Here is a 50,425-nt window from a genome sequence, read left to right on the forward strand (position 1 = left end):
GCGCGGATCCCTCATCGCACCCGAGGATGTGCACGATGTGATCCTCGGCATCGAGGAACGTGGCGTGCTCCCCCAGATCGACGTGGTGCTCTCGGGTTACCAGGGCGGCACCGGGATCGGCGACGTCATCGTGGATGCGGTGCGGCGGGTGAAAGCGGCGAACCCCTCGGCCATCTACGCGTGTGACCCCGTGATGGGCAACGCGAAGTCCGGGTGCTTCGTGGCGCCCGAGATCCCCGACCTGCTGCGGGATCGCGTGGTCCCCGTGGCCGACATCATCACTCCGAACCAGTTCGAGTTGGGATTCCTCACCGGAACCGAGCCGACGACGCTGGACTCGACGCTCGACTCCGTCGACCTTGCCCGGTCGATGGGACCGGGCACCGTTCTCGTGACGAGCGTGGAGCGCCCCGACCGCGAACCTGGCACCATCGAGATGCTCGCCGTGGATGCTGCGGGCGCGTGGATCGTGCAGACTCCCCATCTGCCGTTCAAAGCGAACGGATCGGGCGACGTCACCGCGGCGCTATTCTCGGCGCACTACCGCGCGACAGGTGACGCCGCTGTAGCGCTGGAACGGACCGCATCCAGCGTGTTCGACCTCATCGAGCTGACGCATCAGTCGGGTGAGCGAGAACTGCAGCTCGTGCAGGCTCAAGACTCCTACGCTCACCCGCGCATGCAGTTCACCGCGCAACGCGTGCGCTGAGAAATCAGACCCTTAGGACTCTGAGGGCACCATCGGCAGTTCAGCTCCGTAGTTCCAAGACAAGATGGCCGGCTGCTCGCGGTAGTAGCTGAGCACAGAGACCGATCCAGCATCCAGGGTGATTTGAGCACCGAATCGAGGGGCCAATCTCAGGTATACGGCTGTCAGAATGCGCAGGAAATGGCCGTGTGCGATCAGGGCGACATCTCCTTGCTCCAACGCGGGCAGCACTCGCGTGAGCACCCGCGATGCGCGGGCGGCGACCTCCTCGACCGTTTCACCGGGCGTTTCACCACGAATCACGCCGTGCGTAAATGCGCTCCAGTTGTAGCCGAGCTCGTTGCGGATCTCGCGCGTCGTGCGCCCCTCGTACCCGCCGTAGTCCCACTCAACGAGAAACGGGTCGACCTCGGCATGAAGACCCGCGAGCTCAGCAGTTTGCCGCGCACGCTGCAACGGCGAGGTCAGCACGAGCGAGAAATCGTATCCGGCCACTAACCGGCCCGCACCGCGGGCAAGGTCCTCTCCCCGGGCCGTGAGCGGAACATCCGTCAGCCCGGTGTGTTTGCCATCCTTCGACCACTCCGTCTCCCCATGTCGCAAGAGAATCAGTTTCCCTGAGGGGTTATCCGGAGCGGGATGGTTGGGCAGCGGATCGTTTGTGACCATACGGCAACAGTAGTATTGCGCCCCGGTTCTGATGGAGGTTCTTGATCACCGGAAAGGTTCAGAATCGTGCCAGCGTTTAAGAAATTCGGGTCGGCTCAGAATGATTCTGATGGGTAGATGATGGCCATTTGAGCCGCTTTGAGCGATACAACGACCCCGCCTAACTCTCCTCCGCGTGCCCAACGGATGCTCGTTGGGCTCCTTCCTGGGCATGTCAGGCTGGTGTCTGCGGAGACTCCCCGACCGTTGGTGGCGTTGCCGCGGGCGGCATCGCATCCGTTTCGGTCCGGGTGTGCCATGGCCGCTGACTGTGGATCGCCAGGAGCTGAGCGCCGAGACCGAACAACACCATGGCGACCCAGACAACGATGTTCAGCCACGGAATCTGCAGGGCGACGATGAGGATCACGCCGCCGACGAGCGACTTCACGACGGGATGCTGGTTTCCGCGGAACACGAGGCGTCCGATGTAATACGCGCTGAACACGAACGTCGCAAGCATGAGCACCAGCCACAGCAAAAGGCCAGCAAGCGCGAGGGGCGCGCCGATGACGGTCACCAGGAGGGCGAGCAACACAACGGGTACGGCGATGGATGCCACGAACCCCACGAGCAACGCCTTCCAGGGAGACGGGATGAGGTGGTCTGTTACCCGCTGCAACACGCGCGGAACAAGCAGGGCTGCGGCAATGGTGATGAGGCTCAAGGCGACCAGGGCGTAGAGCAGCCCGAGAAGCCAGCCGACGAATACGGCCCAAGGTGAGATCTCGACCTCGGGTGATGGCTGCCGTTCGACACGCTCCACGGTGCCGCTCACTGCGCCCGTTGCGATGCGTGCGGCGGAGTTGCTTTGATAGGTGACGTTGCCCCCGACAGTTCCGTCAATGGTGAGCTGTCCGGTGCTGACGAGCAGATCTCGGCCGATTTTCCCGGCGATCGCGACATCTCCCCCTGCGCTTACCAGATCGTTGCCGATCGATCCGGCGTCGGTGACATTCACGCTCCCCGCGAAGACTGTTCCACTGCGCGAGACGTCACCGCTGATTATGACGCTGCCCCCGGCAAGACGCACATTGCCGTCAACCGTCCCGGTGATGGTGATGTTCTGGGCTGCTGCGATCACGTCTCCCTTGATCTTGCCGCTGATCGTGACGCTCTGGCCCGACGCATACACGTCGCCGTCGACCGTACCCGAGACGTCGACGGCGAGACCGCTGTAAAACTGTGGGCCCTCGCCGTCGTTTGCTGCAGAAGCCGCAGTCGACACGGACACTGGCTTCGAGGTCGACGACGCGGCGGATGCGGCTGCTCCTGCTGGGAGAACGAGGAGCCCCGCCGCGAGAACAATGGCGGCGAGTCGCCAGGAGCGTGACAGAATTCTCATTTCGATTCCTCTCCCATACCTCGAGTGCGTCCGTGATGTCACTCGTTGAGTGTCATGGCCGGATGCTCCCGGAGCGGTTTGATTCGGTGGGCTGAATCTGGCGGGTTTCGGTCAGTGAGGAAGATACACCGATGTCGATGGTGCCGCCCGAGATGACGATTCCCCTGTGCCGCAACGCGACTGCAGCAGGAGGTTCCCCTGGCCGAGCTCGAGAACAATTGATCGGCGTCGCAGACTGCGCCTGTCTGAGTTCGATGCCTCGGGAGGAGTCTCGACCGATCTCCCCGCCTGTCTGGGTCGAAACCAACTCGTCGGATGACATTGTCCGATTCCAAGGAGAACAAGATTGGGCCGCTGCCACACATCTCCAAGGGGGTTGGTTGGTTCGTGACGCAGGTACGTGCGCCTGGTCGGCCAATCGGTCCCATCCGAAAGTCAATCAAAGGACTCGCGGCCCCATTCTTGATGAGGCGAATACGGTGTCAGAACCCTTGCAGATCAGTGCAGAGACTGATGCCGATTCGGCTCCGACATCCCACGAACCGACCGCTGATGCGTTGCTACTCGCATTCACGGGCTCTCTCGCCCGTGAACGCGAGTAGCAACGATCGGTACGCTCGTTGAGGCGCGTTCTATTTCACGTGCTGCTCGGCGGGCAATGCCCCGTCGCGCTCAGCTCGAACGAGAAGGAAACACCGTGTCTGATCAGGCAAGAATCAAAGGCCACACCGTGACCCGCACCGTGCACATCGAGGCCTCGCGCGCGAGCGTCTGGAAGGCGCTGACCGACCCCGAGGTGATGGTCAAGTGGTTCGGAGACGGTGTGGAGTTCGCCGCGCTCGAGCCCGGTGCTACTGGCAGCATCGACTGGGATGGCTACGGCAGCTTCCCGATCGAAATCACCGAAGTGGTGCCCGACGACTCGTTCGGCTTCCGTTGGTCGGGAATCCCCGCCGAAAAGCTCGACGAGTACTCGACGCATGTACGCTTCACCATCTCCGATGCTGGCACCGGGACGGATGTCACGGTGATCGAATCGGGCTTCGACACACTCCCCGGCGGCACCCGCTACCGTCGCGAACGTCTTGACCAGAACCGAGAGGGCTGGGACGTCGAACTCGACGAGCTCGTGCTCCTACTCGAGGGTGTCACCCAGTAGTTCACCATTACGGAGGAGTCGCTCGACGAGTTGGCCGCCTTGCTCGGCCGGTAGAGGATCATTTGGCAGAGCGCAGAGGATGTGCGCGAAAGTGCCGAAAAATCGTCCAGTGATTCAGCGGCCTGTGAGTTTTAGGAACAACCCGCCACGACGCCCATTAGGGGTCGCTCAGAATTGATTCTGATGGGTGAATGATGAGCAAATCCACGGCAGAATCGTGGTTTGGTGCGCCATGCCAAACGCCGCCCGGGGGCAGGGGAGCTGGCCCGCCGGGCAGGATCATGCCCGCCGGTTCTCCCGATCGGTCGCATGCCTGGCTGTCGACGTTCGACGATGCATCGGCGACGTCGGCCGGTCAAGTACCGGTCCGACGGACGTCTCGCAGCCCGCGCGAGGTTGAGCCCGACGCCCCAGACGATCGCTGCGGGATCGACCGCCACCGAGGCCACGCTCGACGCCGTGAGGCCGACGGGGCCATCGGGGGTCGATGCCGTGATGATCGCGACGCCGGCAGTGTGCGTGCGGAACGCGGCCTTGAGTCCTTCGCCGACTGGCGTCGGCACGGGCGTCCCGGTCATCGGATGGCCTCCGTCATCGGCTCCTGCTTCGCGTGTGCGAGCATCTCCGCGCGGTCGACGATCTTCGTCCGCTCACGTCCGCGTTCGGCTCCGACGCCGCGCTCTGCGGCATCGATGCGCAGCCAGCCATCGAGGTCGACTGCGTGGCTGAATCGGGTGATCAGCGCTGCGTCGCGCGAGAAGGGCTCGGCGTCGGCGAGATCGTCGACGAGGTGGCGGACGGTCTGCGCCGCGTCGGACTTCGTCGACCCGATGAGCCCGACCGGCCCGCGCTTAATCCAGCCGGTAGCATACAACCGCGGGATCGGCGCGCCCGCCGCATCCACGACTCGCCCCCCGGCGTGCGGAACGACGCCGAGATCCGCGTTGAACGGCATCCCTGGAACTGGGGTCGAGCGGTAGCCCACGGCCCGGTAGACGGCTCCGACGTCGTAGCGCAACAGCACGCCGGTGCCGACCATCCGACCCAGTTCGTCCGACGCGGTGCGCTCCATCTCGATACCGGTCACGCGATCCGTGCCCAGCAGGCGAACGGGACGCTGCCGCAGGTGCAGGTAGATGCGACGCGAGGCCGCCTGGGTCGCGGGATCGAGCGCGGCCCACTCGGTCATGGTGCGCACGATGATGCGGCGCTGCGAGAACTGCGCGATCATCCGCTCGGCGTGCTCGTCGAGGGCGAGCTCCTCCGGGTCGACGATCACGTCGACGTCGTCCTGCTCGGCGAGCTCACGCAGCTCCATCGCGGAGAAGCGCACATCGGCCGGGCCCCGCCGGGCGAACAGGTGCACATCGCGCACCGGGCTGGCGGCGAGCTGATCGAGCACGGCAGCCGGGGTGTCGGTATCCGTCAGGGCGGAGGCGTGCTTCGCCAGGATCCGGGTCACGTCGAGTGCGACGTTGCCGGCACCGAGCACCGCGACCGATTCCGCGGCGAGCGGCCAGGTGCGCGCGACATCGGGATGCCCGTCGTACCAGGCCACGAAGTCGGCGGCGCCGAAGGATCCGGGCAGGTCGATTCCGGGGATGTCGAGGCTGACATCGAGGTCGGCACCCGTCGCCACGATCACACCGTCGTACGCCGCACGGAGCTCGTCGATCTCGACGTCGACGCCGATCTCGACGTTGCAGCGCAGCCGGATGCGCGGGTTCACGAGCACATCGTGCAGGGCATCGGTGATCTTGCGGATGCGCGGATGATCCGGGGCGACGCCGTACCGAACCAGACCGTAGGGGGTCGGGAGCTTCTCGAACAAGTCAATCGAGGCGGTCGGTGCGAGGCCGAGGAGGATATCGGCGGCGTAGATTCCGGCCGGTCCTGCCCCGACGACGGCGATGCGCGGTTCGGCGACGGTCATGCGTGTTCCCCCTGTGGCTCGAGCACGGCGATGATCGGATGGTCGAATGCGAGCATCCCCGTCTTCGCGGCGCCGCCCGGCGACCCGATCTCGTCGAAGAACTCGACGTTCGCCTTGTAGTAGTCCTGCCACTCATCGGGCAGATCATCTTCGTAGTAGATGGCCTCGACCGGGCACACCGGCTCGCAGGCGCCACAATCCACGCACTCGTCCGGGTGGATGTACAGCGACCGTTCACCCTCGTAGATGCAGTCGACTGGGCACTCGTCGATGCAGGCCTTGTCCTTCACATCGACGCACGGCAGAGCGATCACATAGGTCATCGCGGGGTCTTCGTTCGGGTCACGCTGTCCTCGTTTAGGTCGATCGGCCCGCATCGGGGCCACTCGACAACTGTAAAACCTCAAGTACACTTGAGGTCAAATCAAAGGAGAGGCATCCGGATGAGTCCGCACGCACCCGACGAGCCGCTGACGATCAGTGAGATGACCAGACGCACCGGCGTCGCCGCCTCCGCCCTGCACTTCTACGAGAGTCTCGGACTCATCGCCTCGACCCGCACACCCGGCAATCAGCGTCGCTACGCCCGGCACATGCTGCGTCGGGTCTCGCTCATCACGGTCACCAAACGTCTCGGCATCCCGCTGTCCGACGTGCAGACGGCGTTCGCCGACGTGCCGCTGACCGAGACCCCGAGCCACGCCGACTGGCAGCGGGCCTCGCGGCGTTGGAAGCGGGAGCTGGAGAAGCGCCGCGAGGGCATCGAGCGCCTCGAACGCGAACTGACCGGATGCATCGGCTGCGGCTGCCTGTCGATGAAGGCGTGCGCGCTGCTCAACCCCGACGATGCTCTCGGCACCCAGGGCGTCGGCCCTCAGCGCCTGCGCGATTGACGGCTCGCCCCCTCCCGAGACATGAGCTTGGCTCGACACATCATCGACGCGGGGCTCATTGGTATCGCGCTCTGCGGGCCGCTCGCATTCGCCGGCTTCAACCGGGGCGCCACTTCTCGAGGCGCCAGCGGCCGCCTGACCCTCGACACGGAATCAGCGAACGGGCTCCCTCCATCGGGGAGGAGCCGTTCTGCGTGGCCGTACTAGCAGGAGGCCGCATAGCGAACGATGTCGCGCTCGACTCGGCCTTGGCTCGTCGTAGCCCGAACAGAACTACGTAGTCAACTGGAGCTTCGCTAAGCGCGAACGAATTGCGCTCTCCTGTCGTTTGTGCAGACGGGCAAGCTCAGGGCTCTCGAGGCCACTGCGATGGCCTGAACGCAGGTTCGCGTCTTCCTCCGCGCTCCAAGGCTCGTAAGCCCTGGCGTGTTTAGCGCGAATCTCGGCCACGGAAAGCGCCTTTGCACGTATACCGATATCCGGCAACGCGCGACTCGAAACCTCCGGAGGATTGTTAAGTTCTTCAGAATCCATGCCGACTCGCGCGCTCGATTCAGTTTTCACTTCACGTGCATGGCTTTGGCACTCCAGTGTGAGCCGACGTACGTGTAATGCGGCGGTAGCCAAAGCACACACCAGCCCTAGTGACAGCGCAATCCAGACCGTTTCGAGACCCAGGAATCTGGCTGCAAACATCCCCGCAATACTGAGGATTCCGAGAAGAACGATCATGACACTGATCAACATCACATTCCGACAGCTCTCCCAAACCGAGATAAGTACTGGGATGGCAAAAAGCCAAACGCACACAAATACGACAAAATCCACAACCGGTATTTGAGCCGCGACTCCAGCGGAAGCCGACACTATGGCCGTGACAACACCCGTGACTATGGCCGCAATTATGGCCGATACAGATGAGTGCTTGGCCTCCGCTAGGACTGTCCTTCTAACGATGCTCCCGGTACCGCCGGGCTGCCCAGTCATTTACGGGACTCCTCTTCGGATCCCCCAAAAAGCACGTCTTCAAACCCTGGCATAACTCGCGAACTACCCAATTAGCTTTCCCCCAAGTACAAATAACCACGATTCGCGCATCTTCAGCCGAAGCACCTTTCCAACCTGCATGACGTGTCGACAACTTCCGTCGTTACTTAACTATCTCGGTAGCCAGGGCGCCAAAATACCGCCTAGTGCCCCCCGAACTGGGCTGAAAGCGCAAAATATGCCCAATTGAGCAGCGCTCTGGCACGGTCACGCGAGCCACATAGCGCGCTCACTCCGAATCATTGCCCGACCTACTCGGCCCCAAGAAGGTCATTACTCAGAGTGAAATCACTCACCGAAAAGGCCCAATCGACTAGGCGAAGCTCCGGAAGGACCGAAACCACCCTGGAAACAGAAAATCGCTCCCGATTCTCATAAAGAGCGATTCTTTGTGGGCAGTTTTGCCTGGAGTTTCGAGAACGGCCCTCTGGTTTTTGGGCGGGCTGACAGGATTTGAACCTGCGACCCCCTGAAGGCTGTAGCCTTAACTCGGTTTTCACCGAATGTCTCCGAAAACTCGCGGATTCCCTTGTGTTTACAGGGAACCGGGCGGTTCGCTGATTCCTAAGTACCCGGTCGATTTTGGTCTGCTGAAATTGATTCTGATGGGTAGATGATGGGCATTTGAACCGCTTTTGGCGATCGCTCAAAGCCTGCGACCAGCATCGGTCGTGGGTCGATAAGGCCGCCCTCAGGCTGCGCCACCTCTCTGACGCGCCCCCGGATAGCCGCCATACCCTACCTAGCTCCCGTTCAGACCATGCCGACGTGTGTCGAGCGCAACCTTGAAATGACTCTCAGCGGCATCGATCACCGTCGTTGGCGTCGCCGGATCGAACACGCGCAGCAGGGAGAAACGGAAGCTGGTCGGTTGAAGGCCGCGCAGCTTGACGTTGCCACCGTGTCCGTTGGTCGCGTACGCACTCCACCGCTGACGTATGCGCTCAGCCCCGTCCGCCTTGCCAACGTACTGGCGCCCATCAACGGTGTCGGTGATCAGGTAGACGCCGGCAACTGACGCGAGCGCGGTGCGCCACGAGGCGTATCGATGTTCACGCATGACGGCTTGGAGTTGCGCGTGATCCAAAACGAGCCGGTCGAAGCCAGGGAAGGGTACCGGCTCTGCATCAGCGATGCCCATCACCGGGTAGCTTGCGGCAGTGCTGGCGCGCATCCACCAGCTGCGCGGCGATCGCCAGCCGATCACCAGGCGGCTTCGAAGGTCGGCCATGTGCTCAGACTCGACCAGGTCGAAGGTCCGTCGCAGCCCATCATTCGAGATCTCGCCGCGATTCTCAAGGACGGCCCAGAGCCGCGCCTGGTCTCCGCCTTCCTTGATGAAGATGCCCCAGAAGCGAGGCGGAACGGCCGGGAATCGCTGCGTATTCGCGGACTGGTTGCGCGTGTACTCAAGAATCTCCGCATTGGTGGAATCCGCGTGGATGCCTGATATACCGCTGTCCTCGTGCTCCCGCACGTACGCATGGCGGATCACCAGGGCATCAACGGGAGCGATACCCGCGTCAAGCAAAATCGAGCTAAGTGTCAATGTCATCAGGAACTCTCTCTTTTATGTTCCAGAGTGCGTGACTGTTCCCACCCAGCCTGCTTTGGAGACACCGGTCATGGCTTCACGATGCGTTGTTCGGCCATCTTGCGGATGACATCGAGGAAGGTCGGAGCGTATTGACCCCAGGATTCACTGATCTTGTCCAGGTCGAGCTTGCCGGTATGAACTTGTTCACACAGACGCAGCCATCCCTCGCCGGTGGCGACCGTAAGTGCGAATGCGACGCCCGCGCTCACAACGCTCCCTGCACCGGGGATCAGCTTGAAGAAGCTGCGCGCCAGCGCCTGCCCGGTGATCTGTATGCCCAATTGCGCAAGGGCACCCGCGGAGAGCATGGTCTTAAGCTCGAGGTCGTAGATGGCCGCGATACGTCCCATCATCGCCAGTTGGATCGGCGCCAGAATCGCGGCATCCGCGACAGGAACGGGGATCGCGGCGGCTGCGGCGGCTGCTGATGCGGCCGCGGTGATGACCGGGCGAGCCATCTCGCGCTTCCAGGGGAGGTTGAGTCGCTGAGCGATGCGAAAGGCATCCTTCTCGTTCTCCGGGGAGAGTGTGAGGGTTTCCGTGACGAGCTCACCGAGGCCGTGCCCCTTGCCCTTTCCGTGCTTTCCCTGCGCCGATGTCAGGATGACGCGTTGGATCGGGATGTCGACCGGCTTATCGTTCTCGTCGACGGGGTTCTCGAGCCAATTGCGAAATTCCTCGACATCGTCCGGTGCCGTGCGCTTGCCGGTGACCGGGTTCTTTATCCAGTCCACTTTTGTGAGGACGAGGACGACTGGCAAGCCGGCGGCATCCAGTTCACGGATCATGTCGATGTCAGGTTCGGTGAGCCTGGGGAGCTGAGACAGCACGCAGTACAAGACGACCGAGATCTGCTCGATGGAAGGTCGCTCTGTGACTGTTTTGAGGTGGCGTCGGAGGATGTCTGCGGGTGCTTCGCGCGAACCGATCTCGAAGCCTTCCAGATCCCAGATTCCTAGCGACTCATCGTTGTAGTAGTGCACGCCACGAGTGACGGGCAGGCCTTTGCCGACCTTTGCCAGGTCGCGCCCGAACACGGCATTGACTAACGAGGATTTTCCCACGCCCGTCCCACCAACGACAGCAAGATTGAATCGGCCGTACCGGGACTTCGCATCTGCGTTCGCCTCGATGAATGGCTTGTCGTCGATTTCGGACACTATCACCGCGCGATCTTCTGACTCCGTCGCCATTGTGGGATTCTCCTTCTTTTCGTTTCGGAATGTCACTGCGCGAACTCGAATTCGAATTCGACCGTGATGGTCGGGTCGACGGCGGTGACAATGTCGGTATAGAACGCCTGGGCTTCCTCTTCGAGGAGGTCAGTGTTCTCGATGAAGCACTCCTGCCTCTTCTCGGCCTTGAGGAACTTCTCACGCGAGATGCCATTAGGACGTCCACATCTGGCTCCCCCACAGTTGGCTTGTGACCGAGCATAGGGCCAGGTGCCGACGCTCTTCCTTCGTAGCGCTGCTGGTGCCTCTTGAATCTAGATCTGGATGCGAGCAGATGGGGGTCCCGCGGTGACACCCGAACGTTGGTTTGCAAAGGGGTCTCTTCCCTCCGCAAGCCGCTTCGCAGCCTCAAGTGCGGCACGAGCACGAGCGGCATCACGTCGCTGGGCCACTGTTTGCGGGGCGGGCCGAGCCGACGATTGCGTAGCGTCCCGGTACGCCGCCGCCGTGCACGCGTACTGTCTCCATGCGGTGGACGCTGATCAACTTGGGAAGGCCCCGAGCTCCCGCAGGAGAAGATCTTCTTCCACGGAGCGCCGCGTTCGAAAGGTGCACGCGCACATCGCGTGCCGGTGTGCGCAGAAGCCGATGTCCCGGTTCGCGGGTCCGAAGTTGGAATCAGGCGGAATTGGTTGCTGCGGTGAAGCGTAGCTTGTGCTCGATCGGGGTGGCGTAGTCGAGCTTCGAGTGGCGACTGGTGCGGTCATAGCAGATATCGATGTACTCGAAGATCGCGTTCGTCAATTCGAGCCTTGTGCGCCACGTCTTCCGGTTGAGCAGCTCGATCTGCGTTGATGACCAGAACGACTCCGTCATCGAGTTGCCGCAGCAGCCGCCAATCGTCCCGAAGCAGGGGCGATAGACGCCACAACTGGGGGCCGGCGGATGCATGGCTAGTCGCTAAGGTTCGTAGGATGGACTGGACCGATGCCGAACAACTCGGCAAGCTCTTCAACACAATCGCACCGAACCTCACGGCAGGGCTACTGGCACTTTTCGGCGTTATCGCACTATTCGCTTTACAGCAGCGAGCGCAGCGGAAGGCAAACCTTAACCATCGCCAAGACCAGGCCGTCGCCGTCTTGTTCGAAACGCTTACCGCAGCCCGAGACACATACCTCGGCGACGCCAAGGCATCCCGCGAATCAGCCTCAAGGATGTTCGACTTGAGCTGGAAATTTCGGTGGGCCCTGGCCGAGAACGATGATGTCGGCAAATGGGCGATGACTGTACTCGCGACGGAAATATCTTCCATTACTCTCGAATCCACTAAGGAAGAGCGACGTTCGACGATCGACCATACGATGATTGATATATCGACGAAGCTGAGCGAATGGCGAGGCGGCAATCGAAAGGCCAGCTGGTTCGCGAAGGAAAATGCGAAGGCCGAGCGCCAGCACACGAAATGCTCCTCGGGCAGGGCAGTCCGCTTTCGATGGCCGGTTCAGCTGATCGAGAAAACCGCGGTCTAGGTTTACCGCCAAGGGAGGGGCCTCAGAATGGGGGTATCGTCCATTGAAAGTGCGTCATTAGGCTTGGCGAGTCCGCTCCCAGCATGGACTGCTGCTCCCAAAATCGCCGGCAAAGAATGCAACCATTCGAGCGCGGACTAACGAACGAACAGACGAGGCGTGCAGCGCAGCGATGCCGAATTGGGAATTCCGAACTCCTGGCCTCGACCGTTTCAACACCGTGGTGCCCCTCGCAACCAAGCCAATCTGAAAGGTTCTCATGCCTCTCCAAGAGCCGACTCGTTCCGCCGCGACGGAGTACGCACGCAACGACCTCCCGGGCGACGTCGCCTGGCACGTGGACTACTTTGACTTCATCAGCGACCTGGATCTTCAACATCGAATTGGTCAAGAGTTTTACGCGGCTAGGTACCTCTACAAGATGTGGGAGGGGTTCCGGATCGAGGAGACCTGGGCGACCCAGGCCCAAGTCCAGTTGCAGGTCCAGCAGTATGCGTCCATTTACGAAGCGTCCCTCCACCACCTTCTGTTCACCGAAGCAGCCGACGAACCTGAAGTGAAACGCCTCTTCGAGTACGAGGCGTTGGTGGAGCGTCCCTTGCCTGGTCACATCATGGACCGGATTAAGAGCCTCAATTCGGGCGACTCCAATGAGGTCGTCGGGGCGGTGCGAACAACGCGCCGCACTCAAGAGTCGAAAATCCGATTCGATAGCAAGGTAGCGGCGGCTGTGGCGTTGGGAATCATCAACGAGGATCTCGGTAGCGAGATTGCCGGCTTCTATACGGCTCGGAACTACATACATATCCACGCGGAGCTTCGGCAGACCGACTTAGAGTGGCAGATTTCGTTCGCTCGAGACGCGTACAGGCGCTTACTGCCCTTCAAGACCCAGGCATCGACATGGCTAATGGAGCGGTCGTCAACGCTCAGGCTCTGACCGGACTGATTAGTTTGTCCCCGACTGGTCAACTGACTGGCGCTACGCCAGGACGGTGTGGTGCGCAAGGTTGCGAGCGCCACCTAGAAGGGCGCCCACCTGCAATCATGGGCTCATGGCGACCATCGAGACCTACGGCTATGAAGCGCGCGGAATCCTCTCCAGCGCCGGCTGGTCCATCCTGGATGCCCAAGAGCACGTTCGACCAGTGCCGGGGCCGTACTCGATTCACGCAGCCGCGGAGGTGTGGCGCGAATTAGGCCTCCTGCATCGCGCGGACATCCCGCTGTATGTGGGCAAGTCGGAGTCGAGCCTAGTCGGCCGGGAGCTGGGCCAGCACTTCGCGATCCACCCGGCCAGGCAGGTGCGGACCGGGAGTTCGACCGTCCGGCGTTCGTTTGCAGCGCTTCTGTGTGAACCGCTTGGACTTCGTGGAGTTCCGCGTAACAAAGACAAACCAGAGCGCTTCGCCAACTTCGGTCTGGAGCCGGAGGGCGATCGCAAACTGACTCTATGGATGCACGCTCACCTCACATTGTCAGTCTGGCCTATGCCGATGGAATTGGTCGTTTCGAAACTCGAAGCCGTAGAGGTGGACGTCATTCAATCGTGGCGGCCCCCGCTGAACATCAAGGACAATCCGGACCGACTGCAATGCCTTCGGGAGGCGCGCGCCCGCCTCGCGGCAGAAGCACACGCGTGGGCGCTGGCCGCCGAGGGGATCGAGTAGGGCGATGGCGTCGATCGCTCGTTGAGTGGTGCGTACTGGACATGGGAACCCATTGGCGGATAGTCATGCCCGGGCAACGACCACCAGCGCATACCGGTATTACCTGGCTGGCTACTAGATCTGGATGCGAACAGGCGGAAGATCCGCGGTGAGACGCCCTCGCTGTATCACGAAGGCGTCTGTCTCCTCCGCAAGCCGCTTCGCGGCCTCAAGCGCGGCACGAGCACGAACGGCATCGCGTCGCTGGGCCACGGTGTGCGGGGCGGGGCCGAGCGCGATTGCGCCGACGATTGCGTAGCGGTCCCGGTATGCCGCAACCGTGCAAGCGTGCTGTCTCCAGCTGGTTGTCACCTTTCGGTGTGGGACGGCCCCCAGTTCCCGGGTCCACGCGGCTCCCGCGAGGAGTGCTTCGTCGAGAACGGCGCTCGCTCGCGCTTCGATCAGGTCGCTGCGCTCTTCGAGGGCTTGGCGCATCTCCGCGGTCATTGGTCCTGATGCTTTCGGGATGAAGCCCGCGATCAGTCGTGGAGTCTTGCGCGATCGACCCGCGCCACCACCACCAGCGACCACCATGGCTATCCGGGAGCAAAGGACGGCCGCCACGTCCTGGGCGTCGTCCAACCCGCGTGCTGCAACTCCGCGAGCGAGCAGGCTCCCGACGTCGAGATGGTGGGCTTCGGCTCGCCGGAGTTCCGCGGTCAGCGCCCCGAACGCCGGCGACTCGATGGCGTCGTCGGCCTGGCCTGGTGAGAGCCCACCGCCGCGCACCAGTGCCGTCCACCTGTCGTGCTGCGCGGCGGCCGCGATGGTCTCGTACTCTGCCGCGAGTTGCGCCACGGAACCCCAGTCATCCTGCTGCGCCACGATCGTCTCGTGTGCGGACAGTTCGGCGCCGACGTGCTTGAGAACCCCGCAGAGGATGCTGCGTGCCGTCGCGTCTTGGTCATCGCCCGGTCGCGGCCCGACGTGGGCCACGTCGGGTCGGTCGACGGCGACGTAGGCGGTGTTCGCCTCGCGACCTCGCGTCATCGCCACGTAGAGGTTCTCGCGCGTCATGCCAGCGGTCACCACGACGTGAGCGGTGTCGGTCGTGATGCCTTGCGCACGGTGCGACGTGAGCGCATAGCCGAGTTCGAGGTGGTGGGTGACGTAGTCCGCGGGAAGCAGCACCGCGCTCCCCCACCGGCGGCCATGCCGGCGAACTTCGACCGAGCCATTCCGGCGCACCCCAATCACGGTCCACCGATCGCCGTTGCGCACCCAAGATCGGGAACTGCGAAGCTGCCGGTCGTTTCGGCGTGTGATCACCGTGTCGCCGGCTGCCGCACGGTTTCCGTCATGAAGGGCGACCTCGCGCATCGCATCGACGCGACCCTCGAGGATGAGTTCCGTGCGAGCGCGTGCATTCAAGGATGCGACCGCCTCGTTCGAGTCACTGATCAGCACGGTCTTTCTGCCGGCTCGGCTGTCCGCGCGCCAGGCCGCGTAGGCAGCATCCGCCATCGACTCGGTGGTGCCACCGCTCACCCTGTCGTGCGCGATGTAGCGGTCGATCGCGTCGGGGTCGCCCTGGCGCAGTCCGAGGGAGGCTGTCTTCTCCCACTCGTGTCTGAAACGGTGCACGTCGACGAGTTCGGGGGCATCCGCCCGGCTGTGGACCAGCATTGAGAATGCGCCTCCGGCGTCCACCGAGTGGAGTTGCGCGTAGTCGCCGACCAGCAGAACCTTGGCGCCGGCGCTCGCGGCAAGCGCGGTGATCCGATCCAAGGACAGCGTGCCCGCCAAGGAAGCCTCGTCGACGATCACGAGTTGGCCGGCGTGGAATGTCGCTCCGTGGTCGAGATGGTTGTGCCACCATTTCGCCAGGTTCTCGGTTGTGACGCCGAGATCCTCCGCGAGCACTTGAGCGGCGGCGGCCGAGGGAGCGAGCCCCACCACTGAGCCCGCACCATGCGCTGCCTCCCACGCCTTCCGTAGCGCGTTCATCGCGGTCGTCTTGCCTGCACCGGCCGGACCCACCAGAACATCAAGAACCCGCCCTGAGTCGACGATCGCTTTGAGTGCTGCAACCTGGTCGTCGGCAAGCATTGCGCTACCGGGCAGCCGCGTGTGCGAGTTGGCACGGAGCGTCGCCACGGCGACTCGCGGTCCGGTCGTGTCCGCAGCACGCTCCAGCAGCCGAGATTCCGCGTCGAGCAGCTGTGTCGAGGTGAAGAGGGTGGTGTGCTTCGGGCGGAAGACCGACGTACCGTCGGCACGCCGGAACGCGGCAGGGCTCAGCGCGAGCTCGGGTGGCGTGATCCGCAACGAGGCCCGCTCTGCGGCATCCACGACGAGGCCGATAACGGCTTCGCGATCAGACGCCGAGACGAATCGATGTTCCATCATCTGGCGGGCTGCCTCGGCGGCGAGATTCCAATGCCGCCAGGTCGTGCGTTTCTCGCTCACCGCCGCCATCACGCTCGACCCGAGCGCATCGATCGCCTCCCGCGGCACATCCTCTGCACGCAACATCGGCGCCGGGGAGTTTGCGGCTGACGCGATCGCCCACTTCTTCGCATCGTCTCCCAGCACGTGCGCTGCTCGTTCACGCCACGTCGCGGTGAGTTCAGCAAGGGAGCGCACGTCCTTCGCGGGCCGCGTGGTGAGAGTCGCCTGCGCGCGGAGCTTCATGATCGTCACCGGGCCTGGACGGTGGCCGTGTCTGCTCAGGTATGCGTCGATCAGCGCGTCGGTCGCGGTATCGATGTGGCGCGACCGCGTCGAGAACTCCGCGACGAGCGCCTCCGGCACGGTACTGATCGACAAGGCGGGGTGGCGATCCCTCCCCCGGTCTCGCATCTCCCACCGCACGCCCAGCGATCGCGTCAAGGCGTCGGCGAACAAGGATTCGTGCAGTTCGGACAGCGCGACAACGGCCGCGTGCATCGGCCGGCCGTCGAGAGAGCGCCACTTGCCGTCGAGCACGGTTTGCACCTTGTTACTGATCACCACATGCGTGTGCAGGTGCGGGTCGCCGGCCCGGCTATCGAAGTGGTCGAATGCCGTGGCGATCAGCCCCGTCACATCGACTTGCGCAATGGCTCCGTCGTACGCCGTGGCACCTGTCCTCGTCGCCGCCACCTCGCGCTCCATGTATGCGACCACTTCGGCAACCGCCGCATGATGCGCCTTCGCAATCCGCGCCTGGGTAGCTACGTCTGCCAAGCCCCAGAGGATGCTTGCCGACTTCGGAATCGAGAACGTGAAATCGTACCCGGCGACCGCACGTCGCTGGGCTCCCGGCTGCTGGCCGTTGCCGTTCGGCGCTCGATCTGCTGGGCTTCGGTACTCGGGATAGGCGCGACCGAGGGGCGCGCCGTCGACCGGGTCGCACCCCGACCCGATCAGTCTCTGCAGCTGGGCCTCCGTGACTTCGGCGCCCTCGATGATGCGACTGCTGCCGAGGCCCGGGAGTCCGCTTCCCATCCAGCGACCCGGTGGCGTTCCCTGCGCGCTGTAATAACGAGTCAGCGGCGTTGATAGCGACCGCTGACCGTCGCCGGCAGCGACGGTGCGCAGCAAGTACTTGTAGCCATCGCCGGCGCTCATCACTCGCATCGACACCGTCACCGCGCGCTCCTTCGCTATTGCTTAGGAGGTGCGCCGCCTCGATCTGCAAGAGGCGTGGCCATTCATTCTGGAGCCCTGGGGCAGTCGCTCGATACCGCGATTCTCAGGCGAGCGGGTGTCAGGGACCGGGCCTGCCGGATTGTGACACCGGGCCGGTCAACGGTTCATCGAGCCCGTGTCAGGCTGGGAGCGCGCAACAGGGGTCGAAACGTCATCTACGAAATGCGATCTCATCCGGGCGACTCGGGGACGATTTCACCCGATGCTCGCTGTGATCTGCGACGCCTGGTTTCGACCGCAGTACGTCGGCGATCTCTTCCTCCGGACGCGGTGCGGTGGTCTGGTCGATCTCGAGCTCTGGTGCGGACGACTCATCCGCGCTGGGAATGTGATTGTGAGAGGAATGATCGAATTGGAGTGCCACGGCGAATCCTCGGTCGGTAACCGCTACGGCGTATGTGGTTTCACGCCAGGCGTGGCGCTCACAATTCCATTCATCCGACCATGATGCCAGCCACCCAAACGGTTGACCGGGCTGGGCCGATTGCAGCGCTTATGCCAGAATTTCATCCCACCATGAGCGAGCTCCAGGCGTCCCCCGCGGCTGCGTAACTGCCACAATCGGGGTGGCATCCAGGGCAATCCCATCTTCAAAGGCTCTTAGCCATGCGTGCGCCATCTTGCGCCGCTGATCCATCGCCAGGGCGATATGAATGGCAAAGACCGCGACCACGATATACGTCAGGCCGGCCCCCACCATGCCGATTCGAAGAAGCAAACCGACATCGCTCACCGTCAGAACAACCGCGACGATGGAAACGATGATCGCGGCCATGGTGATCATCAGTTGCGAACTCGCCGGTTCAGCCCATCGCCTTAGGCCGGTGAGGACCGCAAGACGCGCGTCGGGTCGTCCGCGGGTGTCTTCGATGAAGCGGAGAATTTCGGTTGACGTTGGCCAGTCATCCTTGCGTGGCCAACTATCAACTGCTGCTTCTGGAAAGCCCTCGGGCATCCAGGTGAGGTGTCTCCCGAACCCTCGCGACCCTCTCACGCGCCGACGTTCGATCCTCCGCGCTTTGTTGGTTGAGCCAGTCACCGGGCGCCCACCGTAGTGGTGTGGACAAGAGGATCCGAAACCGACGTCATGTCCATAACTTAGCGGCGGGAAAGCGGCTGCGCGGACGCTAATGGAACGTGAGAGGTACTGAAACCTCGAACTGGGATGAGCTCGAGGTCAGCTTGTTCGACGACGAAGGCACCTTCATCAAGGTATGGAGCCAAGCTGGTGGGCACTCGCGCGGCTCGCTATTGAGAATGAGATTATGAGGTTGGGCTCATGATCTGGGGATTTCGAGATCCGCCGACTAGTGCGAGTTTCCAAAGAGTTCCGAGTAATCAGATTCCGCGTGCAAACGGTGGAACACCCAGCCGGACTCGATAGCCCAGTGGTAAATCTCTCCAGTTCCGCCGTCTAGCCAGATGTCGGTAAGACCGGGCGGAGCTACAAAGGTTCCCCACGTCAGAAAGGACGGCGACGTCGGCAGCAAGCCACCTTCGTTTCCCATACTTGCCAGGAGGAGATAGAGATGCTGCCTCGTCGCGGAAAGCAGTTCGGCTTCACGCTGAAGTTTGGTTCGTTTCCTGCCGACCAGCGTGGAGGTACTGAGGAATCGAGTAAGACGGTCGAGATACGGCTCATCAGCGGTTCCGGGAGCATTCGTGCTCCAACTCGTGATTGCGACTCGGGGCATAGTGGCATCGGTGTCGCGACGAAGGAATAGCCATTCTGCGGATGATGAGAAAGCGTGGTCTTTGCCTGCGGCATCGAGAGCGACTAGCTCGGCTGCAATCTGAGAGGCGAGAGACTCGAGTGCCGGAGTTCTGTCGGGGGTAGCCCAGCCATGGCGAAGGTGGAAGAGCCACGCAAAACCGCCCTCGTATAGTGCTTGCACCTTGGAAACCAGAAGCGCCACCCGGCGACGTTCACGCTCGTATTCCGTGTGAAGCGTCGAAGTGATCTCGACGACTTCGACAACCCCCTCCTTGTGTTCGAGCACGATGTCCGCTGCCCCCTGAAGCCCGTTCCGATCACGCCAATGAGGGACGAGGGTCGTAAACACTTGCAGGTAGCTTGCCGCTCGGATGTCGTCAGTATCCGCTTCTTCGAACTCTTTTTGAGTGCGTCGTTGCGCGTCGGCAGTCAGGGACTCCCAAGCTTGGTTCAGAGTGGTGCCCTCAGTACACCAACCTTGAAGCATGTTACGTTGCGGCACGTCAGTCATCTTCCTATGTCCCAAATGTTCGGCGGTTCGCTGGGTAATCCAAGCAGCTTGAAAGCCCTCGACGCAGAATTGCTTTGCTGAGATTCAGAGGTCGTGTATCGACACAACCGCCTCATGTCCGTTGCCCGTCGCCATTGCCGTGGATCGGCGGCTGGTCACAATGATCTCCTTCGTGAGCCATGGACGCCTCTTGTCGGAATTGATGTCGCTGAAAAGATCGACGTGCGCTCGAATCCATTCTGCGCGGCGATGATTCTTTTCTACCGCATCGCTCCGAAGCTTTTCCATCTCTCGACTCATCTCAATCGGAGTCCTGGCGGTTTCGAAATCCTTTGCTTCGACGACCAATATCTCTCTGCGAGATGCGTCAACGATCAGTACGTCAATATCGCCCAGATCGTTACCCTCCAGGTCTATCAGCTTGTTGCCGGCTACTTCGCGGACGCGTTCTCTCACGTCTCGAAAGCCCTGGGTTCGGAAGCGTTCCGCTACGCTTTTTTCGAAGGCGTTGTTCTTGGCCTGGCGGACCGATCCGAGGAGGGACTTCATCTTCTTTGATTTTGCTTTGAGGCGTCCGGTTCGGTACAAAGTGACCAGGTCGAAGACCGCTGATAGAAGCCGTGCCTGCCCCCACCGCATCTTTGCGTCGGGACCCTCTCCGGAGATCACAATTGGTTGTCTCAGGTACGACCGTTCCCGCCCGAACCGCCATGGCGCGGTTTCCGGACCAAGTATGAACGGGGCGGCCGATCGAAGTGAAAACAGGTAGATGAGACTTTCGGCCCGTGCGGCTGGCCATCCTGTCCGGCCAACGATCACATCGGCCCCAGTCTGGAAATCAGTACTGACGACTCCAGAGCTGGAGTCGGCGTCCATATCGTCATAGAGAGCGACAAGGCCGAGCTGGATCTCGTGCACGGTGAAGCCGTACTCCGCGACGAATGCTTCATCTTCGAGTTCTGTGAAAGTCCACTCGTCTGCGCTCTCATCTTCGTTGTCGGGGATGCCTTGAAGCTCGCGGGATATGGCCAACTCACTGTGCGTGACGAGGCCCGTCGCGTATCGATCACCCTGGCTCGTACCCAGTCTTCCGGAACCGAGTCTGCTCACGCGGACGTCTGAGAGCCCGTAGTAACGGGCGTCCGAAAGCATTCCTTTGGTGGTGATCTCCAGAGCCAGCGCGCACAGGGTGTCGTGTTCGTCGTCGGAGGGTACGGCCAGTCCGTTCGAAGGCGCTGCGCTGATGTATTCGATTAGGAACCGAACTGCAAGTGATGTTTCAACGCGTCTGCTCTGCTCTTCGCGAAGCTCCTCTACCGGGTAGTGCTGTTCTCCGTAGCAAGCGATTCGGGTGAGCCGTCGCATTCCGTCGAGTCGGCCGGAGACTTCTAGGCCGTCTGCTTGGCCGATCAGCCGAGTGAGTGTGGCGCCTGGTTCGAAGTTGTTGCATAGTGCCACGAGTCGCTGAAAGAGGATTTCTACAGATTTGTTGAGCACCTCGACCGTCCGTTCGTCGGGGATCTCTCCTTCGCCAGGGTCGGAGAAGTCGAAGAGTCGAGTTCCTAAATCGTCTAGCACGGCCGAAACTACAGATTTTGCAATGAGCCGAGAGTGTCGTGCCATTTTGGGATCGTGCAGTTCGGGCAGAGATCCGGCCCTGATCAAGAACATTTTCTTGTTTCCCCGTGGAGCGATCGTCTCGAGCATTTTCTCAACGTTCGCGTCGGAATCGATCAAGGGTCGGATGATCGAGCGCAGTAGTGCCTCGACGAGCATTCGGTCGAAATCGTTGCTTTCGGACATGGGTTCGAATGCGGCATCGGGCCGGATGGAAATCGCGAATTGCGCATTCCCTTGCCTCGAGATTGTTATCGGTTCTCCTGGTCCTCCGTCGATTTCGATGAGGATACGAAGTTCGCGGAAGGGGAGGGCTTTGACGTATGGCGAGAGCGCCTGCCAGATCCAGTACGCCACTCCTTCTAGGTAGAACTCGACTTCGTCGCGGTTCTTCGAAGATGCTCGAATCCAGACGAACGCGCCGTCAAGTTCCACGGAGTAGGAAGGCGCCGAGTCTCCGATCAGCATGTAGATAGGGGCGAATCTGGTCCCGGAACGGGAGATTGAGGTGAGGGAACCTTTTGCTGCCAGTACCAGGTGTTCATCGAGTCGCTCCCTCAGTTTGGACCTGATTTGGAGGTCGTAATCGTTTGAAACGAAAATGGCATTGGGTAGACGGTTGTCGTCCAGATAGAAGCTGTCGGAATTTTCGCTGTATAGGCCGAATTTGCCCATGGCGCTCTCAGACACGATTTGCGATGTGAGCGATAGCTTCGTTGACGCCCGTGCAAATCGGACTAGCTCCCACGGATCATTGTTCCAGTGAAGCCTGAGCAGCGTGTCGAGGTTGTGAGAGTCGAGAAGCAGCCAATCTGCGCTCTCGAAGGTGGGCAGAAAGCTCATGTACCCGCGGGTGGTGGTGGCGACCGTGAATACAACGACCGGTCTATCCCCCGATTCGCCCTCAAGTGCATTGTCCACGGCTTCAATCACGGATGTCGACATCCACAATCCGAATGGCTCGTCGAGAGAATAGTCGTCGAAAGCGTCGCCGACTATCGCGAAAACGATTCGCTGCCCTTGAATATGCGATGTCACCATCGACACATTCGCATTCGCGAGCTCGACGGGCTGCTCCACGACGAGGCTGCTCAACGTTGCGGTGTGAGCCAGATACGAGGTGAGATACCGGCGATGTACGCGACCCAGTTCGGGCAGGCAGCTGAACTCGACTGCGAGTCGCTGCAACTCGATTGTCAGGGCTGTCGCGAGTTCGCCCGGGCGCGAGATCGTGAGGTGCTCACTTGAGAGAAGAAACGGTCTGATGGCTATCGCTTCCGCCGTTTCTGAGGGGTATATTTCCACGTTCTCGCCGGGTGTCGTCGTCATCGGCTTGAGCGCTTCGATCAGGCCTGAAGGAAGTTCATCGAGGCGGAACTGCACCGACTTTTCGAGGCCGCGGATGCGGAGGGTTGACGGGACAGAGATTTTTCCGGAGTCGTCATCAAGAGGGGAATGTGTTCGTTGGATCTCGGCCCGTCTGCACATTTCTTCGCTAATCCCGAAAACGGCGTTTGCCAGTTTGTCGGCACGAAGTACAAAATCTGGAGGAAGGGTGGCGCCCGACATCTTCACGATCGACGACACAAGCCAGTGGGCTTTGGAGTGAGACGAATCCGATGATCCGGCGATCAGGCGAAAAGGCATGTCCCTGTACTCGACTTCACTGCAAAAAAGGTCGGTGACTACGAAGCGCCCGTTTCCTTCTGGGTCTAGCAGGAGCGGATCCTTGAGCATGCCCCTCAACATGGATGCAGTCACCGAACGCCCGTTCTTTCGTTCGGGAAGGCGCACCGCCACAGCAGCCAGCACATGAAGGACCAATGGAGAGGGTTGGTTCTCAGGGAGTAGTTGCAGCACGGAGACAGCTCGCGCCAAGGCCGGACCACTTACTTCGGACCACGGTCTACGAGCTAGTTCGGAATCTATCGACGCATTTGTCTGCATTCTGTGATCGTAGGCGGCACCACCGACTACGGAGTCCACGACCTGCCATTAGCTGGCGCCCACAAATCTACAGATGCACGTCGGGGGACGAATGGAGGCGACAGACAATCGTCGACGTCTCAATTTGTTCATTGATTTGGAGCACATGCCCATACCCTGTGGGAACGACGAGTGCTGCATCCGAGAACGTAGCGATCATCCGCACCACCTCCCTAATCGACCAGAACTTCGCCGGAATATGGATAGCGCGGCGCAGCAGCTCGAGCCAACAGTCGGTGTGGATTGCCAGCCGAGGACTGGTACTCTCAACGAAGTTCGTTGGCTGAAGCCCGCCATGGGAGCCCCAGCTCCAGTCGCGTTTCATTGGTTGGTCGGAGGACTGTTCCTCCTCTATGTCGTACTCCTCGCAGGACGCTCTTTCGGAACCCGGTTCCCCAGTCTGCGGAAGGTGGTTAGGCGTATGAATGAAGTAATTCATGTTTGGTCAGCGTCAACTCTGGCACTGTCAGCGTCTGGAGCATGGACTTGAGTCCACGAGCTGGAACGGCACCTGGTACAACCAAGTAGCGGGTGCCGTTCGCAGGGCGACGGCCACCCTTTCTGGATCGGACGCGGCATCGGCACTTGAATCGAGTGTTGCCGGGCCTTTAGTTCGAGCCGTCGTCGATCGACGAACGCCAAGTGGAGTTTGCAGAGCCCGGGCGGGCCGTCGCAGCTTACTCCGTCGCCGCACTGGAGCCACTCGGCGATTTCCTTCAGTCTGGTCCATTACTGGCTGCCTGTCATGGCTTCCGGAAGCGCCCAGGCGGCGCCGTGTGCCTCAGTGGGCGTGGCCGGTTTCTGGAGGTCGCTCTTGCCGATCTCGCTGCTGTCCATGGCGAGATCCTATGCCGCACTCCTCGTGAGTGGTGCCCCCACCTCGCCACAGCAGCCCAAAATGACGATTGCGCATGCTCAAACTTCGGTGTACAAAGGAAGCCAATTCCAGTTCTCAGTCCGCCCGCTCGTGCAGTAATGACCTCGGTTTCAGGGAAAACAGCAAAACCCCAGATCACACGGTGCGGCCACCGTGGCGGCACCGTGTTCAGTCTTCGTCTTTCGCGAACGCCCGGTCGAGGAGCGCGGCGGTGGCCGGGTTCACCAGTTCGCTGCGTTGGATGTAGTGCATCACCGTGACCCGTGTGTCCGTATGGCCGAGCAGTTCTGCGGCGAGTTCGATGCTGGCGTTGTCGTTGACCGCGGTCGCAACCGTGCGGCGAAACATGTGCGGGGTCACCCCAGTGATGCCCGCTCCGTCGAGCACCTGTCGCAGCTGACGGCGCACGTTCGCCGTCGTCAGCGGCGTGCCGTCCCGGGACTGGAACAGCAGTGAGTCCAGGCCCATACTCCCGGCCGTGGCGAGCCGCCGGCGGACGGCGTCGGCTGTGAAAGTGGGCAGAGCGACAACGCGACTCGACCTGGCGGTCTTGGGGTGGTCCTGTCGGAAGGTCTGCTCGCCGTTGCGGCTCACGATCGTCCCGGCGAGGCGGATGGACGGAACAGGACTGGTGATGTCGATGTCGCGGCGACGGATGGCCAACACCTCACCGATTCGGGCCGAGGTGCCGAGCATCACCTCGACGATCGCGCCGAGCTGGCCGTCGGGCTTGGGGCCGGAGATGTGGCCGGCGGCGCTCTCCCACTGGGCGATCGCGGCGCGGATCACGTTGACCTCGGGGGCGGTGAGCGCATTGGGGATGTGCGGCTCGCGGTAGAGGCGGGAGACGTGGTCCATCGGATTGCGCGGGAGGACCTCGTGCCGCACCGCCAGCTCCAGGGCCAGCCGCAGCACGACCCGGGCCTGCTTGGCACGGTTGTATGAGAGCTTCGCCAGCTGCTTGATGAACTTGTCGCAGCGGGCCACACCGATCTCGCGCAGCGTGAGGTGGTCAAACGCCGGTGCGACCAGGGTTCGCATATTGCGCTCGTACAAGTTCCGGGTGGTGCGGGAGATCCGGCCCTCCAGATCGATGTCCTCCAACCAGTAGGTCACCAGGTCGCTGAACAGGCTGTCGGGCGTGAGCGAAGTGTCAGCGGGTTGGAACAGATCCCGCTCGGCCAGCTTGGCCTTCAGCGCATGCTCGGCGGCTTTGGCGGTGGTGCCGCTGCCCTGCACCAGACGCGCGTGGCCGTCCCAGTCCCGGTAGCGGGTCCGCGCCTCGTAGCGGCCGGTCGGCGTCTTGCGGGTGCTGATGTCGCCGAACGTGCCGATCGTCAACCGGTGCCGGGGCATCTCAGCTCACCGCCGATCGAGGCGCCCGGGCGGGTTGGAGGGTTCGCGCTGCTGGGCGATCCAGGCTCGCACGTCGGAGATGGCGAACTTCAGGTGCTTGCCGAACCGGTAGGCCGTGGGGCCTTTGCCGTGCACCCGCCAGTCGTAGACCGTGGAGACTGGCAGGCCGAGGTAGGACGCCAGCTCGTTGACGTCCATCAGGGGCTCCAACCCCCAGGAGTCGGTGGGAGTCGCGGGTGGGTTGTCGTCGTGGATGCTCATGCCCAGAAGGTGCGCGCCACGATCCCGGACGATCGGGAAGAACCGAAACCGACGTCGGCGCCCCGGACAACAGGGCCGGCTCAGCGGCTCCGTAGAAGTGAAAAAGATGGCGTAGTGATGACTTAATCAAATCTCTAACCAAAAAAGTCCCGGAAACCCTTGAGTTTCCGGGACATTTGGTCGGGCTGACAGGATTTGAACCTGCGACCCCCTGACCCCCAGTCAGGTGCGCTACCAAGCTGCGCTACAGCCCGTTGATACTCCCCCAAACGCTTCCCGGCGAACCGATCTGCACCTGCAAGAGACAACTCGAATAGCTTACCGCCTCCGCAGACCCTTTGCGCACACCCGGCATCGCGTTAGCGTGGCAGCATGCCTGTGCTCTCCGATTTGACCGTACGCCCCGTCGACACCGTGCCGTGGGAAGACGTGCGCATTGTCTTCGGAATCCGCGGCGATCCGGCCGGTTGCTGGTGCCAATTCTTCAAGCTGAGCAACGCCGAATGGAACGACCGCCCCCGCGAAGAATTCAGCCGGACGCTGCGTGAACAGATTGAGGCTCCGACACCCGCCCCGGGCGTGTTGGCCTACCTCGGCGACGAACCGGTCGGCTGGTGCGCGGTCGAGCCCCGTCCGAACTACAGCCGGCTCAAGCGGATGCCCCTGGTCGCGGCGGGCGGTCTCGATGACCTCGACGACGCATCCGTCTGGGCGGTCACCTGCTTCGTGGTGCGCGTCGGCTTTCGCAAGCGCGGAGTCAGCGGCGCGCTGCTCGAGGGAGCCGTCGAGCACGCCCGGGCCCACGGCGCTCGGATCATCGAGGCATATCCCGTCGACGTCGCCGAGCGCCCCAAAGCCTCGTCGGCCGACCTCTATCACGGGCCGCTCTCGCTGTTCGAGCGCGCCGGGTTCACCGTCGCCGCACGCCCGAAATCCGACCGCGCCGTGGTGCAGCTACGACTCACCGAATAGGCGCTATCAAGCAAACATCGCCGACACGCCCGCACCGCCGCTGGCAGTAAGAGATTGCGAGGATCCTCAGGCCCCTCATAGAAACCACATAGCTGACTCCCCTACGGTTTTCAGTGGCCCGCTTCGGGTCGCTCAACACGACGAAGGAAAACATGTCTCCGAAAACTCCCGGCGCCCCGACGAAAACCAACTACTCGCTGGCCATTCTGTGGTTGGCCTCGGTGGTTGTCGGCCTCGTCGGCTACGTGCTCATGACCTCGTCGAACTCCGGCCAGGCCGACCTCTACACGAAGCAGTCGGCCGACTACGGCAAGCTCTTCACCCTGCAGTCGGGCAGCTCACTCGGCGCCACCCTCATCGGTGTTGGCGTACTGGGCCTGCTCATCGCCCTGGCCATTCACGCTGTGTCGTTCGTGATCGCACGTTCGGCAGCCGTTACGGCCGCTGTCAGCGAAGCCGACTTCGCCGACACGGATGATGACATCGTCATCGCGGCGCCCACCGCGACTGCTCCGGCGGTTGCGTTCACGGCCCCGGAGACGCCCGTTTCGGCGGCGCAAACAGCAACGGTTGACGCTCCCGCAGTTGCCGACGACGAGACGCCGTCAGCACCGACCGAAGGCGACACCAAGGCCTAAACCAGATCTGACGAAGGCGGCCCGGCGCGAAAGCGCGGGGCCGCCTTGTGCGTTAACCCACCGGTGATCGACCCTCTCGAGTTTGCGCGGGTTGACATGCAGACGCGACTAATGCTCCGAAGATCGGCCAGCGGGGGTCTCGACAAGCTCGACCACCGAGATGGCGGGGGTCTCGACAAGCTCGACCACCGAGATGGCAGAGGTCTCGACAAGCTCGACCACCGAAATGGCAGAGGTCTCGACAAGCTCGACCACCGAGATGGCAGGGGTCTCGACAAACTCGACCACCGAAATGGCTGATGTCTCGACACGCTCGATCACCGACGAGGCCGATGCGTCCCACCCCGCCACGGGAGTAGCCTGTGCCCCATCACCGCCCCTCGCAGAGAAAGCAGGCGCCATGGAGGAAACACTCGGGCGACTTCGGTTCGACCACTCGTCCATCACCACAGCCGAGGAACGCCGCGAAGAGGGCCGTCGCGCCCGACGCGCAATGCCGCGATCTTCGCAGTCCGTTTATAAGGCCAATCCTGACCGCGATCCGCTCGGCATCCTGCACCAGCAGAATGAAGTTCGCCTGCCGTGGCTCGTGCCATTGCGTCTCGAACGGATGCTGGACAACCCGTTTGCCTTCTACCGTGGCAGCGCCGCCCTGCAAGTCGCCGATCTGGCCGATGCCCCGACATCCGGCGCCGGTGTGGTGCTCTGCGGCGACGCCCACATCTCCAATTTCGGCATGTTCGCCTCACCGCAGCGCACGATGGTCTTCGATCTGAACGACTTCGATGAAGCAGCGTTCGGTCCCTGGGAATGGGACGTGAAACGCTTCGTGACCAGCGTCGTCATCGCCGGCCGGCACAAGGGCTACTCCCCCGACGAGGTGCGCGAAGCAGCATTGGTCGCTGCGAGCTCCTATCGGCTCGCGCTCGAAGAGATGCTCAAACTCGACACCCTCGAACGCTACTACCGGCGAGCAGAAGTCGATCCCGCGTCTTCGCGCTATGGCAAAGAGACCCGCTCGGTCATCGAGCAGGCGATCAAAGCCTCAGAGCGGCGCACCTCGGCCCGAACGCTCAACAAGATCACCGAGCGAACAGACGACGGGACGATCTCGATCATTGAGCAGCCGCCCACGCTGACACACCTTCCCGAAGAGCTCGAGGGCCTGGTCGAAGGTCTGATCGAGACCTATCGGCAAACGGTTTCGCCCGATATCGCGTTTCTGCTGTCTCAGTACACGGTGACGGATGCCGTGCGCCGCGTGGTCGGCGTCGGCAGCGTCGGCACCCGCTGTTTCATCGTCGTGCTGTCTGGTCCCAGCGGCGAATCATTGATCCTCCAGGTGAAGGAGGCCGGCCGTTCGGTGCTGAATGAGTTCGGGGGTGTCGAACCCGTCGCTAGCCGCCTACGGGAATCGGAGACATTCAGCGAAGACCATGGCTTCAGAGTCGTCTCCAACCAACGCATTCTGCAAGCGGTTTCCGACCCGTTCCTCGGCTACTTCACGGCCTCCGATCTCGGCTTCTACGTTCGACAGTTTCGCGACCGAAACGTCTCTATCGACGTAGATACGCTGGAGCGCCGCAGTTTTCTCGACTACGCCGATGCCTGCGGCCGCATCCTGGCCAGGGCACACTCCCAGAGCCCGAACGCGGCATTCGTCGCCGGCTATCTCGGCGGGTCAGATGTCTTTGACACCGCAATCGCCGAGTGGTCCGAGGCCTACGCAGACCAGTCGTACGCCGACTACGTGCAGTTGGCCGAAGCGATGGAATCGGGAACGTTCACTCTGCCAGAAGGAACGATAGAGGATGCTCTCGCCCGGGCTCAGGCCCAGGAGAGAGCGCACGAGGCTGTGGTGCGCTCGAAAGCGCCCCCCGGCAGCCTCTGACCATCTCATTGGTCGAGGAGCATAGGACGCAGGAGCGCGCATCTCGAGACCTCGCAATCCAATTCCCGGACTTGGGCCGCGTCCGAAAGTCGGCTCACGGGGTCTCGAGCGTCGGCCGACCCTGCTGGCGTCGCCAGACCGGGCCGAGCCCGGTCGCGACGGCGACCAGACGAGCACGAGGGTGAACGCGACGAGCGGATGCATGCTGCCGACGCTACGCGAGCCGCTGTGCTCCCGATGGAGGGTGACAAGACATTGCGTGGTTCCGGTGATCGAGCGAGCGGATGTCGAATCAAAGGCGTGCAATCCGGGGATCAGTGGGAGTACCCTGATCCACACCCTTCATCGGCGAAAGGCGGGCGAAATGAACGATTCCTCCTCGCGGCACAGGTTCGAGCACCCGCCCATCACCACGTTGGATGATCGACTGAAGGCCGGCCGTCAGGCCCGACAGGCACTGCCACGAACGGCCCATTCCGAGTACACCGCCGATGCCGGGCGCGATCCGCTCGACATCCTGCGCCAGCAGAACGAGGGCCGGCTGCCCTGGCTCGTGCCGCTGCGTCTGGAACGGATGATGCAAAACCCGTTCGCGTTCTACCGCGGCACCGCCGCTTTGCAAGCCGCCGACCTCGCCGGCGCCCCGACGACGGGTGCCGGTGTGGTGCTCTGCGGTGACGCCCACATCTCGAATTTCGGGCTCTTCGCCTCGCCGCAACGCACGATGGTCTTCGACCTGAACGACTTCGACGAGGCTGCGTTCGGCCCGTGGGAGTGGGACGTGAAACGCTTTGTCACCTCCGTCGTCATCGCCGGCAGACACAAGGGATTCTCGTCTCGCGAGGTGCGCGAAGCCGCACAAGCCGCGGCCACCGCGTATCGGCTGGGGCTCAACGAGATGCTCGAACTCGACACCCTCGAGCGCTACTACCGCCGCGCCGAGGTGAACCCGGGTTCTTCTCGCTACGGCAAAGACACCCAGCTGGTGGTCGATCAGGCGCTCACCGCTTCAGCACGTCGCACCTCCGCCCGGGAGCTCAACCGGATCACCGAACTCGGCGACGACGGCACGATCTCCATCGTCGAGCGACCACCGACCCTGACCCACGTCCCTCCGGACTACGAGTTGCAAGTCAAGGAAATGATTGAGACCTACCGGCACTCGGTCTCGCCCGACATCGCCTTCTTGCTCTCTCAGTACACCGTGACGGATATCGTGCGCCGCGTTGTCGGGGTCGGCAGCGTCGGCACCCGCTGCTTCATCGTCGTGCTCACCGGGCCAAGCGGCGAGGGTCTGATCCTGCAGATCAAGGAGGCCGGGCGTTCGGTGCTCAACGAGTATGGCGGCATCGAGCCGGTCGTCTCCCACCTCAATGAACCGGAGTCCCTCACCGCGGATCACGGCCTCCGAGTCGTCGCCAACCAACGCATCCTGCAGGCGGTTTCTGACCCGTTCCTCGGCTACTTCACGGGCATCGGGCTCGGCTTCTACGTTCGGCAGTTTCGCGACCGCAACGTCTCGATCGACATTGAGGCGCTGAAACGCAACACCTTTCTCGACTATGTCGACGCCTGCGGTCGGTTGTTGGCTCGTGCCCACTCGCAGAGTCCGAATGGGGCATTTGCCGCCGGCTACATTGGCAACTCCGATGCTTTCACCGATGCGATTGCCGAGTGGGCTCACGCCTACGCCGATCAGTCGCATGCGGACTTCGTGCAGCTGGGCGAAGCGATCAGGGCCGGAACCTTTCCCATGCCCGACATGTCACCCGACGTGGCGCTGGCTCGCGCGCAGGAGAAGGCGCAGGCGCAGGGGTTGTTCAGAGGCACTGCCCGCCAGTGAGTGAGCTGGTCGGTGATCGAGGAGCAGCCGACGAAGAAGGCCGCATCTCGAGATCCAGCAAGCCAATCTCTGAACCATGGTTGCGTCTGAGGGCCGACGCACGAGGTTTCGAGACGCTCGCTGGCGCTCGCTCCTCAACCACCGAGATCAATCAGGCCGCGCGCACCCGCCCGAGCACCCCGGCCCGCACCAGCAGTAGGTACAACTGGCAGCCGAGGCAGTAGCCGAATACGGAGTTCAGAAACGCCGCCACAAAGGCGGCCGCCGCCGCGATCGGCACGGCCGGCGCCACACCGAGGAGCCCGAGCACAACACCGATCAGCGTCACGAAAAGCCCGATCCCCTGCGCGAACGTCGGCGGAGCAGAGTCTTCCAGCTCGGTCGGCGGCGACAAACGCGGCCGCACCAGCTTCTGGAACAGCAGCCCGTAGGGGTGACGCTTCACCCCGGCGAACGCACCCCACGCGAACAGTGCCGCGATTACCGCGAGCAGCACCAACGCCGCGACGGATGCCCCCACCAGCGCCAAGAAGACAACCGCCAGCAGCAGCACGGCCGTGATCGCCGCGCTGAACCGAGGCCCGCGCGGGTCGATCCCCGCGCTGCGCTGCGTGTTTTCCTGCGCGTTGCCCTGCGCGCTGCCCTGCGTGCCGCCCGACAAACCGGCTCCCGATGTATTAGCCGCTGTGGACATGGTCACTCCTGACAAGGTCGTCGAGTTGCGTGGTGAGCTGGCCCCGGTTGGGCACGCCATTGATCCGGGCGCGGATGCGCCCCGACCCGTCGAGCACGATCGTCGTCGGTGTCTGCAGAATGTTGAAGCGGTTCGCGAGATCCGCGCGGTGCGTGAGGTCAATGTCGAGGTGCACGACGCCGGGTCGGGCGTCTGCCACCGCGCCGAGCAACCGGTGCGTGCCCGGGCAGCGCGAGCAGAGGTCGGTACTGAACTGCAGCAGCGTCGCGCGGGCGCCGAACGCGGCCGAACTGGCGACATCCGTCGGGCGGATCAACTCGGACGCAATGACTCGAAACCGACCCTGTTGGCGGCGCCAGACCAGCCCGAGCCCGGTCGCGACGGCGACCAGGCCGAGCACGAGGGTGAGAGCGACGACCGGATGCATGCTGCCGACGCTACGCCAGCCGCCGCGCTCCCTGCGGAGTGTGACAGGACATTACGTGGGACCGGTGATTGAGGAGCACGCGAGCCTGCGAGCGCGCGTCTCGAAATCCCGCGAGCCAATCCTCAGACGCGACCCACGTTCAAGGATCGACTCACGAGATCTCGAGACGCGGCCTCCTGCGTCGGCTGCTCCTCGATCAACGGCATGGATACAGGCTCGATCAACGGAGACGGGAGGGAGACGCAGAAGAGCCCGCCCCGACCGAAGTCGAGACGGGCTCCTGTGGTCTCGACAAGCTCGACCACCGGTAGTAGCAGAGGCTACTTGTTGCGCGCGCGCTTCTCGCGAACTCGCATGCTGATGTTGATCGGGCTGCCGATGAATCCATAGATCTCGCGCAGACGACGCGTGATATAGCGGCGGTACCCCGGGTCGAGGAACCCGGTGGTGAAGATGACGAATGTCGGCGGACGGCTGGACGCCTGCGTACCGAACAGGATGCGGGGCTGCTTGCCACCACGCACGGGGTGCGGGTGTGCCGCGGCGAGCTCGGCCAGGAAGGCGTTGAACTTGCCGGTGGCGACGCGGGTGTCCCACGACTCGAGAGCGACCTCGAGGGCCGGAACCAGCTTCTCCATGTGGCGACCGGTGCGAGCCGAGATGTTCACGCGCGGGGCCCAGGCCACGTGGGCCAGGTCCTGCTCGATTTCACGCTCGAGGTAGCGACGACGGTCGTCGTCGATCATGTCCCACTTGTTGAACGCGAGCACGAGCGCACGGCCCGACTCGAGAACCAGGTCGATGATGCGCACATCCTGCTCGCTGATGACCTCGGTGACGTCGATCAGAACGACGGCAACTTCGGCCTTTTCCAGCGCGGCGCTGGTGCGCAGCGAGGCGTAGAAGTCGGCGCCCTGCGAGAGGTGCACGCGACGACGGATGCCGGCGGTGTCAACGAAACGCCACACCTTGCCGCCGAGCTCAACCTGCTCGTCAACCGGGTCGCGGGTGGTGCCGGCCATCTCGTTGACGACGACACGTTCTTCGCCGACAACCTTGTTGAGCAGGCTGGACTTGCCCACGTTCGGGCGGCCGAGCAGGGCGACGCGACGCGGGCCGCCGACTTCCTGCTTGGCAACGTTCGAGATCTCGGGCAGTTCCAGCAGGATTGCATCGAGAAGGTCGGCAACGCCACGCCCGTGCAGGGCGGAGACGGGCCAGGGCTGGCCGAGGCCGAGCGCCCACAGGTTGGCCGCTTCGGGCTCCTGACGGATGTCGTCGACCTTGTTGGCGACGAGGAAGACGGGCTTGCCGCTCTTGCGCAGCATCTTGACGACGGCCTCATCGGTGGAGGTCGGGCCCACGTTGGAGTCAACGATGAACATGACCAGGTCGCAGAGGTCGATCGCGATCTCGGCCTGCATGGCGACGGATGCGTCGATGCCCTTGGCGTCGGGCTCCCAGCCGCCGGTATCGACGAGGCTGAACCGGCGCTCGTTCCACTCACCCTTGTAGGTGACGCGGTCACGGGTGACGCCGGGGGTGTCCTCGACGACTGCCTCGCGGCGGCCGAGGATACGGTTCACCAGTGCCGACTTGCCCACGTTCGGGCGGCCGACGATGGCGATGACCGGCAGGGCCGGCAGGTACTGAATGGCGTCGGGGTCCTCCGTCGCCAGGTTGAGAACGTCGAAGTCCTCTTCATCAAGTTCGTAGTCGTCGAGGCCGGAACGCAACGCCGCGGCGCGGGTTACTTCCAATTCCTCGTCAAGGTTCGCCAGCTTGTCGGCCAGCTCGTCGTCGACGAGCTCGGGGCTCGTGTCGTCGTAATCGTTGCTATTCATGCGAGTTCCTCGCGGTACGTGTGGTGATGACGTCGATGACCGCGTCAATGGTCTGCTCGAAGTCGAGATGGGTGGAGTCGACGGTGGTCACACCGTCTGCGGCGCTCATGAACTCGACAACCTTCGAGTCAGCCAAGTCTCTCGATCGCAGCTGTTCTGCTACTGTTTCGGCCGATTGGGTCGATATTTCCAGAGAGCGCCTAGCCATTCTAGCCTCTTCGGATGCTGTGAGAAGGATGCGAGCGTCGGCGCCGGGCGCCACGACGGTCGTGATGTCGCGGCCTTCGATCACAATTCCGGGCTTCAGCACGTCGCGGGCGATGCGCCGGAACAGGTTGGTGAGGTGCTCGCGCACGGCCGGAACCTTGGCGATCGCGCTGACCGCCGACGTCACCCGCGGCTCACGGATGGCGTCGGTCACGTCGGTGTCGCCGACCTGCACGATGTAGTCGTCGGGGTCGGTGCCGATGAAGTAGTCGAAGTCCACCAGCAACGTCGCGACAGCATCCGCATTGCTCATGTCGATGCCCCGCGAAAGCGCGAACCAGGCGAACGCGCGGTAGGCGGCGCCGGTGTCGAGAAACGCGTAGCCGAGGCGATGGGCCGCCGCCTTGCTGACGCTGGACTTGCCGCTGCCGGCCGGTCCGTCGATGGCGACGACGATGGGAACGTCGTCGGGAGTCGTGTGGGTGTTCAGGGTCATACGGTTATCCGGCAATCCGCCAGCCGCGCGCGGCCAGCTCATCGGTGAGGCGGGCGACCACCTCGGGTAGAACAGAAATTTCGACCAGGCCGATCTCGGCACCGGGCGAGTGCTCGAGACGCAGGTCTTCGAGGTTCACCCCGATCTCACCGATCTCGTGCAGCAGCCGGGCGAGCTGGCCCGGGGTATCGTCGATCATCACGATCATCGACGAGAACTGGCGGTCGTGACCGTGCTTGCCGGGCAGGCGGGCGACGCCGGCGTTTCCACCGATCATCTCCTCGGCCACCTTGCGACGCGCGCCGGGCGCGGCCGGGTCGGCGAGCGCGTCGATGAACCGGTCGAGGTCGTCGCGGTAGCTGAGCAGGATATCCCGCACCGGCTTCGCGTTCGCGCCCAGAATCTGCACCCAGAGGTCGGCGTCGCTCGCGGCCAGACGGGTCATATCACGCACGCCCTGACCGGCGAGGTTCAGCGACGCATGCGGGGCGTCAGCGAGCTGGCGGCCGAGGATCGTGGAGATCACCTGGGGAACGTGCGAGACGAGCGCCACTCCCCTGTCGTGTTCCTCGGGGGTCATTTCGATGAGCACGGCGCCGAGGTCGAGGATCAGATCGTCGATCGCATTGGCCTTCTGGTAGCTGATGCCGCCGTGCGCGGCAACGACCCAGGGGCGACCGATGAACAGGTCGGCGCGGCCCGAGAGGGGTCCGCCGCGTTCCCGGCCGGCCATCGGGTGCGAGCCGATGTAACGGGACACGTCGGCGCCTCGCTCCCGCAGTTCGGCCAGAGGGGCCAGCTTGACGCTGGCGACATCCGTCACGATCGCGTTCGGAAACGCGTCGAGCTCGCGCGCGACGATTTCGGCCGTCACATCGGGCGGAACACAGACCACGATCAGCTGCGGTTCGTCATCGTCCCGGGCGGCACGGCCGGCCCCGTAGTCGATGGCGATGCTGAGGTTCGTGGGCGAGGCGTCGGCGAGGATCGTCTCAATGCCGCGGTTGCGGAGGCCGAGGCCCACGCTGGTTCCGAGCAGGCCGACACCGACGATGCGAACCGGCCCGACGAGGCGACTCTCCACCACTCACGTTCTCCTTGCTGTGTGAAGCTTGCTGGCTAGTGCTGACTGGTGCCAGCTCGCTGCTGACTGCAGCCGTTGGGCTGCTTAGTTGGCGGCGTCTGAATTGTCGGAGGCCGGGGTTGCGGCACCCTGCGCCGGACGCGCAGCACGCGACACCGTGAGCAGCTCGCCGAGTTCAACCTTAGTGAGGTCGCGCACGGCGCCGGCCCGCAAAGTGCCGAGGTTGAGGGGGCCGAACTGGCGGCGCACGAGGTCGACGACCGGGTGACCGACGGCATCCAGCATGCGACGCACGATGCGGTTGCGACCGGAGTGCAGGGTGATCTCGACGAGGCTGAAGCCGTCGCCGCCCTGACCGGTGAGCACGCGGGCCTTGTCGGCCGCGATCGGGCCGTCTTCGAGCTCGATGCCGTTCTGCAGTGCGGCGATGGTCTGCGCGGTGACACGGCGTTCGACCTTGGCGATGTAGGTCTTGGTCACACCGAACGAGGGGTGCGCGAGCACGTGGGCGAGGTCGCCGTCGTTGGTGAGAATGAGCAGGCCGCTGGTCATCGCGTCCAGGCGTCCCACGTTGAAGAGGCGTTCCTCGTAGTCCTTGGTGAACTCGCGCAGGTCGGGGCGACCGCTCTCGTCTTGCATCGACGACACGACGCCGACCGGCTTGTTCAGCATCAGGTAGCGGCGGCTTGTGTCGAGCTGCACGGCGATGTTGTCGACGGCGATCTCGTCGGTCTCCGGGTGGATCCGACGCCCGGCCTCGGTCACGACCTTGCCGTTCACGCGCACGCGCCCGGCGGCGATCATCTCTTCAGAGACGCGGCGGGAGGCGACTCCGGCGGAGGCCATCACCTTCTGCAGGCGTACGCCGTCTACGGCTGCTTCGGGGTTGCCGGCGTCGGGTGCGAAATCGCTGGTCATCGTAGATCCTCAAATCCTTCTGCGCCGTCATCGAGCAACGGCGATAAGTGTGGCAACTCGTCGAGCGAGTTGATTCCGAGCTGGGTCAGCAGCAAGTCTGTGGTGGCGTAGTTGATCGCACCCGTCTCGCTGTCGGTGAAGGCCTCAGTGATCAAACCACGGCCGAGGAGGGTGCGTACCACTCCATCGACGTTGACGGCCCTGATTGAGGCTACCGCCCCGCGGCTGATCGGTTGCTTATAGGCGATCACCGCGAGTGTCTCCAGGGCGGCCTGCGAGAGCCGGCTCGGGTTCTGGGTGAGCACAAAGTCGGTGACCAGTTCATCGTGCGTCGCCCGCACGTAGATGCGCCAGCCGCCGGCGACCTCACGCAGTTCGAAGCCGCGGCGCACGGTGCCGCCGAAGCCATTGCCGTCGCCGTCGAAATCCGCGACGAGGCGGGCGACCGCGGCGCGCACGACGGGCAGCGGTTCGTCGAGGGCGCTGGCCAGGTGAACCAGGCTCTGCGGCTCGTCGGCCACGATCAGGATGGCTTCGAGTTTGCGGTCGAGGGCCGAGTCGCGGTCGGCGAATGTCGCATCCGTTGTCGCGGTGTTGCCGGCGATCGCGCTGTCGGTTGTCGCGTTGTCAGTTGTCATAGTCGGCTCCGAGGTTCGCGAGGTTTTCTTCTGACCAGTTCTCGGCGCACCAGCGCAGGCTGAGCTCGCCGAGCGGTTCAATCTGTTCGAACGAGAGCGCGCCGCACCGGTAGAGCTCGAGCACGGCCAGAAAGCGGGCGATGACGACGCCCTTCTGGTCGGCGCCGACGATCAGCTCGCGAAAGCTCACGGTGTCGGCGGCACGCAGAATCGCCACGACGTGCGCGGCCTGCTCCCGGATGCTGACCAGCGGCGCATGCAGGTGGTCGAGGCCGACGCTCGGTAGCTCCTTCGGCGTCAAAGCCAGGGTGGCCAGGGCGGCGAAGTCGGCCGGGGTGAGCGTCCAAATCAGTTCGGGGGTCTGCTGACGGTACTTCTCTTCGAGCCGCACCGAGCGCACATGCCGGGCGGATTCGGTTTCGAGCTGTCCGGCGAACCAGGCCGACGCCTCCTTGAACGCGCGGTACTGCAGCAGCCGGGCGAAGAGCAGGTCGCGTGCCTCGAGCAGGGCCACGTCTTCGGCGTCGACGAGCTCGCCGAGCGGCAGCAGTCCGGCCACTTTGAGGTCGAGCAGGGTCGCCGCGACGACCAGGAACTCGGTGGCCTGGTCGAGTTCCTCGGCCGAGTCGAGGCCGCGCAGGTAGGAGATGAACTCGTCGGTGACCCGGCTGAGCGCGATCTCGGTGATGTCGAGTTCGTGCTTGCCGATCAGGGTGAGAAGCAGATCGAATGGGCCCTCGAAGTTGCCGAGAGCCACCGAGAAGGCGGGAGTTTCGACCGCGTTAGGCGACAGCGCCACGCTGGATCAGTTCCCGCGCCATCTGGCGGTAGGCCTTGGCCGCCGGGTGTTCCGGAGCGAAATCGGTGATCGGCTGCCCGGCCACGCTGGCGTCGGGGAATTTGACCGTGCGACCGATGACCGTCTCGAGCACCTGGTTGCCGAACGCGTCAACCACACGCTCCAGAACCTCACGCGAGTGCAGCGTGCGGGAGTCGTACATGGTCGCCAGGATGCCGTCGAGCTCGATGGCCGGGTTCAGCCGGTCGCGCACCTTGTCGATGGTCTCGATCAGCAGGGCGACGCCGCGCAGCGCGAAGAACTCGCACTCGAGCGGGATGAGCACGCCGTGGCTCGCCGTCAGGGCGTTCACGGTCAGGATGCCGAGCGAGGGCTGGCAGTCGATCAGAATGACGTCGTAGTCGGCCGAGACCTTGCGCAGTACGCGGGCCAGAATCTGCTCGCGGGCAACCTCGTTGACGAGGTGCACTTCGGCGGCCGAGAGGTCGATGTTGGCCGGGATGATGTCGAGGCCCTGCACGTTCGTGTGCTGGATGGCGTCGAACGGGTCTTTCGATCCGCTCAGCAGCAGGTCGTAGATGGTGGCCACGTCATGGGTGGGCACGCCGAGGCCGGCCGAGAGGGCGCCCTGCGGGTCGAAGTCGACGACGAGAACGCGGCGGCCGTAGCCGGCGAGCGCCGCAGCCAGGTTGATGGTGGTCGTGGTCTTGCCGACTCCACCCTTCTGGTTGCAGAGCGAGATGATGCGGGCCGGACCGTGAAGCTTGAGGGGGCGCGGGTCGGGAAACTCTCGCAGCGGGCGTCCGGTGGGGCCGACAGCCTTCACTTCGAGCCCCGGGAGCTCTGTCCGGTTGTCCTGCCTACGCGCCACTGAGATGTCCTCTATCCGTCCTGCAGCCAATTACCTGCTCGATTCTAGCGAGAGAGCGGCCTCCGGATGGCGCGCATCGCCGCATCAGGCCCGGTCCGGCCCCGAATTCGTGCTTCAGATGTGGCTAACTCAGGAAATCCCAGCGATCTCCCGAAATTGCGCGCATGATTCTGCGGATGCTGCGGCGACGCATCCTCTTTTTTCCTGAGTTAGCCACGGGGCTCGGCTCGTTCGGGGTCGCACCCGTCCAGACCTCCGCCCGGTACCGAATCGGTGGTCGAGCCTGTCGAGACCCGTCGCGCATCCATCACGCCTCGAATGCGCCGCGCGGGTCGAAAACCGCCACGCGGGTTGAATTCAATGCGCGTGGTGGTTTTCAACCCGCGCGGCGCCGTTTCGGCGGACTAAGGGCGTGCAATCGCCAGTGAGCCCGCCCGAGACGGACCGCAACCGAATGAATGGGCTAACGGGCCCGCGGATGCGCCGTCGTGTACATGTCCCGCAGGGTGTCGGCCGTCACCAGCGTGTAGATCTGCGTCGTCGCCACCGACGAGTGCCCGAGCAGCTCCTGCACGACGCGCACGTCCGCTCCCCCGGCCAGCAGATGCGTCGCGAACGAGTGCCGCAGCGTGTGCGGAGACACCTCAACGGTCAGTTCGGCGCGCTCGGCCGCCGCACGGATGATCAACCACGCGTTCTGCCTGCTGACTCGCGCGCCGCGCATCCCCAGAAACAGTGCCGGTGTCGCGCTCCCCCGCACCGACAGCTTCGGCCGTGCCCGCACCAGGTAGGCGTCGATGGCGACCCGCGCGAAGCTGCCGAGCGGCACAATCCGCTGCTTGTCGCCCTTGCCGGTCAGCCGCACGACATCCTCTTCGAGCACATCGTCGACGTTGAGCGTGACCACCTCCGACACCCGCGCGCCGGTCGCGTAGAGCAGCTCCAGTAGCGCCTTGTCGCGCAACTGCTGCACCTCGTCACCGTCGGTGGCGGCCAGTAGAGCGTTCACCTGCTCAATCGAAATGGCCTTCGGCAGCCGGGAGCCGAGCTTCGGCGGCTTCGTGTCGTGCGCGACATCCGTCTCGACCAGCGACTCTTCGAGCAGAAACCGGTGGAATCCGCGCACACTCGACAGGATGCGCGCGATCGACGACGCGGTCAGCGGCGACTCCTCGCGACTGCCGAGAAACCTCACGAACTCAGAGATTTGAGCCGAGGTGACGGCGCGCAGATCGTCGAGTCCGGCAACGCCGAGCCAGTCGGAGTAGATGACGAGATCGCGCCGGTACGCGGCGACGGTGTTCGCGGCCAGCCCCCGCTCGATCGAGACATGCCGCAGGTACGAATCCACGGCCGCCTCGATGTTCACGCGCCGGTTTTCCAGTTCGACGGATGCCGTGGCCACGGCGCGTCGGCCGGACCCAGGCTCGCCCAGCCACGACTGCGGGCAGCCTGCGCGGCGAGCACGCCGATCACCAGCGACGGGTTCTGGATGCGTCGCTCGAGTACCGCATCGACACAGTCGTCGAGCGACACCCAACGAATCTTCATGTCGGCTTCTTCATGAACGCGTTCGAACGGGTCGGGCAGCTCGGTGAGACCGCGCGCCAGGTAGATGCGGATGACCTCGTCGCTGCCGCCCGGCGAGGTGTAGAACTCACTGAGCACGGCCCAGTCGTCGGCCGCGACATCCGTCTCTTCGGCCAGCTCGCGCTTGGCTCCGTCGAGCGGGCTCTCACCGAACTCATCGAGCAGCCCGGCCGGAAGCTCCCATTCGCGCGCCCGCACCGGATGCCGGTACTGCTTGATCAGCAGAACCCGGTCGTGCGTGTCGAGCGCCAGGATGGCGACGGCGCCAGGGTGGTCGAGGTACTCGCGCACGATCGGCGAGCCGTTGTACTCGAACTCGTCGCGGCGCACATCCCAGATCTTGCCGGCAAAGACGACCCCACTCACGACCACGGGGGCCGGAGCGAGATCGTCTTCAAGAGGCTGGTTAGGCATCAACCTTCACTTCGAAGAGTCGGCTGGCCTGCTGGCGGTCAAGAGCTGCACCGATCAAGCCACGGAACAACGGGTTGGCGTTGTTCGGGCGCGAGCGCAGCTCGGGGTGCGCCTGCGTGCCCACGTAGAACGGGTGCTGGTCGCGGGTGAGCTCGACGTACTCCACCAGGTGGCGGTCAGGTGACGTGCCCGAGAACCAGAGGCCGGCTTCGGCGATCTGGTCGCGGTAGCGGTTGTTGACCTCGTAGCGGTGACGGTGACGCTCCGACGCCTCGTTGGCGCCGTACATCTCGGCAACCAACGAACCGGGAGCGAGGGTGGCCGGGTACAGGCCGAGGCGCATGGTGCCGCCCAGGTCGCCGCCGGCGATGATCTCGATCTGCTCCTCCATCGTCGCGATCACGGGGAACTCGGTGTCTTCGTCGAACTCGCTCGATGAAGCGCCGGGCAGGCCGGCCTTGTTGCGGGCGTATTCGATGACCATGCACTGCAGGCCGAGGCACAGGCCGAGGGTCGGGATGCCGTTCTCACGGGCGAAGCGCAGCGCACCGAGCTTGCCCTCGATGCCGCGCACGCCGAATCCGCCGGGAACACAGATGCCATCGAGGTCGGCCAGCATGTGCGCGGCGCCCTCTTCGGTCTCACACTCATCGGAAGGGATCCAGTGGATCTTGACCTTGCTCTGGTGTGCGAAGCCGCCGGCTCGCAGCGCCTCGGTGACCGAGAGGTAGGCATCCGGCAGGTCGATGTACTTGCCGACAAGTCCGATGTTCACCTCGAACTTGGGTTCGTGCACGGCGTCGAGCACCGGCTGCCAGCTGGTCCAGTCGACGTCGTCGGCCACCAGGTCGAGCGCGTCGATGATGTAGGCGTCGAGACCCTGGTTGTGCAGCATGGTCGGGATGTCGTAGATGCTCGGCACGTCGATGGCGTTGACCACTGCATCTTCGTCGACGTCGCACATCAGCGCGATCTTGCGCTTGTTCGACTCGGAGACGGGGCGGTCGCTGCGCAGCACCAGGGCATCGGGCTGGATGCCGATGGAGCGCAGGGCGGCGACGGAGTGCTGCGTCGGCTTGGTCTTCTGCTCACCGGATGCGTTCATGTACGGCACGAGGGACACGTGCACGAAGAACACGTTCTTGCGGCCGAGTTCGTGGCGCACCTGACGGGCGGCTTCGATGAAGGGCTGCGATTCGATGTCACCGACGGTGCCACCGATCTCGGTGATGATCACGTCGGGGCGCAGCTCGTCGCTGGCCTGCAAGCGCATGCGGCGCTTGATCTCGTCGGTGATGTGCGGGATGACCTGCACGGTGTCGCCGAGGTACTCGCCGCGGCGCTCCTTGGCAATCACCTGCGAGTAGATCTGACCGGTGGTGACGTTCGCCGCCTGGCTCAGATTGATGTCGAGGAATCGCTCGTAGTGACCGATGTCGAGGTCGGTTTCGGCGCCATCGTCGGTGACGAAGACTTCGCCGTGCTGGAACGGGTTCATCGTTCCCGGGTCGACGTTGAGGTAGGGGTCAAGTTTCTGCATCACGACGCGTAGTCCCCGCGCGGTGAGAAGATTGCCGAGGCTCGCTGCCGTCAGGCCTTTTCCCAATGAAGAAACGACACCACCGGTCACAAAAATGTGCTTGGTAGTGCCGTCTGAGTTGTCCGCGTTTTTAATGTTCACCACGGGCCTCGAGCCTATCAGGCGTGACCCTGAACGTCTCCCCAGTGTGACCAGATTGATGCCGACTCCAGACAAAGATTCGTCGGTGCCGGAGTCGGCTCCGTGGCCGACACGGAGTCGGCGTTCGCGTCAGCGCGCGTGCGCGAGAGCGATCAGTTCGCGGGCATGCTCAAGGCCACTCGCCGAGTCGGGCAGGCCCGAGAGCAGACGCGCCATTTCGGCGGCACGCTCCTCGCCCTGCAGCTGCCTCACGCTCGACGCCGTCACCGCCCCGTCGCTGTCTTTGACCACGGTGAGGTGATTCCCGGCGAAGGCGGCAACCTGCGCGAGGTGGGTGACGACAATCACCTGAGCGGTTTCGGCGAGGCGGGCGAGGCGTCGACCGATCTCGATCGCCGCTGCCCCGCCGACTCCGGCATCCACCTCGTCGAAGACGAAGGTCGGCACCGGGTCTGTCGCGTTGATGACCACTTCGATCGCGAGCATCACACGGGAGAGTTCACCACCGGATGCGCCGCGCGCGAGCGATCGCGGCTCAGCCCCGGCATGCGGTTGAAGCAGAATCTTCACACTGTCGCGACCCGTCAGGGTGGCCTCGTCACGGCTGTCGATCTCCACGATCAGTGACGCGTCGGGCATCGCCAGCGCACTCAGTTCCGCGGTGACGGCGCCGCCGAGTGCCGCTGCGGCCCGCACGCGCAATGCGGTGAGGGTGGCGGCTCGCTCGTCGACCTGGCGCTGGTCGGCTTCCGTCTCGTTCTCGAGTTCGTCGATGCGGTCGGAGTCGCCGTCGAGCTCGACCAGCCGGGCGCTGCCCGTGTCGAGAAAGTCGATGGCCTCGTCGAGTCCGCCGAGGTACTTGCGGGCAATGGCCGAGAGTTCCGCGCGTCGCTCCTGCACGATCTCAAGCTCGCGTGCTCCGTCGGCGTCGAGGCCGGCCAGGTAGCTGGACAGCTGTGCGGCAATGTCGGCGACGAGAAAACCGGCGTTCGCGATCGCCTCGACGATCGGAGGTAGAGCGGGGTCGTGGCCGGCCGCGCGCTCGAGTTGGCGACGTGCCGCGTCGAGCAGCGCCGTCGCATCCGGAACATCGTCGACCGACTCTTCGGCCGAGAGCAGCTCGCGCGACTGCGCGGCGGCTAGCCGCAGCTCTTCGAGGTTGCCGAGGCGTTCGGCGCGCTCGGCCAGTTCGGTGTCTTCACCGCGCTGCGGTGCGACGGCCTCAATCTCGGCGATCGCCGCGCGCAGATCGTCGGCTTCGCGGGCGCGGTCGTCGCGTTCGCGGGTGAGCTGCTCGAGCTCGACGCGATTGGCTTGCCAGCGGTGGAAGGCCGCCTGATAGTTGGTCAGCGCGGTGGCGAGGTCGGGGCCGGCGAACCGGTCGAGGGCTTCACGCTGGGCGATGGAGGAGCGCAGGCGCACCTGATCCGACTGCCCGTGCACGACGACGAGGTCTCCGCCGAGGTCGCCGAGCACGCTCGCTGGAGCGCTGCGTCCCCCGACGATCGCACGGCTGCGGCCTTCGACTGAGACGGAACGACCGAGGATGAGCTCCGGGCCGTCGAGGTCTCCCCCGGCATCGCGCACCCGATCGGCGACGGCGCCGGAGGGGTCGACGAGCCAGCGGCCCTCGACCCAGCTCTGGGCCTGGCCCTGGCGCACGGTGCCGGCGTCGGCGCGTTCGCCGAGCAGCAGACCGAGCGCCGTGACGACCATGGTCTTTCCGGCGCCGGTTTCACCCGTGACTGCGGTGAAACCGGGGCCGAGCGGCAGGGTGGCTTCTGCGATGACGCCGAGGTCGCGAATCGACAGTTCTTCGATCATGCTCGTCCACCGTTCATTGCCAACGCTCGGCTTGCCAGATTGCGAATGGAGAGCCCACTACTCACGGCCACCTGGATGGGCTGCTCCCCCGCCGTGTTCGTCCGGCCGTTCAAGGACAGCGTGTTACTCACGGCCAACAGGCCCCCTCCAGCCCGTGACGGGCAGGTTGAATTTGTTCACGAGACGATCGGTGAATGGTCCGGAGTGCAGGCGCGCCAGACGCACCGGAACACTCGACTTCCGGGCGACAACCCGGGCGCCGGGCGGCAAATCATAGGCGCGTCGACCGTCGGCCCAGAGCACCGCAGTGCCGTCGCTGCGCGCGAGAATCTCGACGGCGAGCGACGAATCAGCCCCGACGACCAACGGCCGGGCAAACAGCGCGTGGGCCGACAGCGGAACGAGCAGCAGCGCGTCGAGGCTCGGCCAGACGATCGGGCCGCCGGCTGAGAACGAGTACGCGGTTGACCCGGTGGGCGTCGACATGACGACGCCATCGCAGCCAAACGACGAGAGGGGGCGGCCATCGACCTCGATGACGACCTCGAGCATCCGTTCGCGGCTGGCCTTCTCGACGGTCGCTTCGTTCAGCGCCCAGGTCTCGTAGACGACGTCGCTGCCGACTTTGACGCGTACCGAGAGCGCCATGCGCTCCTCGACGGTGTAGTCGCGGGTGAGCGCGCGGTGCACCGCCACGTCGAGGTCGTCGCGCTCGCTTTCGGCCAGGAATCCGACATGGCCGAGATTGATGCCAAGAAGCGGGGCGGAGCATCCGCGCACGAGTTCTGCGGCGCGCAGAATAGTTCCGTCACCGCCGAGCACGATGACCAGCTCAAGTTCGTCGGCGTCAACGCCGTCGCCCAGAATGCCGAGGTGCCGCGAAAGCTCGGGTGACGACGCCAGCAGGTCGGCGCGTTCGGTCGTGTCGAGCACCGGCACGGCGCCGGCGGCGATCAGCTTCTCACAGACGGTGACCGCTGCATCGAGCGAATCGGTGCGTCCGGTGTGCGCGACGACGAGGATGTGGCGTGGCGTTGCAGTCATGTCGTCACGCTCCCACGAGTCGGGTGATCCGGTCGATCCATTCTGTCGGATTACTGTCGGATGCGGTGCTGATCCAGCACAGATACTCACGATTTCCCGCCGCACCGGCAATCGGCGAGGCGATGAGGCCGTTGGTGCGGAGGCCCAGGTCAAACGCCGCCCAGAGCACGCCGGTGATGGCATCCGCTCGAAGCGCCGGGTTGGTGACGACGCCCTCCCGAATGCTCTCTTTTCCAACCTCGAACTGCGGCTTGATCAGAAGCACGAAGTCGGCGCCGGGGGTCGCGGTTGCAACGAGGGCGGGCAGCACCGTCGTCAACGAAATGAACGAGAGGTCGCCGACGACGAGGTCGGGGCGCGTCGCGACTCCGGATGCCGCGGCGATCGTTTCGGCCGTCGCATAGCGCAGGTTGAAGCCCTCGACCAGAGCCAGACGTTCGTCGGCGGCGAGCTCCGGCGCAAGCTGACCGTGCCCGACATCGGCGGCGATCACCTGGGCAGCACCGCGTTCGAGCAGAACCTGACTGAATCCTCCGGTCGACGCGCCGGCGTCGAGCACCGTGCGCCCGGCAACCGGGATCTCGAAGGCGTCGAGCGCCGCAATGAGTTTGTGGGCGCCGCGGCTCACGTAGTGATCGGTGCCAGCCACTTCGAGCAGCTGACTCTCACGCACCTTGGCGGATGCCTTGACCACCGGTTTGCCATCAACCGTGACCAGGCCGTCGGCGATGAGTTTGGCGGCCACGGTGCGCGAACGCACGAGGCCGCGCTCGACGAGCGCGGTGTCCAGGCGAACCTCGGTGACGGGCGTCGGCTCGGTCACCGGGGTCGCGTCATCCGCTGGAATCACCTCGTTCATCGGCGTGCCGCTGCCGGCACGTCGCCGCCCTCGAGGCGGCTGCGCAGCTGGTCATGAAGCTCGGTGTACTCCGCGGCACGCTGCTCCAGCGGCTGGTCGTCGATCGCACCCAGACGTGAGGCGAGCCCCGCTTCAAACGAGGCGTCGAACGAGCCGTCGGCAGCAATCTCGGTGGAATCCATGCTGTCTAGATTACCGGTCGAGATACAGTCGCTCCGGAACGTTCAACCCGTAGATCGGTCGGCCACACGCCCAGATCACGGCGCAGGCAGCGCGCAACAGGTTGATCCCGTTGTCGCCGTCAGCGGTGATCTCGACGTCATTGCCACGGATGCGCACGGTCGCGCCGTCGACGGTGGCCGTCGATCCGTCCTTGCTGAACACGGGCACCGGGTAGGGCTCGTGCAGCTGGCGGAGGTCGCTGAGCAGAAACTGTGGACGCGAGTTCGCATCGGCCGCCAAAGCCTGCTTGGCCTTGTCGATGCCGGTCAGCACCAGCACCGAGGGAATGCCGGCACGGTTGGCGCCGAGGATGTCGGTGTCGAGCCGGTCGCCGATGAACAGTGCATTCTTGGCATCGAACCGGTTGATCGCCTCGGTGAAGATGGCGACCTCCGGCTTGCCGGCGACGAGCGGCAGGCGCCCGACGGCCGTGTGCACGGCTGAGACGAGCGTGCCGTTGCCGGGGGCGATGCCGCGGGCGACCGGAATCGTCCAGTCGGTATTCGTGGCGATCCACGGAATGCCCTCGCCGCCGTCAGCCGCTGAGTTGTTCAGCGCGAAGGCCGCCTCGGCCAACTGCGCCCAGCCCACATCGGGTGCAAATCCCTGGATGACCGCTGCCGGCTTGTCGTCGGCCGACCGGGTCACGATGAACCCGGCCTTCTCGACCTCGACGACCAGCCCTTCGCCGCCGACCACCAAGATCTGGGAACCGGCCGGCGCCTGCTCGGCGAGCAGACGCACGGCGGCCTGGGGCGACGTGACGACATCCGCCGCCGCGACCGCCAGACCGAGTTCGGTCAGGTGGTCGGCGACGGACTGATCGGTGCGGGATGCGTTGTTGGTGATGTAGCCGACGCGCATCGTTTCGGCAGCCTGGTTCAGCGCTTCAACCGCGAACGGAATGGCGGCCGGACCGGCGTAGACGACACCATCGAGGTCAGCGAGCAGAACCTCGACGCCGTCGAGAGGCGTTGTCGCCTTCGTCTTGCGCCCCAGCTTCAGCACCCTTCTCTACTTCTTCGTCGCGGCGTTGTCGGCTGCCTCGGCAGCTGCCTTCGCCGCAGCCTTCTCGGCACGAACGATGCGAGCCTTCTCGTTCTTCGCGAGGCGGGCTGCTTCGGCTTTGGCGGCCTTGGCGTCATCGTCGGTCGTCGCGGTGGTCGAGCTTGTCGAGACCTCGGGGGTCTCAACGGCCTTCGCAGCCTGCTCGACCTTGGCTGACTTCTCGACCTTTACAGCCTTCGGAGCCTTCGCAGCCTTCTCGACCTTGACGGACTTCTCAGCCTTTTCAGCCTTCGGAGCCTTCTCAGCCTTCTCAGCCTTCTCAGCCTTCCCAGCCTTCTCAGCCTTCTCAGCCTTCTCAGCCTTCGGAGCCTTCTCAGCCTTCGGAGCCTTCTCAGCCTTCGGAGCCTTCTCAGCCTTCGGAGCCTTCTCAGCCTTCGGAGCCTTCTCGACCTCGACTGCCTCGGGGGCCGAAACCTCAACGACCGCTACGGTTTCAGCAGCATCGGTGGTCGAGCCTGTCGAGACCTCAACAACCTCCTCAGCAGATTCGTCCGTCGATTCCTCATCCAACTCAACGAATTCGTCGTCGAGCGAAATGCCTTCTTCGTCCTCATCGATTTCAATGATCTCGATGGTTTCGTCGAGGGCAGCAGCGTCGCCGAATGCGGCATCGGCGCGAGCGGCCAGAGTCATCCACTTCTCAGCTTCAGGCTCGCGTCCGAGGTCGGCCAGCACCTCGGCGTAAGCCGAGAACAGTTCTGCGCTGTAGGAGAAGGCGGTCTTCGGGTCGAGCTGCGGAATCTCAAGCTCGCGCAGAGCGGCTTCGGTCTCGCCGAGGTCCAGACGGGCCCCGGACATGGCGATCGCGAGGCTCACCTGAACGCCGGCGGGCAGCGTGCTGCGGTCAACCGAACGGCCGAGCTCGAGAGCACGGTCGGGGCGTCCCACGCCACGTTCGCTGTCGACCATCAGGGCGATCTGTTCGTTCGAGCCGGAGATCCGGCGGTAGGTGCGCAGTTCGCGAAGTGCCAGAGCGTAGTCGCCGACGGCATACGCCGTGATGGCCAACGTCTCACGAACGACCGCGATGCGGCCGGCACGGCGGGCCGCGGAAACGACGTGCAGGTGAGCCTGCTCCGGGTCCTCCTCGATGAGTCGAACAGCCATGGCCAAGTGCTTGGCCACCCATTCAGCGTTGTCCTTGGTGAGCGTCTTCAGCTCGTTGCGCGCGATGCGGTCGAGGTCCTTGTCGGAGACGTCATCGGGCAGGAAGGGGTCATCGTGACGCGAGCGAACCGGGCGCAGCTCGCGCTGCATCCGCTGCTCGGCTGTCTCCTCTTCAGCGATGTACTGCGCGTCGCGGGCTTCACGGTCGTTACGGGCCGGGGCACCGTCGCGAGTCCACAGCTTCTTGTCGCCGTCACGTGAATCTGAGTCGCGGCGCGGGCGTTCGGAGCGTGAACCATCCTTGTCCCACGGCTTCTTGTCGCCGTGGTGTCCGGGACGATCTGCACCGCCGCGGTAGGCCGGACGCTCAGAACGCTCGCCGTCGCGGGGAGGGCGGGCCGGGCGATCGGGACGATCGGAGTTTCCGCGGTAGGCCGGACGTTCGCCGTCCTTGGCCCACGGCTTGCGCTCACCGGAACCAGACGACGGACGGTCAGAGTTTCCGCGGTACGGAGGACGCTCGGAGCGTTCGCCGGACTTCTCCCAGGGCTTACGCTCACCGGAACCAGACGACGGACGGTCAGAGTTTCCGCGGTACGGAGGACGCTCGGAGCGTTCGCCGGACTTCTCCCAGGGCTTACGCTCACCGGAACCAGACGACGGACGGTCAGAGTTTCCGCGGTAGGCGGGACGTTCGCCCGACTTTTCCCACGGCTTACGCTCGCCATCGCGCGGTGCGCTGGTGCGGTCGGAGTTCCCACGGTAGGGAGCACGCTCACCAGAACCCGAAGGACGATCGGAGTTTCCACGGTAGGGAGCACGCTCGCCGTCCTTGGCCCACGGCTTACGCTCGCCGTCGCGCGGAGCGCTCGTGCGGTCAGAGTTGCCTCGGTACGGGGCACGCTCGCCCGAACCGGACGGACGGTCTGAGTTGCCACGGTAAGCCGGACGCTCGCCGGACTTCTCCCACGGCTTGCGCTCACCGTCGCGCGGTGCGCTCGTGCGGTCTGAGTTGCCACGGTAGGGAGCACGCTCACCCGAGCCGGACGGACGATCGGAGTTGCCACGGTACGGGGCACGCTCACCCGAGCCGGACGGACGATCAGAATTGCCGCGGTAGGGAGCACGCTCACCAGAGCCGGACGGACGATCGGAGTTACCACGGTGCGGAGCTCCCGAGGAGCGTCCGGAATCACCCTGTGAGCGGTCGTTTCGGCCTGCGCCGGACCATCGGTCCTCCCGGCCACCGCCGCGGGGGTCGTTGCCATTGGATCCTGAAGGGCTCACTGTTGTATCTCCTGTGTAATTTGTGGTGCCGTACCTCGTGCTCTTACAAGCGTACGGCTTAACGCAAAATGGCCACCCCGTAGGGTGGCCATTTCACGTTTTTCTAAGTTAAGTCCGGCGGTGTCCTACTCTCCCACAGGGTCCCCCCTGCAGTACCATCGGCGCTGAGAGTCTTAGCTTCCGGGTTCGGAATGTGACCGGGCGTTTCCCTCTCGCTATGGCCGCCGAAACATCTGGTGATGAAC

42 protein-coding genes, 1 tRNA gene, 1 rRNA gene and 2 pseudogenes (1 of these 46 cut by a window edge) are annotated in these 50,425 nt (G+C 63.9%); 10 read left to right on the forward strand and 36 right to left on the reverse strand.

From position 1 onward, the window contains the following. Nucleotides 1-709, forward strand: the 3' portion of a protein-coding gene (pdxY, locus tag AB4Y63_RS01585) for a pyridoxal kinase PdxY (RefSeq protein WP_441789277.1). It extends 143 nt beyond the left edge of the window; 709 of the gene's 852 nt are visible here — the last part of the coding sequence; its start codon lies off the left edge, out of view; it ends in the stop codon at nt 707-709. A 12-nt stretch (nt 710-721) separates the two neighbouring features. Here the strand turns inward: pdxY and AB4Y63_RS01590 are convergent, their stop codons facing one another. Together AB4Y63_RS01590 and AB4Y63_RS01595 are read right to left on the reverse strand one after the other, a co-directional pair. Further along, entirely contained in the window at nt 722-1,378 is a 657-nt protein-coding gene (locus AB4Y63_RS01590; protein ID WP_441789278.1) for a histidine phosphatase family protein, read from the reverse strand. Nucleotides 1,379-1,592: 214 nt separating this feature from the next. Continuing rightward, the gene (locus AB4Y63_RS01595; protein ID WP_441789279.1) at nt 1,593-2,762 is read right to left on the reverse strand and encodes a hypothetical protein; all 1,170 of its coding nucleotides are present in this window, start codon (nt 2,760-2,762) and stop codon (nt 1,593-1,595) included. Nucleotides 2,763-3,459: 697 nt separating this feature from the next. Here AB4Y63_RS01595 and AB4Y63_RS01600 point away from each other — a divergent pair. Beyond that, nucleotides 3,460-3,921: an SRPBCC domain-containing protein gene (locus tag AB4Y63_RS01600; RefSeq protein ID WP_441789280.1), complete on the forward strand. Its 462-nt coding sequence runs from the start codon at nt 3,460-3,462 to the stop codon at nt 3,919-3,921. Nucleotides 3,922-4,325: 404 nt separating this feature from the next. On the opposite strand, the pseudogene AB4Y63_RS01605 reads toward AB4Y63_RS01600, so the two are convergent. From AB4Y63_RS01605 to fdxA, 3 genes and pseudogenes are all read right to left on the reverse strand, one after another. Further along, nucleotides 4,326-4,499 (reverse strand): annotated as a pseudogene (locus AB4Y63_RS01605) (flavin reductase); the annotation flags it as partial. Next, a complete protein-coding gene (locus AB4Y63_RS01610) occupies nt 4,496-5,854 on the reverse strand; it encodes an FAD-dependent oxidoreductase (protein ID WP_441789281.1) in 1,359 nt (452 codons plus the stop codon). The pseudogene AB4Y63_RS01605 and the gene AB4Y63_RS01610, both read right to left, overlap by 4 nt. Beyond that, nucleotides 5,851-6,177: a ferredoxin gene (gene fdxA, locus AB4Y63_RS01615; RefSeq protein ID WP_441789282.1), complete on the reverse strand. Its 327-nt coding sequence runs from the start codon at nt 6,175-6,177 to the stop codon at nt 5,851-5,853. The genes AB4Y63_RS01610 and fdxA overlap by 4 nt, the downstream gene beginning before the upstream one ends. A gap of 120 nt (nt 6,178-6,297) precedes the next feature. Here fdxA and soxR point away from each other — a divergent pair, with 120 nt between their 5' ends. Then, on the forward strand, nt 6,298-6,747 hold the full coding sequence (gene soxR, locus AB4Y63_RS01620) for a redox-sensitive transcriptional activator SoxR (protein ID WP_441789283.1): 450 nt from the start codon (nt 6,298-6,300) through the stop codon (nt 6,745-6,747). Nucleotides 6,748-7,020: 273 nt separating this feature from the next. Here the strand turns inward: soxR and AB4Y63_RS01625 are convergent, their stop codons facing one another. The 4 genes and pseudogenes from AB4Y63_RS01625 to AB4Y63_RS01640 all read right to left on the reverse strand — a co-directional run. Then, nucleotides 7,021-7,575 carry a hypothetical protein gene (locus tag AB4Y63_RS01625; protein WP_441789284.1) on the reverse strand — a complete coding sequence of 185 codons (555 nt, stop codon included), beginning with the start codon at nt 7,573-7,575 and terminating at the stop codon, nt 7,021-7,023. A 961-nt stretch (nt 7,576-8,536) separates the two neighbouring features. Beyond that, nucleotides 8,537-9,349: a GIY-YIG nuclease family protein gene (locus AB4Y63_RS01630; RefSeq protein WP_441789285.1), complete on the reverse strand. Its 813-nt coding sequence runs from the start codon at nt 9,347-9,349 to the stop codon at nt 8,537-8,539. Nucleotides 9,350-9,417: 68 nt separating this feature from the next. Next, entirely contained in the window at nt 9,418-10,584 is a 1,167-nt protein-coding gene (locus tag AB4Y63_RS01635; RefSeq protein ID WP_441789286.1) for a YcjF family protein, read from the reverse strand. A 660-nt stretch (nt 10,585-11,244) separates the two neighbouring features. Continuing rightward, nucleotides 11,245-11,481: pseudogene (locus AB4Y63_RS01640) on the reverse strand (IS3 family transposase); the annotation flags it as partial. Nucleotides 11,482-11,540: 59 nt separating this feature from the next. Between AB4Y63_RS01640 and AB4Y63_RS01645 the strand changes: the two are divergent. From AB4Y63_RS01645 to AB4Y63_RS01655, 3 genes are all read left to right on the forward strand, one after another. Next, nucleotides 11,541-12,098, forward strand: a complete 558-nt coding sequence (locus AB4Y63_RS01645; protein ID WP_441789287.1) for a hypothetical protein — start codon at nt 11,541-11,543, stop codon at nt 12,096-12,098. A gap of 259 nt (nt 12,099-12,357) precedes the next feature. After that, a complete protein-coding gene (locus AB4Y63_RS01650; protein ID WP_441789288.1) occupies nt 12,358-13,038 on the forward strand; it encodes a hypothetical protein in 681 nt (226 codons plus the stop codon). A gap of 115 nt (nt 13,039-13,153) precedes the next feature. Continuing rightward, nucleotides 13,154-13,768: a GIY-YIG nuclease family protein gene (locus tag AB4Y63_RS01655; protein WP_441789289.1), complete on the forward strand. Its 615-nt coding sequence runs from the start codon at nt 13,154-13,156 to the stop codon at nt 13,766-13,768. A 114-nt stretch (nt 13,769-13,882) separates the two neighbouring features. Here the strand turns inward: AB4Y63_RS01655 and mobF are convergent, their stop codons facing one another. The 7 genes from mobF to AB4Y63_RS01690 form a co-directional block, all read right to left on the reverse strand. Then, nucleotides 13,883-17,368 (reverse strand): MobF family relaxase, encoded by a 3,486-nt coding sequence (gene mobF, locus AB4Y63_RS01660; RefSeq protein WP_441789330.1) that lies wholly within the window; start codon nt 17,366-17,368, stop codon nt 13,883-13,885. Between the two features lie 565 nt (nt 17,369-17,933). Further along, nucleotides 17,934-18,395, reverse strand: a complete 462-nt coding sequence (locus AB4Y63_RS01665) for a hypothetical protein (RefSeq protein ID WP_441789290.1) — start codon at nt 18,393-18,395, stop codon at nt 17,934-17,936. Between the two features lie 352 nt (nt 18,396-18,747). Then, on the reverse strand, nt 18,748-19,665 hold the full coding sequence (locus tag AB4Y63_RS01670) for a hypothetical protein (protein WP_441789291.1): 918 nt from the start codon (nt 19,663-19,665) through the stop codon (nt 18,748-18,750). 84 nt (nt 19,666-19,749) lie between these two features. Then, nucleotides 19,750-23,043 (reverse strand): hypothetical protein, encoded by a 3,294-nt coding sequence (locus AB4Y63_RS01675; protein ID WP_441789292.1) that lies wholly within the window; start codon nt 23,041-23,043, stop codon nt 19,750-19,752. 1,270 nt (nt 23,044-24,313) lie between these two features. Continuing rightward, complete coding sequence (locus AB4Y63_RS01680; protein ID WP_441789293.1) at nt 24,314-25,501, reverse strand: tyrosine-type recombinase/integrase; 1,188 nt, start codon at nt 25,499-25,501, stop codon at nt 24,314-24,316. A gap of 6 nt (nt 25,502-25,507) precedes the next feature. Beyond that, a complete protein-coding gene (locus AB4Y63_RS01685; RefSeq protein ID WP_441789294.1) occupies nt 25,508-25,762 on the reverse strand; it encodes a helix-turn-helix domain-containing protein in 255 nt (84 codons plus the stop codon). Between the two features lie 177 nt (nt 25,763-25,939). Next, a tRNA-Pro gene (locus tag AB4Y63_RS01690) sits at nt 25,940-26,016 on the reverse strand. Between the two features lie 118 nt (nt 26,017-26,134). Between AB4Y63_RS01690 and AB4Y63_RS01695 the strand changes: the two genes are divergently transcribed. Further along, nucleotides 26,135-26,734: a GNAT family N-acetyltransferase gene (locus AB4Y63_RS01695; RefSeq protein ID WP_441789295.1), complete on the forward strand. Its 600-nt coding sequence runs from the start codon at nt 26,135-26,137 to the stop codon at nt 26,732-26,734. A gap of 152 nt (nt 26,735-26,886) precedes the next feature. Beyond that, nucleotides 26,887-27,372 carry a hypothetical protein gene (locus AB4Y63_RS01700; protein ID WP_441789296.1) on the forward strand — a complete coding sequence of 162 codons (486 nt, stop codon included), beginning with the start codon at nt 26,887-26,889 and terminating at the stop codon, nt 27,370-27,372. A 108-nt stretch (nt 27,373-27,480) separates the two neighbouring features. Here AB4Y63_RS01700 and AB4Y63_RS01705 read toward each other — a convergent pair whose 3' ends face one another. Beyond that, complete coding sequence (locus AB4Y63_RS01705) at nt 27,481-27,723, reverse strand: hypothetical protein (protein ID WP_441789297.1); 243 nt, start codon at nt 27,721-27,723, stop codon at nt 27,481-27,483. A gap of 49 nt (nt 27,724-27,772) precedes the next feature. Here AB4Y63_RS01705 and AB4Y63_RS01710 point away from each other — a divergent pair, with 49 nt between their 5' ends. Then, the gene (locus tag AB4Y63_RS01710) at nt 27,773-29,263 is read left to right on the forward strand and encodes a DUF2252 domain-containing protein (RefSeq protein ID WP_441789298.1); all 1,491 of its coding nucleotides are present in this window, start codon (nt 27,773-27,775) and stop codon (nt 29,261-29,263) included. A 364-nt stretch (nt 29,264-29,627) separates the two neighbouring features. Further along, complete coding sequence (locus AB4Y63_RS01715) at nt 29,628-31,106, forward strand: DUF2252 domain-containing protein (RefSeq protein ID WP_441789299.1); 1,479 nt, start codon at nt 29,628-29,630, stop codon at nt 31,104-31,106. Nucleotides 31,107-31,257: 151 nt separating this feature from the next. Here the strand turns inward: AB4Y63_RS01715 and AB4Y63_RS01720 are convergent, their stop codons facing one another. The 19 genes from AB4Y63_RS01720 to rrf form a co-directional block, all read right to left on the reverse strand. Further along, complete coding sequence (locus tag AB4Y63_RS01720; protein ID WP_441789300.1) at nt 31,258-31,800, reverse strand: DUF4395 domain-containing protein; 543 nt, start codon at nt 31,798-31,800, stop codon at nt 31,258-31,260. Then, the gene (locus AB4Y63_RS01725; protein ID WP_441789301.1) at nt 31,784-32,227 is read right to left on the reverse strand and encodes a TlpA family protein disulfide reductase; all 444 of its coding nucleotides are present in this window, start codon (nt 32,225-32,227) and stop codon (nt 31,784-31,786) included. The genes AB4Y63_RS01720 and AB4Y63_RS01725 overlap by 17 nt, the downstream gene beginning before the upstream one ends. A gap of 320 nt (nt 32,228-32,547) precedes the next feature. Next, nucleotides 32,548-34,071, reverse strand: a complete 1,524-nt coding sequence (gene der, locus AB4Y63_RS01730) for a ribosome biogenesis GTPase Der (RefSeq protein WP_441789302.1) — start codon at nt 34,069-34,071, stop codon at nt 32,548-32,550. Continuing rightward, nucleotides 34,064-34,774: a (d)CMP kinase gene (cmk, locus tag AB4Y63_RS01735; protein ID WP_441789303.1), complete on the reverse strand. Its 711-nt coding sequence runs from the start codon at nt 34,772-34,774 to the stop codon at nt 34,064-34,066. The genes der and cmk overlap by 8 nt, the downstream gene beginning before the upstream one ends. Nucleotides 34,775-34,778: 4 nt before the next feature. Continuing rightward, nucleotides 34,779-35,861 carry a prephenate dehydrogenase gene (locus tag AB4Y63_RS01740; protein WP_441789304.1) on the reverse strand — a complete coding sequence of 361 codons (1,083 nt, stop codon included), beginning with the start codon at nt 35,859-35,861 and terminating at the stop codon, nt 34,779-34,781. A gap of 81 nt (nt 35,862-35,942) precedes the next feature. Continuing rightward, nucleotides 35,943-36,776, reverse strand: coding sequence for a pseudouridine synthase (locus AB4Y63_RS01745; RefSeq protein ID WP_441789305.1), 834 nt, complete (start codon nt 36,774-36,776; stop codon nt 35,943-35,945). Further along, nucleotides 36,773-37,414, reverse strand: a complete 642-nt coding sequence (gene scpB / locus AB4Y63_RS01750; RefSeq protein ID WP_441789306.1) for an SMC-Scp complex subunit ScpB — start codon at nt 37,412-37,414, stop codon at nt 36,773-36,775. Before scpB ends, AB4Y63_RS01745 begins: the two co-directional genes overlap by 4 nt. Then, nucleotides 37,404-38,213 carry a segregation and condensation protein A gene (locus tag AB4Y63_RS01755; protein ID WP_441789307.1) on the reverse strand — a complete coding sequence of 270 codons (810 nt, stop codon included), beginning with the start codon at nt 38,211-38,213 and terminating at the stop codon, nt 37,404-37,406. Before AB4Y63_RS01755 ends, scpB begins: the two co-directional genes overlap by 11 nt. Next, nucleotides 38,197-39,084, reverse strand: a complete 888-nt coding sequence (locus tag AB4Y63_RS01760) for a ParA family protein (protein WP_441789308.1) — start codon at nt 39,082-39,084, stop codon at nt 38,197-38,199. The genes AB4Y63_RS01755 and AB4Y63_RS01760 overlap by 17 nt, the downstream gene beginning before the upstream one ends. Nucleotides 39,085-39,547: 463 nt before the next feature. Then, nucleotides 39,548-40,453 (reverse strand): site-specific tyrosine recombinase XerD, encoded by a 906-nt coding sequence (gene xerD / locus AB4Y63_RS01765; RefSeq protein ID WP_441789309.1) that lies wholly within the window; start codon nt 40,451-40,453, stop codon nt 39,548-39,550. Next, complete coding sequence (locus AB4Y63_RS01770) at nt 40,450-41,088, reverse strand: NUDIX domain-containing protein (RefSeq protein ID WP_441789310.1); 639 nt, start codon at nt 41,086-41,088, stop codon at nt 40,450-40,452. Before AB4Y63_RS01770 ends, xerD begins: the two co-directional genes overlap by 4 nt. Further along, nucleotides 41,081-42,769, reverse strand: a complete 1,689-nt coding sequence (locus AB4Y63_RS01775; protein WP_441789331.1) for a CTP synthase — start codon at nt 42,767-42,769, stop codon at nt 41,081-41,083. Before AB4Y63_RS01775 ends, AB4Y63_RS01770 begins: the two co-directional genes overlap by 8 nt. 129 nt (nt 42,770-42,898) lie before the next feature. Continuing rightward, nucleotides 42,899-44,593: a DNA repair protein RecN gene (recN, locus tag AB4Y63_RS01780; RefSeq protein WP_441789311.1), complete on the reverse strand. Its 1,695-nt coding sequence runs from the start codon at nt 44,591-44,593 to the stop codon at nt 42,899-42,901. Between the two features lie 123 nt (nt 44,594-44,716). Then, on the reverse strand, nt 44,717-45,637 hold the full coding sequence (locus AB4Y63_RS01785; protein WP_441789312.1) for an NAD kinase: 921 nt from the start codon (nt 45,635-45,637) through the stop codon (nt 44,717-44,719). A gap of 4 nt (nt 45,638-45,641) precedes the next feature. Next, on the reverse strand, nt 45,642-46,496 hold the full coding sequence (locus AB4Y63_RS01790; RefSeq protein ID WP_441789313.1) for a TlyA family RNA methyltransferase: 855 nt from the start codon (nt 46,494-46,496) through the stop codon (nt 45,642-45,644). Beyond that, the gene (locus AB4Y63_RS01795) at nt 46,493-46,678 is read right to left on the reverse strand and encodes a hypothetical protein (RefSeq protein ID WP_441789314.1); all 186 of its coding nucleotides are present in this window, start codon (nt 46,676-46,678) and stop codon (nt 46,493-46,495) included. Before AB4Y63_RS01795 ends, AB4Y63_RS01790 begins: the two co-directional genes overlap by 4 nt. Before the next feature lie 10 nt (nt 46,679-46,688). Further along, nucleotides 46,689-47,726: an HAD-IIA family hydrolase gene (locus tag AB4Y63_RS01800; RefSeq protein WP_441789315.1), complete on the reverse strand. Its 1,038-nt coding sequence runs from the start codon at nt 47,724-47,726 to the stop codon at nt 46,689-46,691. 6 nt (nt 47,727-47,732) lie between these two features. Continuing rightward, nucleotides 47,733-50,180 carry a primosomal protein gene (locus AB4Y63_RS01805; RefSeq protein WP_441789316.1) on the reverse strand — a complete coding sequence of 816 codons (2,448 nt, stop codon included), beginning with the start codon at nt 50,178-50,180 and terminating at the stop codon, nt 47,733-47,735. A gap of 112 nt (nt 50,181-50,292) precedes the next feature. Beyond that, nucleotides 50,293-50,409, reverse strand: a 5S ribosomal RNA gene (gene rrf / locus AB4Y63_RS01810). Between the last annotated feature and the right edge of the window lie 16 nt (nt 50,410-50,425).

Origin of the sequence: Leifsonia sp. YAF41 (assembly GCF_052113185.1) — a bacterium.
In the GTDB taxonomy this organism is placed as follows: Bacteria; Actinomycetota; Actinomycetes; order Actinomycetales; family Microbacteriaceae; genus Cryobacterium.

Excerpts from the sequence above, each read along its gene's own strand:
- AB4Y63_RS01700 (WP_441789296.1), top strand. The coding sequence starts at position 26,887 with ATGTCTCCGAAAACTCCCGGCGCCCCGACGAAAACCAACTACTCGCTG.
- AB4Y63_RS01595 (WP_441789279.1), bottom strand. The coding sequence starts at position 2,762 with ATGAGAATTCTGTCACGCTCCTGGCGACTCGCCGCCATTGTTCTCGCG.
- AB4Y63_RS01645 (WP_441789287.1), top strand. The coding sequence starts at position 11,541 with ATGGACTGGACCGATGCCGAACAACTCGGCAAGCTCTTCAACACAATC.
- fdxA (WP_441789282.1), bottom strand. The coding sequence starts at position 6,177 with ATGACCTATGTGATCGCTCTGCCGTGCGTCGATGTGAAGGACAAGGCC.
- mobF (WP_441789330.1), bottom strand. The coding sequence starts at position 17,368 with ATGCGAGTGATGAGCGCCGGCGATGGCTACAAGTACTTGCTGCGCACC.
- recN (WP_441789311.1), bottom strand. The coding sequence starts at position 44,593 with ATGATCGAAGAACTGTCGATTCGCGACCTCGGCGTCATCGCAGAAGCC.
- cmk (WP_441789303.1), bottom strand. The coding sequence starts at position 34,774 with ATGACCCTGAACACCCACACGACTCCCGACGACGTTCCCATCGTCGTC.
- AB4Y63_RS01725 (WP_441789301.1), bottom strand. The coding sequence starts at position 32,227 with ATGCATCCGGTCGTCGCTCTCACCCTCGTGCTCGGCCTGGTCGCCGTC.
- AB4Y63_RS01785 (WP_441789312.1), bottom strand. The coding sequence starts at position 45,637 with ATGACTGCAACGCCACGCCACATCCTCGTCGTCGCGCACACCGGACGC.
- AB4Y63_RS01680 (WP_441789293.1), bottom strand. The coding sequence starts at position 25,501 with ATGCCCCGGCACCGGTTGACGATCGGCACGTTCGGCGACATCAGCACC.
- AB4Y63_RS01745 (WP_441789305.1), bottom strand. The coding sequence starts at position 36,776 with ATGACCAGCGATTTCGCACCCGACGCCGGCAACCCCGAAGCAGCCGTA.
- AB4Y63_RS01685 (WP_441789294.1), bottom strand. The coding sequence starts at position 25,762 with ATGAGCATCCACGACGACAACCCACCCGCGACTCCCACCGACTCCTGG.
- AB4Y63_RS01635 (WP_441789286.1), bottom strand. The coding sequence starts at position 10,584 with ATGGCGACGGAGTCAGAAGATCGCGCGGTGATAGTGTCCGAAATCGAC.
- scpB (WP_441789306.1), bottom strand. The coding sequence starts at position 37,414 with ATGACAACTGACAACGCGACAACCGACAGCGCGATCGCCGGCAACACC.
- AB4Y63_RS01650 (WP_441789288.1), top strand. The coding sequence starts at position 12,358 with ATGCCTCTCCAAGAGCCGACTCGTTCCGCCGCGACGGAGTACGCACGC.
- AB4Y63_RS01710 (WP_441789298.1), top strand. The coding sequence starts at position 27,773 with ATGGAGGAAACACTCGGGCGACTTCGGTTCGACCACTCGTCCATCACC.
- AB4Y63_RS01590 (WP_441789278.1), bottom strand. The coding sequence starts at position 1,378 with ATGGTCACAAACGATCCGCTGCCCAACCATCCCGCTCCGGATAACCCC.
- der (WP_441789302.1), bottom strand. The coding sequence starts at position 34,071 with ATGAATAGCAACGATTACGACGACACGAGCCCCGAGCTCGTCGACGAC.
- AB4Y63_RS01770 (WP_441789310.1), bottom strand. The coding sequence starts at position 41,088 with ATGCCTAACCAGCCTCTTGAAGACGATCTCGCTCCGGCCCCCGTGGTC.
- AB4Y63_RS01695 (WP_441789295.1), top strand. The coding sequence starts at position 26,135 with ATGCCTGTGCTCTCCGATTTGACCGTACGCCCCGTCGACACCGTGCCG.
- AB4Y63_RS01655 (WP_441789289.1), top strand. The coding sequence starts at position 13,154 with ATGGCGACCATCGAGACCTACGGCTATGAAGCGCGCGGAATCCTCTCC.
- AB4Y63_RS01630 (WP_441789285.1), bottom strand. The coding sequence starts at position 9,349 with ATGACATTGACACTTAGCTCGATTTTGCTTGACGCGGGTATCGCTCCC.
- AB4Y63_RS01610 (WP_441789281.1), bottom strand. The coding sequence starts at position 5,854 with ATGACCGTCGCCGAACCGCGCATCGCCGTCGTCGGGGCAGGACCGGCC.
- soxR (WP_441789283.1), top strand. The coding sequence starts at position 6,298 with ATGAGTCCGCACGCACCCGACGAGCCGCTGACGATCAGTGAGATGACC.
- AB4Y63_RS01670 (WP_441789291.1), bottom strand. The coding sequence starts at position 19,665 with ATGACTGACGTGCCGCAACGTAACATGCTTCAAGGTTGGTGTACTGAG.
- AB4Y63_RS01790 (WP_441789313.1), bottom strand. The coding sequence starts at position 46,496 with ATGAACGAGGTGATTCCAGCGGATGACGCGACCCCGGTGACCGAGCCG.
- AB4Y63_RS01795 (WP_441789314.1), bottom strand. The coding sequence starts at position 46,678 with ATGGATTCCACCGAGATTGCTGCCGACGGCTCGTTCGACGCCTCGTTT.
- AB4Y63_RS01665 (WP_441789290.1), bottom strand. The coding sequence starts at position 18,395 with ATGCCCGAGGGCTTTCCAGAAGCAGCAGTTGATAGTTGGCCACGCAAG.
- AB4Y63_RS01715 (WP_441789299.1), top strand. The coding sequence starts at position 29,628 with ATGAACGATTCCTCCTCGCGGCACAGGTTCGAGCACCCGCCCATCACC.
- AB4Y63_RS01720 (WP_441789300.1), bottom strand. The coding sequence starts at position 31,800 with ATGTCCACAGCGGCTAATACATCGGGAGCCGGTTTGTCGGGCGGCACG.